Genomic DNA, 57671 nt, shown 5'->3' on the forward strand with positions numbered 1-57671 from the left:
TATGTTCGGTCTTCTAATATCCGTTAGTATTGTTTTACTTAAAACAATGCTGCATAAAGGGATTGAAGGCCCAGAACAACTAGAACAAGAGGGCATCAACGTATACGCGAGCATACCATTCTCTGAATGGCAGCAAAAGAAAGATAAAGAAACGTATGCCAATTATAAGAAGCGTCATCAACCTGGGAAGGGAAACCTCTTATCGAAAGAGAATCCTGCAGACCTTGCAATAGAAGCAATTAGAAGCCTTAGAACAAGTTTGCATTTTGCAATGATGGAGTCCAAAAATAATGTTTTAATGGTTTCCGGGGCTAGTCCGAACATCGGTAAAACGTTTGTCAGTATCAACTTGGCTGCTGTTATTGCTCAAACGGGGCAAAGGGTGCTTATCATCGATGCTGATATGCGAAAAGGATATTCTCATAGTTTACTCGGTTTTGATGGAACGAACGGTCTTTCTGATATACTTTCAAATAAGATATCAGTTGAGCAAGCGATCAAAAAAACCGATGTTGACGGCATGGATTTTATTTCTCGTGGACAAGTGCCGCCGAATCCAGCTGAGTTATTGATGACGTCTCGACTTGAGCAATTATTAAGTTGGTGTAATGATAACTACGATTTAGTGTTAATTGATACTCCTCCAATTCTGGCCGTAACAGATGCAGCTATTATCGGTCGTCATGTTGGGACATCTTTGATGGTAGCTCGTTTTGCGATGAACACTGTGAAAGAAATAGAAGTGAGTATACGTCGCTTTGAACAAAATGGTGTTGATATCAAAGGTGTGATATTGAATGCCGTAGAGAGACGAGCTGCAAACTACTATGATTATTATCAGTATGAGTATAAAAGTTAATTTTTGAAAGTAACTGGCAGGCAGAGTTAATTCTGCCTGCCGTACGCTATATTCACTTTTTTCGATCATGCCTAAGAGCTTTAACACACATAGAGCAAGGTACTTACTTAATTATGATATATGTTAATGCAAGGTTTTTGACTCAAAATCTCACTGGAGTTCAGCGTTTTGCAGAGCAAATAAGCCTTGAATTAAAGAAAATAAGAGATGATATCGTATTCTTATCACCTCCAGATATTCTTAGGCATGATATTGCCTCGCAACTCAATGTTGTAGTTGTGGGTAAGAGAGGCGGACATTATTGGGAGCAAGTCGAACTTCCAAAATTTTTAAAAAATAATGGAAGAGGGCTTCTGATTAACTTAGGGAATACGGGGCCAATTCTGTATAAAAATCAAGTTGTGACGCATCATGATGTTACTTATAAGAAATACCCTCAGAGCTACTCATGGAAATTTAGATTAATATATAATACTCTAATTCCATTAATGTTAAAAAAGAGCCGTTCATTAATCACTGTTAGTGAATTTTCAAAAAAAGAAATAACTGATACTTATCATTACGATAAAGAAAAAATTAGTGTTATTTATAATGCGGCGAGTGATATTTTTAAAAAAACAATAAGTCAAAGTGAGAATAAAAAGCATTTTTTCTTGGCTGTATCATCGCCTAATTTTCATAAGAATTTTCATGGATTGATCAGCGCTTTTAAAAAAAATAAAGAACTTGAAGATTTCGCATTAAAGATTATTGGTGAAAAAAATAAAAACTTTAACGGCATCGGGCTTGATGAATCACTAGATGATAATGATGGAAGAATTGAATATCTTGGTCGTGTTTCAGATATAGAATTAGCTACGTTATATTCTACGGCACACGCATTCATTTTTCCGTCTTTCTATGAAGGCTTTGGTATACCCCCGCTTGAGGCACAAGCATGTGGATGCCCTGTTTTATCTTCTCATGCGGCATCTATGCCTGAAGTTTTGTTGGATAGTGCAATTTTTTTCGACCCGCATAGTGAAAGGGAAATTGCAAATGCTATGAATTTTATAGCTAAAAACCCTGATGAGAGAGCTAAAATTATCAATAAAGGTTACGAAAATATTACGCGTTTCTCATGGGGTAATTCCGCGAAAAAATTAAACTCTCTTATCAATCAACTGAATCAATAGAATCTTAATAAATATTGAAGTTTGCTTTATGGCTATATTTACAGTCTATAGCCGACGATAAGCAATTCTATTATTTATTCTTTTAAGGAGATTTCTAATGTCCCAGGGGACAATTAATATTGGCATTGTAGCGGATTGGCTGGTTACATATGCTGGTGCTGAAAAAGTTATAAAAGAATTTATTCAACTTTATCCCGATGCTGATCTTTACTCTGTGGTCGATTTTTTATCGGATGAGTCCAGAAATAATTTCAGTGGTAAGCACGCAACTACGACATTTATTCAAAAACTACCTAGATCTCGGAAAATTTATCAAAAATACCTTCCGTTAATGCCGTTAGCCATCGAGCAGCTAGATGTTTCGCATCACGATATTATTTTGTCAAGTAGTCATGCTGTATCAAAAGGCGTATTGACCGGTCCAGACCAAATGCATATCAGTTATGTTCATTCTCCTATCCGATATGCATGGGATCTGCAACATCAATATCTTCGAGAGTCAGGATTGGATAAAGGTATTAAAGGTTTACTCGCAAAATGGTTGTTGCATAAAGTTCGATTATGGGATTTACGTACCGTAAATGGAGTGGATCATTTTGTTGCAAACTCTCAGTTTATAGCTCGTCGAATCAATAAGGTTTATGGTCGGCATGCAGACGTTATATACCCTCCAGTGGATGTGGAACGTTTTAATTTCAGGGAGAATAAAGAAGATTTCTATATAACAGCATCCAGGTTGGTCCCTTATAAGCGTGTTGACCTGATTGTAGAAGCATTTAGTGCGATGCCCGATAAAAAGCTAGTTGTGATCGGTAATGGTAGTGAAATAGAAAAAATAAAAATGAAAGCGGGTAAAAATGTTGAGATCATGGGGTATCAAAATAACGATATAATGCAAAGTTATATGGAGCGTGCAAAAGCATTTGTCTTTGCCGCTGAAGAGGATTTTGGTATTACCCCAGTTGAAGCTCAGGCTTGTGGTACTCCGGTGATAGCTTTTGGGAAAGGTGGCTCTCTTGAGACCGTTAGGCCGTATGGTGTGGCGTCTAAACCTACAGGTGTTTTTTTTGATAAACAGACTGCTGATTCAATAAAGGATGCGGTGAGTCAATTCGAAACTATACAAGATAGAATTTATGCAGAGGATTGTCGCAATCATGCAGTAAATTTCTCTTGTGAGAGATTTAGAAAAGAAATGGATACTTATATCACTGCAAGATGGAATGAATTCGAAAATAGAAAAAAGATAATTTATTGATGTTGTTATTATTTTAGTGGCGAAAATTAAATTTTTATATGATTTAAAAAAGATTTTTACTAAATAATTAAGGGGTTTGAAAATGGGTAAAACTGATGAAAAAAAATAGTAACTTTTGGATCGGTCTTTTTCCAAAGATGTTCCTAGCAATATCAGATATCGTATTTTTCAATGTCGCCATATTTTTAGCCTATATATTGATTGGTTTATTCTCTACGCATACTAGTGATTTTGTTCTTCCAGAGGAGTTGAATGTTAGGATTACGTCACACTTTGTGCTTTCAATTATATGTATAACATGGTTCTGGACGCGACTTAGACATTATTCTTATAGAAAACCCTATTGGTTTGAGTTGAAAGAAATAATACGAACCTTGATAATTTTCTCAGTGCTTGACTTGGCATTGGTGGCCTTCTCTAAATGGAACTTCTCTCGCCTTTTATGGTTATTTACTTGGGTCATTATCCTTGTTCTAGTACCTATTGGCCGGAGTGTGGCTAAACGTATACTCAACAAATTTGACCTGTGGAAAAAAAATACGATAATTATCGGTTCTGGTCGAAATGCATTCGAGGCTTATGCTGCACTACAAAGTGAAGAGGTACTGGGTTTTAAAGTTGAAGCCTTTGTATGCACAGGGTCATCCGATAAAAAAAGTTATCTAGGGATACCACTCATTGATAGTGAGGAAGAGCTATGGCGTTTAGTTGATATAGACAATACTCAATTTATAGTCGCTTTAGAATTTGAGCAACATAGCTTACGCGATTGGTGGTTGAAAAACCTTGCTAAGAATAATTGTCGGTCTGTATCGGTGATCCCGACTCTTCGAGGCGTGCCTCTTTATGGTACGGATATGTCTTTTATTTTTAGTCACGAAGTGATGATTTTGAGAGTCAGTAATAACTTGGCTAAACGTTCTTCACGATTTACCAAGCGTTTATTCGATATTGTGAGCTCTTTTTCTATTATGCTACTTCTTTCACCGATATTGATTTTATTGGCCTATTTAGTGTCTAAAGATGGTGGAAAGGCTATTTATGGTCATGAGAGAATAGGCCGGAGTGGACAGCGATTTAAATGCCTTAAGTTCCGCTCAATGGTAGTTAACTCTCAAGAGGTACTTTCTCAATTACTCGAGAGTGACGCAGATGCTCGGGCTGAGTGGAATAAAGATTTTAAACTTAAAAATGATCCTCGGGTAACAAAAATTGGCGCATTTATTCGTAAAACAAGTTTGGATGAATTGCCACAATTATGGAATGTTTTCATTGGAGAGATGAGCCTGGTTGGGCCTCGCCCAATCGTTGAAGCTGAATTGGAACGTTACGCAGGGGATGTGGATTATTATTTAATGGCGAAACCAGGAATGACAGGGCTATGGCAAGTTAGTGGACGTAACGATATTGATTATGATACACGAGTTTACTTTGATGCTTGGTATGTAAAGAACTGGGCCTTATGGAATGATATAGCTATCTTATTTAAGACAGTTAATGTTGTTCTTCGTAGAGATGGTGCATATTAAAATAAATGTGATTGACGCGCGCGTGGTTAGTTATGCGGGCGCATTTTTGAATGCTATTCAAGATTGAAATTTTCCTTGTAAGGAAATGTAATGACAACCGTGCTGAAAAATGAGATGTGTATAAGTGAAAGTAGTCGCGAGTCTCTCTATCTGAAGTTGTTGAGATGCTTGATTGCTTTATTTATCATCGCTAGCCCGTTAAGCCCATATATTTCAAATACTACTTTTTATCTATGGATTCCATTGGTTATTCTGGATTATCAATATATAAGTACACTTAGGAAAATATCTAAACCGGTTCTTCTTTGTGTATTTGTTTGGTTAAGTATGTGTGTTCTTTTCCTACGGTTTGATCTTGCCGTAAAATCGGCTATTTTAATCCTAGGTGTGTCATATTTATTAAAGATAGGAAGTCATATTACAAATAAAGTTTATATTTGTATGCTTATATCAATCCTTTGGTGTGTCATACAGTTTATAGCATATCAGATAAGCCCTGCCTATTCAGTAATTATTGGTCCAAGCTCGATGTCACGGTTTTTTTGGGGGGATTTTGCGACGAATACTTACACTAATCAGTACGTTTTATTTTTATTCCCTAGAATGTCAGGTCTTTCTCGAGAGGCTGGTTTTTTTGCCTCACTTTTGATTATATGTTTTATGATACGAATAAGAGATCATAAACTCAGCCTTCCTGAGAAGTGCCTTTTCTTCTTGGGGTACGCTTTTAGCCTATCAAAGTCTTCTATATCATTGGTTTTTTTTATGATTCTTTACCCTATGCGAAGACTCTTGAAAAAAATACCTGTAATTATTACGTTTATCGCCCTTGTGATTATTTTTGTCGCGCTCGCCCAATTTTTAAATATAGGCTCTCCTAGTTACTTTACGGCTAATGACTCAATCGCTCATAGATTGTCTGCATCCTATCTGATGCTACATATGAATATAGGTAATCTTTTATATGGATGTAATACTGATTATAATTGTCTAGTTGATTATCAACCTGTGTTTAAATTCCTAGCCGATCAGGGAATGATGCCTGCTGTTGGTCTATCCGGATTAATCATGGATATGGGGCTTCTGGGATTTGTTGGTATTGTATTCTTTTTTGTTATACTTAAGTTAGATAGTTACGATGTTGCCATACTGGTGATATTTACTGCAACAGTATCTTTCTTCACTCTTGATAGTTTTATCATCCTTACTTACTACTATATCATCACAAATCATAAAAAGGTTGAGGATGACTAAACTATCCGTCGAAGTATTAATATGTAATGAAGGGTATTCAGGTGTGCTGCAATGAAGCTTAAAGTCTTTAGAAATTCCTTTTGGATGATCTTAGAAAAAGTAATATCGATATTTGGTTTGATTTTTGTGACATCATATGTGGCTAAATATATTGGACCTTCTGCCTTTGGGGCTATATCTTTTGCTGCATCACTTTTCGTAATAATCCAGGCAATTGCCTTGTTTGGTTCTGAGCATCTTGTTTTCAAAAGGGTAAGTCAAAATAGACGCTCAGGAATAAACCTTATGCAGTCAACTAAATTGCTGCGTGGTATTGTTTTCGTTCTATCATCACTGCTGGTTCTGATATATGTTTACTATACATTTGATTTTCTGACGTTGGCTTTCTGCGTTGCCAGTTGTATTGCCACTTATTTCATAACGCAAGATGTTCTTGTTATTTACAATGATGCAACACTCAACTCTAAATTTAATACGATAGCTAACGCCATTGGATTAATTATTAGCTTATGTATTAGATTTGTCATCTCACACTTTGAACTTCCGGTCATTTATCTTGCCATCCCTATAGTCACTACAACGTTAATTCCTTACTTTATTCGATTGTATTTCTTCAGAAAAACTGAAAGAAATAGGTCGGTAGAAAGTATAAAACTAGCTTGGGATGTCAGACGTAGATACATGAGGTATATGTTCTTTGCAGGATTGCCATTGGCAATTTCTGGTGTCTCAATAACTTTGTATACCAGATTATCACAGTTAGTACTCGCCAAATATGGTTCTACCGCTGAGCTTGGCGTTTTTTCTGCCGCCAGTGTTTTGGCGTCATCTTGGACTTTTGTAACCTTGGCATTTATAACATCTTTCTTTAGTGAAATTTATAAAATAAAGGATGAGAGTGCTGCAATAAAGATAACGGCTAAACTAAATGGTCTCGTCATTGCCATTTGCATTATTGTAATTTTTGGTATTGTGGTTGTAGGGAAACAAGTTGTTTTACTATTGTATGGTGATGCATATGCATCGGCATATCCTATTATGATTATTCTTTCAGTGGCGACCGCCTTTTCTGCTATGGGGCCCGTCGCACACAGGTATATTATTAAGGAATCAGGTTATCACTATTTGTCATATAAAACGGTTGTTGTTTTTCTGATAAATATCCCGCTTACCTTTATTTTAGTTCCGTCTTACGGGATTATGGGAGCAGCAATAACTTCGTTATTGACAGAGTTTATTTCTTTAACTTTTCTTAACTACTTTTTCAAAAAAGGAGTCATTGCAAAAATCCACTTATTGACTTTAGACCCTAGAGTCTATCTCTTTAAAAAGTAATTGGCTAAATCTTGCTAGGCTACATCAATTGTAGGCATTCTAGACAAACTCATTATCACTATGATTTTGTCTAGAACCTCAAAATTTCACTATTTCCACTTCGTAACTGCCAGACCTCCCTCGTTGTCATACCTCGCTACAGTCAGGCTCTAGTATACTGATTATCCTCGAGTTTCATGTATTTCCACTCTGCTAAAAATCCATTCAAATAGAAATCGTTAGCAAGCAATAATTCCCGTATGTTTTTTTATTTTATGCTATTGAACTTATTATTTTGTCAATCTTGACAGCTAAACCTTCCTGCACTTAACTTAAATTGCAGTTTGTGTTTTTTACTTTTTAATTTATCGTCCATCATATTGAATGACTGGGGGTTTTTTATGGCTTCTTTAGCAGCTCAAGAAAGTATCGTAGCCCTTTACTATGCCACGTTAGGTGCCAAAGCGACGCATGCGTTCTTTGATGCGCAAGCGGGTAATCTTGAGAATGGATCTCTCACAACCAGCCAGTTTGTCGACTCGTTGCTGACATCAAGTGCTGGCTTGACCCTATATAATGGTAAATCTAACTCTGATATATTAACGTCAATATATACTAACGTTTATGGAAGCGCACCATCTGGGGCGGTACTTTCTGGACTTTTGTCGAATGGTAATACATTATCTCAAAACATTGCCAATTTAACGTCTCAACTTTCTAATTATGAAGGATTTGACAGTACTATATTAGCTCAACAAAATAATTTTCAGCAGATCCTTAATGTGGCCTTATATAGTGGGGACGGTACGGCAGCTGGATTGGGGGGGACGACTGTACGTGGAATCGCTTATGTAATGGGGACTGGTCCAACTGCTGATTTTTTAAATACTTATGGTACCGGAATCAACAATGGAAGTTTCACTGAGTTGAATGTGGCTACCGCATTATTGTTGACGAAGCAATCATTAGTAACTGCATCGGCATCGACATTCATTAACACAATCTTTAAAGCAGGATATTTACGTGCGCCTACTACTACTGAATTAAATACTTATTTAAATGAGCTCAGCTCCGGTACTAGCCGTGCGCAGGTCATTGTTAATGTTTATGATTCCTTGAAGGCTATTACATCAGGCGCCGATCTCGCTGCTCAGCAAAAATTGGTTTTGAATTCGCCAAGCTATAGTGATGGATATTTACCGTCTAGTACTCTAATTAAAGAACAAGTCGCCTCAATCTTCTTATCCGTCCTTGATCGAGGCGTTGATACCGTTGGTCTGAGCAGTTATTCAAGACAGCTAGAGCGCGGAGCTAAGGTTTCTGCAGATGTGATCAAAGAAGCCCTGGGATCTGTTGAGTTCAAACTCCATTTTCCTCAGGGGATTACATTAAATGACTACATTCAGTTAATTTTTACAGATGTGCATGGTGTTGCGGCAACTAGCGCTCAGCTTGCATACTACAATGGATTGGGTACGGATAGAGTCGTAATTACTCAAGCCATCATCAACGACCTTCGAACTTCAACAGCGACTGATGCTACGACAGTAAGTCAGCAGCACGGCTTTGAATTCGATATTGGCACCAGCTTGCTGTACAAAACTGCCGCCTCACTGACGGCAACAGCGGCTGGCGGCAATGCAACAGGCACCGTGAATACCGGGACTTCACACCAGATCAGTAATGCCGAAACTGCGGTTTTGCAAAATGTTCAGCTGAACGCCAACGCAGCTAGCATCGTTAACCTGAAGTTCGCTGACCATCTGGCGAATTTGACAATTAATGGTACCAGCGCAGCTACTGTTAATCTGTCTGACAACGGCGTTAACCCGGGTGTAGACATTACTGTAAATAACGGCAATGTCATTCTGAATGCCAGTTCTGGTTCGGACGCTGTGGTAGTGACCTCGACCGCGAATATTGCCACCGGTACAGGCCAGTTTAACCTTGGTGCCGGCAACGACAGCTTGCAGTGGGCTGGTAATGGGGTGTCAAACGGCGCTAACACAGTAGCGACTACTATCAAAGCTGACGGGGGCATTGGCACAGACTCTATTTCCGCCAACTTTATCACCAAATCTGTAGTGACTAACCAAAATGCTTTGGGTGTTCGCACCAGCGTTGTAACCAGTAATGCCAATAACTTCTCAAACTTCGAGCAAATTGATCTGACAGGGTACATCGGTAAATCCGTTGGTACTCTGATTACCACACCATTGATTGGTTCACCAACCACCACCAGTGTAACAACTCCAACTCACGTCTTTGATTTTGGTTTAACCAACGGGACGGCTACGGTTGAAGGGACAACTGGGGGCACGGTCACTCAAGGCGCTGCAGCCACTAACCTGGGTGCTCAGGGCTTTGTGATTTCTGGTTTGGCCAATGCCAGCGTGATTAACGCTGCTGGCGGGACTGCGGCACAATTGGAAGTCAAAGGTGATGCAACATCGGCAAGTACGTTGAGTTTCACTTTTGTCCAGAATGCGACTGACCATTTCAATATTAACTTTGATGCGGTGAGTTCTGCGAACGTGAATGCAGGTGCTATCAGCTTGAACAGCAGCAGTAGCGCATTGCTGGGTACTGCGTTGGGTACGGTGAATATTGCTTCTGGTGGTACGGGGTCATTCAGCAACATTATGTCTTTGGCTGGTACCAATGCACAGGTTCAGACCATCAATGTAACAGGTGACCATGCTCTGAATTTAGCGGTAGGTAGCGGTTTTAGCAATGTCCGTGATATCAATGCCTCCACTAATACCGGTGGCCTGAATCTTGATTCAAGCCATGCAGGGACGGGTGATGGTATCATCGTACAGCTGTTGAATGTTCTGCCACTGAGTGCGGTAACTACTGCTCTGTTAACGCCACTGCTAAATACACTGGGTCTGAATGGTTATCAGCTAACAGTTGAAGGTTCTACTACTGCTGATAGCTTCAACATATTGGGAAACACGACTCTGACAGGTGGTGCGGGTGCCAATACGTACGACTTGAAGTCCAGTAACTCACAAGCAGGTGTTACCATCACCGATTTCAGTACCGCGAAGGATAAGATTGTCGATGCTGCATCTGGCTTGACTTTGTCCAATACGGGGAATGCGGTTGGCGACTATGGTACACGTTCAGCGGATACTTTGGACGCCTTGTTAGGTTCATTGGTTGGCGGGTTGACTACCGGTGTTGTGGGGCTGTTGGGGGGGATTCTTGGTCTGAGTAACCCGAACTCACTGACTTCTAAAGTTGGTGTGGCATCAGTGGTGTTCAGCGGAACGGGTAATAATGCTGATTCTTATGTGATTATTGATAACAATAATAACCACACACTTGATGCTAACGATACTGTCGTTTATTTGACAGGTCAAAACCACCAGCAATTAGTGGACAATCTGCACTACGCGTGAGTGTAAGCTCTGCAAAGTAATAGTTCTCATGATAACTGTTACTTTTTAAATAATACGGGGAGGTTATTCTCCCCGTTTCTTTAATTTGTGATCGGTATCATTATCTATAAATTATTCCTTTTCATAATAACCTCTCTTGTGTCTTCCTTTCAGTTTATCTTGTTGTTTTCACTCGCTTTGACTGTCACTGCTTCCTTGGTTTTTTTTCGTGTTGTACCTTGCTGATATGTGCTTTCTCTACCTATAGTTAAAAAAAGTATCTGCAGTCTCGAGCATGTTTGGGGAGTCTTCTTGAGGATTTTCTTTGTTTTTATTTTCTTTTTAAGAATTTCCTTAGAAGTAATTGATGCGGATTGGGCTGACAGTGCACATGATGTAAGGGCAGAAAGTGAATCAATTTATACCGCGTAATGAAATTGCGGATGTTATACGGACACGTACCAAAGTCTTTTGGACCGTTGGCATATTCACCGCATTTATTAATCTGTTAATGCTCGTTCCTTCAATCTATATGCTCCAGGTTTATGACCGGGTACTTCCATCACGCAATGAGATCACGTTGCTGATGTTAACGCTGATTATGCTGGGAATGTTCGGCATGATGGCGTTGCTGGAGTATGTGCGTAGCATGGTTGTTATCCGTATCGGCAGTCAGCTGGATATGCGTTTAAATACGCGGGTTTACACTGCTGCGTATGAGTCTAATCTAAAAAATGGTTCCTCTGATGCAGGACAAATGCTCGGTGATTTGACCACCGTACGGCAGTTTCTGACGGGCAGCGCGTTATTTGCATTTTTCGATGCGCCGTGGTTCCCAATTTATCTGCTGGTGATTTTCCTGTTTAACCCTTGGTTGGGATTGTTCGCGTTGGTTGGTTCGTTGTTGCTGATAGCGCTGGCCGTGATCAACGAAATGGTATCGAAAAAACCTTTGGCTGAAGCCAGCAAGCTCTCAATTATGTCCTCGAGCTTAGCTAGCACCAATCTGCGTAATGCTGAAGTGATCGAAGCATTAGGCATGTTGCCTAACTTAAAAGGCCGCTGGTTTAACTTGCATCAACGGTTCTTGAATAGTCAACGTATAGCAAGTGAGCGCGCCACTACAGTCACCTCAATCACTAAGTTCGTTCGTCTCTCACTACAGTCTTTAGTGCTGGGGTTGGGCGGCTGGTTGGCGATTGACGGCCATATCACTCCAGGAATGATGATTGCCGGTTCTATCCTTATGGGACGCACGCTCGCTCCTATCGAGCAGGTCATTAACGTTTGGAAAAGCTGGAGCTCAGCCAAATTATCCTATCAGCGTCTGGTGAAATTGCTGGATAAGCACCCACCGCGTGGTATGGGTATGTCCTTGCCACGTCCGGAAGGGATTGTCTCTGTTGAAGGTGTAACTGCTACACCTCCGGGTTCGAAGGCTGATGCGGTATTACATAATGTCAGCTTTGCTATCCAACCAGGTGATGTATTGGGGATTATCGGCCCAAGCGCTTCCGGCAAGTCAACGTTGGCGCGTTTGCTTGTTGGTATCTGGCCGGTCAGTGAAGGTATCGTGCGGCTCGATAATGCCGACATATATCAATGGAACAAAGACGAGCTGGGTCCTTATATCGGTTATTTACCGCAGGATATTGAGCTGTTTGGTGGCACTATCGCCGAAAATATCGCACGGTTTAACGATTTAGATGCAGAAAAGGTTATCGAGGCTGCCAAACTGGCCGGCGTGCATGAGCTGATACTGCGCTTCCCAAACGGTTATGACACGATCATCGGCAGTGGTGGGGCAGGGTTATCCGGCGGACAAAAACAGCGTATTGGTCTGGCGCGTGCACTGTATGGCGATCCTTCCCTGGTCGTATTGGATGAACCTAACTCCAATCTCGATGATGCCGGTGAAAAAGCGTTGAATCAGGCAATATTGTTCCTTAAACAGCGTAATAAAACGGTGATTCTGATTACCCACCGTACCAACTTGCTATCAATGACCAGCAAGCTATTGCTGTTAGTGAACGGCACCGTCAATGCATTTGGTCCTACACAGCAGGTGTTGCAAGCACTGACAAATGCGCAAAAGGCGCAAACTCCGCAGCAAGCGGTGCGTGCCGTCAATTCCGAGCCGGATGAAGGCAATATCCCAAAAACTCAAATTAATTAAGCTGTGAACTTGCCGGGCGGCGCTGAAGCGCTGCCTGCAGTCAAAGGAGTTGGTATGTCTACGCACATTGGCGAGCCGCAAGACTCGTATTCAGAACAAATCCCACAAGATGAGCGGCGTTTTACCCGTATGGGATGGTTAGTGGTTGGTCTTGGTCTGTTTGGTTTTTTTGCATGGGCAGCGTTTGCACCACTGGATAAAGGGGTTGCGTCACCCGGCTCAGTCACTGTTTCTGGCAATCGCAAAACGGTGCAAGCACCGGCCAGCGGTATTATCAAAAACATCACAGTAAAAGAAGGCGACAAGGTTAAAGCGGGCGAGGTGTTGGTGCAATTGAGCCAGGTACAGGCTCAGGCACAGGTTGATTCTCTTCGCGATCAGTATTACACCACATTGGCCACTGAAGGCCGTCTGCTTGCTGAACGCGACGGTTTAAGTAAGGTCACTTTTTCCCCCGTTTTCGAACAAATCCAGGCTCAGCCACGCGTAGCCGAAATCATCGCATTGCAAACGCAGTTATTTTCGTCTCGTCGCCAAGGGCTGCAAAGCGAAGTTGATGGCTATAAACAGTCAATGGACGGTATGCGCTTTCAACTGAAAGGTTTGCAGGATTCTCGGGTTAACAAACAGATCCAGCTTTCCAGCCTCCGTGAGCAGATGAACAGTATGAAGCAATTAGCCGCGGACGGCTATTTACCACGTAACCGCTATCTGGAAGTGCAGCGTCAATTTGCGGAAGTGAACAGCAGCATTGATGAAACAGTCGGGCGAATTGGTCAGGTACAAAAACAGCTACAGGAGTCTCAGCAACGGATCGATCAGCGGTTTGCTGACTATCAGCGTGAAGTCCGAACCCAACTGGCACAGACTCAGATGGATACCAGCGAGTTCAGAAACAAGCTGGAAATGGCGAACTTTGACCTCGGCAATACGGCTATTACCTCACCGGTGGATGGCACCGTAGTTGGATTGAATATCTTTACTCAGGGGGGCGTCGTGGGAGCGGGTGACCACCTGATGGATGTTGTACCCAGCCAGGCTACGCTGGTGGTTGATTCTCGTCTCAAAGTCGAGTTGATCGACAAGGTGTACAACGGGTTGCCGGTGGATCTGATGTTTACTGCCTTCAACCAGAACAAGACCCCGAAAATACCGGGGACGGTGACTTTGGTTTCTGCCGACCGATTGGTGGACAAAACCAATGGCGAACCCTATTACCAAATGCAGGTTACTGTTTCTCCTGAGGGCATGAAATTGCTCAGTGGGGAAGACATTAAACCCGGTATGCCTGTTGAGGTTTTTGTGAAGACCGGTTCGCGTTCACTGCTGAGTTATCTGTTTAAACCTATTTTGGATCGCGCTCATACTTCATTAACCGAGGAATAATTTTGATTCAATTTAAACGACAGGTTGCTGGCCTTACTATCAGTACCCTCTTGTTTGCGATATCTGCGCCGGTTCATTCGATAGGGATTATAGACGCATATTCGCTGGCACTTGAGAAAGATCCGACCTTCCGGGCGGCAATAAAAGAGAAAGAAGCGGGAGACGAAAACGAAAACATTGGTAGGGCGGGGCTGCTGCCGAAGGTATCACTTAATTACCAAAACTCGCCGAGAAACTGGCAGACGCAAAAGTATCCGTCGAGTGACTTTTTTGGCAATGTGAGCGAAGTGACTCAACGGCAGCAGTACCGCAGTTATTCCAGTTCGGTAACGTTGACGCAGCCGTTGTTCGACTATGAGGCCTACGCGCGCTATAAGGCTGGTGTAGCGCAAACATTGATGTCGGACGAACGCTACCGCGGCAAGTTTCTGGATCTGGCGGTACGGGTGATCTCTGCCTATGTTGAAGTGGCCTATTCCAAAGATCAAATCGCTTTGGCTTCTGCACAAAAAGCGGCTTATAAAGAGCAGTTAGCACTGAACGATCGTTTAATGAGTGCAGGGGAAGGCACCATTACGGACGTTTCTGAAACTCAGGCTCGCTATAGCTTGGCTGAGGCTCAGGAGATCGAAGCGCGTGATGCGCTAGATTCGGCGCAGCGTGAGCTCGAAGTCATTATTGGTGTACCGCTCAACCAACTGGATGAGGTACAGGTCTTGCGTCCTGGGAAATTCCAGGTAGCCCCATTGATTCCTTCAAAGTTTGAAGAATGGCAAAAAATTGCCCTTGAAAATAACCCTATGTTGGCGGCATCACGTCACGGCGTTGATGCAGCGAAGTATGAAGTAGAGCGTAACCGTGCGGGCTTTATGCCGCAGGTGCAACTTTATGCTTCACACTCGGAGAACGACTCCAGTAGCGATAATACGGTCAACCAGAAATACCGCACTGATAGCATTGGCGTACAGGTGAGCATGCCAATCTATGCCGGTGGTGGCGTTTCTGCATCAACTCGCCAGGCCGCGGCACGATATGGCCAGGCGATGTACGAAATGGATACGCAAGTCGGTAGCACGCTGAACGATCTGCGTAAACAATACAATCTGTGCATCAGTAGCCGTGCCAAGTTGGCTGCGTACGAACTGGCGGTTAAATCAGCGACCACGCAGGTAACGGCGACACGTCAGAGCGTGTTGGCAGGGCAGCGTGTTAACGTTGATGTGCTCAATGCCGAACAACAGCTCTATAGCGCCCAGCGCGACCTGGCTTCTGCCAAGTACACTTACATAAAATCTTGGATCACATTGTTGAGTGATTCGGGGACGCTTGATGAAAGTGATGTTAAGCGTGTGGCGCAGTATTTTTCGATGAGCCGCTGAGTAATAATGCGACAAATTGCCATTTTACTCTAAGTATTAATCTGAAAGAGCAGCCGAAAGCTGCTCTTTCAGTCTTTTATACGTTATGTTATTGCGCGTATACAGATGCTGAATTTAGCTCGTGTAGGTTGCAAAAAACTATTCCCCCTAGGGGGGCGCTCATTCCCATCAATAATAGCACTTTTTATTGTCTGGGGATTCTAGGTAATGAAAGGAAGGAGACCGTTTGTCTGCAAGGTAGGGCGAAATATGGGAACAGAAATCAGTGATTGGTAACTGTGAGCTAAGGGCGGTAGCGTATCTTGCGCCTTTGCCAGCATGTTCGAACTGTTCGTGAGGTGACAGCTCTCACATGTCTGGGGGGGGCTTGTCTTGGTTTAAGTTGCAATGGGATATCTCATTAAATGAGACTGTAATGAGATTCTGTTTAACCGTGTTGTATATCTTCTTAAAATAAATGATTTTTATGGAGGGGGCAGGTTTGGTTTTGTAGTTCCTTCTGGGTTTTTGTTTCTCATGTATAAATCACACCACATAAACATTTTGGCCATTAAAAATTTTTTTACACCATCAAGACGGAGTCAGCTATGCCTGAGGAATCCTTTGTTCATGACAGGATGATTTCCACGCAATTGGATATAAAAGTGAAAGGTAATTATAAAAATAAAGATCCTATTCGGCTGGAGTATATTGACTCTATACGCGGTATAGCAGCAATTAGTGTGGTCATAGCTCACTTTATCGTCCCTATATATGGGGTTGATAGGTTTTTATTTTCCCACCTATTAGACATTGGAAAAATTGGTGTGGTGCTGTTTTTTATTATTAGTGGGTTTATTATCCCGTTTAGTTTTAAAAGGAATAACGGTGGGGTTAAGGCGTTTTTAATTTCTAGGTTTTTTCGCCTTTATCCAGGGTATTGGTTTTCATTATTCCTTTTCTTGGTGGTGTCCCTTTTTTTTGGTAAGCAATTCCCTGTGGGTCAAATATTGGCAAATATGACGATGGTTCAAACCGCCTTGGGGGTTAGAGATATTGTTGGCGTTTATTGGACGTTATTTATAGAGATTGTTTTTTACTTCTTATGTGTAATTTCGTTTGGTTTTGGGTTGTTGAATAGGCCTGGATTTAATTTTACCTCTTCATTGTTCATGTTGTGTTGCGCCATAATTATGGGAATTGCTAAACGTAAGTTTGAGGTGGCTTTGCCGGTAGCATTACCGCTTGCATTATCATTAATGGCATTCGGCGGTCTATGGCGAGCATATTTATTAGAAGGAAATTTGGCCGCCAAAAAATTAGCGAAAACCTATATTGTTATATTTTTATTTGTAATTCCTATGGTTAGTTTCCTATCATATGGTATGGAACCAGGTCATACTTTGCGATATACATTAACCTATTATCTAAGCATGCTTTCCTTTGTACTATTGACAACTCGGTTGAAAATAAAAAATAAATACATGGTATTTATGGGGGTTATTAGTTACTCCATGTATTTAATACACCCAAGCTTACTGATTGTCTATGAGAGTCTTATTGCGGACTTCAGTGAAGGGGGCAGATATTTCTTCGGTGTTATAGGTGTCATCCTGACGTTACCAGTATCTTACTTAGTTTATCGATTCATAGAGTTACCATCGATAAAACTAGGGCGAAAAGTGAAATCGCATATACTAAATCCTAAACGAGTATGAATGATTACTTATAGTCCCCGTACTTCAAATAAACCCAGAGCAAGAGTGGATTGCAAACTTATCTTGGCTATATATCTATGTTGACCTCATTTAATAGTGATATTCTTATATTGTTTGTTAAATGAGGGGCCCATTGAAGAGAGAATGCTTGGGTGGAAAATTATTAGCAGATAAAATTCATGGGAACTTAATGGTTTTTTATTCTAAAAATATTTATATAGTAAAGGATTAACTCATGTCAAAACTAATTCCTGTGGTTATGGCCGGTGGCACTGGCAGTCGGTTATGGCCACTTTCGCGGGAGTCATTCCCCAAACAATTTTTATCTATCGACGACAGTGGATTTAGTTTGTTGCAGCAGACACTGCAGCGCTTGTCTGGACTGGAGGGGGTGCAAGTTGCGGCACCTTTGGTTATCTGCAATGAAAATCATCGTTTTTTGGTTGCGGAACAGTTGCGTGAAATTGATCAACTGGCGACCAACATTATTCTAGAGCCTGTGGGGCGTAACACGGCGCCAGCCGTTGCATTAGCAGCACATCTGGCCGCAGAAGAAGGCGACGACAGTATACTGTTGGTGTTGGCCGCAGACCATTTGATTAAAAAGGTGGATAACTTCCACGCGGCAATAAAAACGGCTATTCAGCATGCCACTGAAAATCACTTGGTGACTTTCGGTATTATTCCTGGGCATCCAGAAACGGGTTACGGCTATATCAAGCGCGGTAGTGCGCTTTCTAGCGAATGCTTTAAAGTCGACGCCTTTGTAGAGAAGCCGTGTCTGGAAAAAGCCGTTGAATATTTGGCCAGCGGCGAATTCAGCTGGAATAGTGGCATGTTCATGTTCAAGACGGCCAAGTTCCTACAAGAGTTGGAACAGTTCAGCCTAGAGATCTTCAGTACAACACAACAATCTGTGCTCGACAGCCAGCGTGACATGAACTTTATCCGTGTTGACCAGGAAATTTTTAAGCACTGCCCAAGTGACTCCATCGATTATGCGGTGATGGAAAAAACACGAGATGCAGTGGTAATCCCTATTGATGCCGGCTGGAGCGATGTTGGTTCATGGTCATCGCTGTGGGAAGTTTCCGAAAAAGATGCATTAGGGAATGTTAATGTCGGTGAGATTATTTCCATTGATTCAAACAATAACTATATTTCATCTGATGCTGCGCTAGTTGCAACCATCGGCTTGGACGATCTGATCGTGATCAACACCAATGATGCGTTGTTGATTTCGACTAAGGATAGAGTTCAAGACGTTAAGAAAGTGGTTGATGAGCTCAAAAAACGCAATCTCCATCACTTCCGTCAACACTCTTCATCTTATCGTCCTTGGGGTAAGATTTGTGATATCGACAGCGGTGAGCACTTCCAGGTCAAAAAAATCATTGTTCGTCCAGGTGAAGGGTTGTCTGTGCAACGTCACCTTCATCGTGCAGAGCACTGGGTAGTCGTCAGTGGTACAGCAAAAGTGAATGTTGATGATAAAGCGTTCTTCTTATCAGAAAATCAATCCACCTTCATACCCGCTGGTAGTGTCCATACACTGGAAAACCCAGGGAAAATCGATCTTGAGATCATCGAGGTCAGATCAGGGTTTTACCTCGAAGAAGATGATATTGAGCGTTTGCACGATCGGTACGGCAGAGTCTAATTAAAGGGTTTGGTGATGGAAAAGTTAACGTGTTTTAAAGCTTATGATGTGCGCGGTAAATTGGATGAAGAACTGAACGATGATATTGCCTATCGTATCGGTCGCGCTTATGGCGAGTTCCTAAAACCAAAAACTATTGTGCTGGGTAGCGACGTTCGTCTGACCAGTGAAAGTTTGAAGCTGTCCCTGGCAAAAGGTTTGCAGGACGCTGGCACTGACGTTATCGATATTGGCATGACGGGGACTGAAGAAGTTTATTTTGCCACTTCGCATCTGAAGGCTGATGGCGGCGTGGAAGTGACTGCCAGCCATAACCCGATCGACTATAATGGTATGAAATTAGTCCGTGAAGGCTCGCGCCCTATCAGTGGTGATACCGGTCTGCGAGCTATACAAGAGTTAGCGGAAAACAACCAATTCCCGGCCCCTTCTGCAGCGCGTGGCAGCTATGTTCGTCAGGACGTGCTTGGTGCATATGTAGAACACATACTTTCATACGTTGACGTAAAAAACTTCAAACCGCTAAAACTGGTGATCAACTCAGGTAATGGTGCAGCCGGTCATGTGATCGATGCCATTGAAGCATCCCTTAAGGCGTTGAACGTCCCGTTGGAGTTTATCAAAGTTCATCATCAGCCGGACGGCACATTCCCTAATGGTATTCCCAATCCATTATTGCCTGAGTGTCGTGCAGATACCGCCAATGCGGTGCGCGAACACGGCGCAGATATGGGGATCGCTTTCGATGGTGATTTTGATCGTTGTTTCCTGTTTGACGAAAAAGGCGACTTTATTGAGGGATATTATATTGTTGGCCTTCTGGCAGAAGCTTTCCTACAAAAACAACCAGGTGCAAAAATCATTCATGATCCGCGCCTGAGCTGGAACACGATTGATGTGGTGAGCCAGGCTGGTGGTGTGCCGGTCATGTCAAAAACAGGTCATGCTTTCATTAAAGAGCGTATGCGTTCAGAAGACGCTATCTACGGTGGTGAGATGAGTGCGCATCACTACTTCCGCGATTTTGCCTATTGCGATAGCGGCATGATCCCATGGTTGCTGGTGGCTGAATTGGTCAGTGTAAAAGGCCAAACGTTGGGGCAATTGGTGCAGGATCGTATTGCTGCTTACCCGTCTTCTGGTGAAATTAACATCAAGTTGGCCCAACCTGCGGTGTCAATTGAGAGCGTCAAGCAACATTATTTGGCGCAGGCTGGTGAGGTAGATTATACCGATGGTATCAGCATGGAGTTTGCCGACTGGCGTTTCAACTTGCGTTCATCTAACACTGAACCGGTAGTTCGTCTCAATGTTGAGTCACGCGCCGACGTTGCCTTGATGACTGAAAAAACAGAAGAAATTCTGGCGTTGTTGTCTCGTTAACAGTGTCGTGATCCTTTTACTTCAAACAGGGCTGCTTGGCAGCCCTGTTTGCTGTAGTGAGGAAATCAAATGTTCAGAAGGTTCACTTAGTATGGGCATTGCTATCTTATTCATTTGATTTATCCTGACCCCATATAGCTTTTGGCTCTTGATAGTGTTTTTTGTTTGTTTTTGAGACGTAATTTTCTTGAACCCAATGTTTGATGGTGTTTTTAATAAAGAAGATTAAAGATTTCTAACTTTAGCGCATTAGGTGCGCGTGAGGAGTTGTTGATGACAGTTTTAGTCACCGGCGGTGCCGGATATATTGGATCTCACACCGTCCTGACCTTACTGGAGCGTGGCGAAGATGTCGTTGTGCTGGATAACCTGTCGAACTCGTCAGAGGAATCATTGCATCGCGTCGAACAGTTGGTGGGTAAAGCCGCCACTTTCTATCAAGGTGATATCCTGGATGGAGAATGCTTACGTCGCATCTTTGATACCCATGGTATCTCTTCAGTGATCCATTTCGCTGGTTTGAAAGCCGTCGGTGAATCAACCCGCAAACCGTTGGAGTATTATCAAAACAACGTTGCCGGGACTTTGGTATTGCTGGATGAAATGCGACGAGCCGGTGTACATCAATTCATCTTCAGCTCTTCAGCGACGGTATATGGTGCGAACTCTCCGGTTCCTTATGTAGAAACCACGCCGATCGGCGGTACCACGAGTCCTTACGGCACGTCAAAGTTGATGGTAGAGCAAATTCTGCAGGATTTCGCTAAAGCGGAGCCGCAATTTTCCATTATCGCCTTGCGTTACTTCAATCCGGTAGGTGCGCACGAGTCTGGTCTGATTGGTGAAGATCCCAATGGCATTCCAAACAACTTGTTGCCTTATATCTCTCAGGTAGCGATTGGCAAGCTTGACAAACTGGGCATTTTTGGTGGGGATTACCCAACGACAGATGGCACCGGGGAGCGTGATTACATCCACGTGATGGATCTGGCTGAGGGCCACTTGATGGCTATGGATTATCTGAAGAAAGTCGAGGGGTTTAAAGCTTACAACCTGGGAGCGGGGGTAGGGCACTCTGTATTGGCCATGGTGCATGCTTTTGAAAAGGCATCTGGCAAGCAAATACCTTATCAGATATTACCGCGCCGTGATGGCGATCTACCTGCATTTTGGGCGGATGCGAATCTTGCTCGTCGAGAACTGGGATGGGAAGTTCGACGTGGTATTGATGAAATGATGCGTGATACCTGGAACTGGCAAAAAAATAACCCACAGGGTTACCGCAGCAAGAACTAGCGGAAATCTAGGTTTAATTTTTAAAAGCCCATAATATATGGGCTTTTTTTATTGCTTCTGGTGAGAGATTTCTATTGAGAGCGATTATTATGAATTAATAATCATTCTCAACAATTGGCGTTGTAGTAACATTGGTTATTATAATCATGGTGTCTATGAAGGTGTAATGCACTCGAGACCGCATTTTGTTCACAGTGGGTCATTTGATTAATGTTTTATGCGAATGTAAAGTGGTTTTTTATTGTTAATTTTTAATGTGTTATCTATTTTTATGATGTCGCGCGTCTAACGGTTAGGCAGATAGCGTTTTGTCTATGTGGTGTTAATGTATTAACGCCCAACATCGGTGTATACTTCAGGCCGAAGAAAACTAATATCGTTTTGGCAGCGCGCTTAAGAGCAGCTAATGGCCATAAAACGTCATTATGATGATTTTTTGACGTGTTGCATTAATGAAACTGAAGTTGTTGGGAGTCCCCACAGAAATGCTAAAAGCTGTCATTCCAGTCGCTGGTCTTGGTACCCGCATGTTACCGGCTACAAAGGCTATCCCTAAGGAAATGTTACCGGTTGTTGACAAACCCCTAATTCAATACATTGTGAATGAATGTGTCGCTGCAGGTATAAAAGAAATCATTCTTGTTACACATTCGTCAAAAAACGCTATTGAGAATCACTTTGACACGTCGTTTGAATTGGAAAGCATGCTGGAATCACGCGTTAAGCGCCAGTTGCTGGAAGAGGTGCAATCGATCTGTCCAAAAGGGGTCACGTTGATGCATGTGCGGCAGGGCCAATCCAAAGGGTTAGGCCATGCGATTCTCTGTGCTCGTCCACTGATTGGCGATGAGCCATTTGCTGTGCTGTTACCAGATGTTTTAATGGATGATGTCGCATGTGACCTGGCAAAAGATAATTTGGCTAGCATGATCGCTAGATTTGGCGAGAATGGTCGTAGCCAGGTTATGGTCGAACCTGTGCCCGAAAAAGACGTATCTAAATATGGCGTAGTAGACTGCAGCGGCGATGCCGTTGCGCCGGGGCAGAGTGTGCCGATGCACGCGATTGTAGAGAAACCATCTCTTGATGAAGCTCCTTCGAACCTGGCTGTGGTTGGCCGCTACGTGTTGGCTGCAGATATCTGGCCATTGCTTGAGAAAACACCTTATGGTGCAGGCGGGGAGATACAGTTAACGGACGCCATCGCAATGCTTATGGAACAACATCCTGTTGATGCTTTTGCCTTGGTTGGGCGTTCCCATGACTGTGGTGACAAACTGGGCTACATGAAGGCTTTCGTTGAGTATGGACTCCGTCATCCTACGCAGGGTAAGGACTTTGCAGCATGGCTGAAAGATCAACTTAAAGCTTGAACTAACGCTGGTTGATGAATCCAGCCGATTCCTAAAGTAAAATGAAACGGCTGGATGTAACGTTCTAAGAGTGTCCATGGGCAAGATACCGTTGTCATGGGCACTTTTAAGATATGAATTTTTATTATTGCATTAAAATCAAACCATTATGATGAGAGTGCTCTGGTTGCCATAATGCCAGGGGCGGTAGCGTGGTTTAAAAACGCTTAAAATTCATCCTGAAGTTCGCTCTGTCGGATCTGCGACTTGGCTTGGAAGTGTTACTAATTATTATCGATACCAGTTGAAGTTGAAATAGCATTAGATTTCAATTGTTAGGGAACTTTAATCTTAAATCGAGTTTTTATATGAAGTATAGTCTAGGTTATCTCTGGGATTTGGCTGCGGTCATTACAGAGAAAGAATTAAAAGTTAGATATAAAAGCAGTTTCTTTGGTTATTTGTGGTCAATTGCTAACCCATTGCTTTTTGCGATGATCTACTACTTCATTTTTAAGTTGGTCATGCGGGTTCAAATACCAAATTATACCATATTTATTATTACCGGGCTTTTCCCGTGGCAATGGTTTGCGAGTTCTACAACAAATTCACTATTCTCTTTTATCGCGAATGCCCAAATTATCAAGAAAACCGTTTTCCCACGCTCTGTCATTCCATTTAGCAATGTATTAATGGAGTGTTTGCATTTTTTATGTACTATTCCAGTCATAATCGTTTTTCTTTACATATACGACATGCGGCCTTCTATTGACTGGTTGTGGGGGATTCCTCTTATTGGCATAGCGCAAATGTTGATGACATTTGGCATCGCGATGATGTTGTCGACATTGAATCTGTTCTTCCGCGATTTGGAACGATTCATTACATTGGGTATTATGCTAATGTTTTACTGCACGCCTATTCTCTATTCCGGTGATATGATTCCAAAAGAATACCATTTTTTGATTGATTACAATCCGCTGGCCAATATGATTCTCAGTTGGCGCGATCTCTTTATGAATGGTGTTCTTGACTATCATCAGATCGGCATGCTCTATGGATATGCGCTGTTGTTCATCATCATTGGCGTTAGCATTTTCAATAAGTTGAAATACAGATTTGCAGAGATATTATAATGAGCGTAGCTATAGAGTTTAAGAATGTTACTAAGCGCTATCCGTTATACCATCATATTGGCTCTGGCATTAAGGAACTGATTTTTAATCCGCGTCGTGCGTTAAGTTTGCTAAGTGGTCGTAGTTATTTGGCTATTGAAGACATCAGTTTCCAGGTGCAAAAAGGGGAGTCGGTCGCACTGATTGGTCGAAACGGGGCGGGGAAAAGTACCTCACTCGGACTGGTTGCCGGAGTGATGAAGCCTTCATCCGGCACAGTTAGTGTGGTTGGTCGTGTTGCATCAATGTTAGAGCTAGGGGGAGGATTTCATCCTGAGCTCACTGGGCGTGAGAATATTCGGCTTAACGCTACGCTGTTGGGTTTACGTCGCAAAGAGTTAAAACAGCGCCTGGATAAAATCATCGAGTTTTCAGAGTTGGGTGAGTTTATCGATGAGCCCATTCGCGTATATTCCAGCGGCATGCTAGCGAAACTTGGATTTTCTGTTATCACACAGGTCGACCCGGATATTTTAATTATCGATGAGGTTTTGGCTGTCGGTGACATTTCATTTCAGCGTAAATGTATTGATACCATCAACGAATTTAAGAAGAAGGGTGTGACAATTCTATTTGTTAGCCATAACCTTTCAGACGTTGAAAAAATTTGTGATAAGGTCATTTGGATTGAAAACCATAAAATGAAGGATATGGGGGAGGCCCATTCTATTATCTCTCAATACAGGGAAGCAATGTCCTGATTTTTATGATTTTAATCACTAGGTAATCCGAATGAATAATATTAAGATATATACTTGTCACCATAAACCAAGTGAGTTTCTTGACTCAACCTTGATTCAGCCAATCCACGTTGGAAAGATTAATAATTTAAACGAAATTGGTTGCTCTGGTGATGATACTGGCGATAATATCTCGTTTAAAAACTCTTTTTACTGCGAATTAACGGCTCATTATTGGGTCTGGAAGAATGCAAAACCTGCCGATTATGTTGGGTTTATGCATTATCGCCGCCATTTCAATTTTTCAGAAGATCAACAAGTCCCTGAAGATAACTGGGGTGTAGTCAACTATGAGAGAATTGATGATTTATATCATGAGAAATTTGGCTTAAATGATAAAAGCATCACTCAGTGCTTGGCTGATGTTGATATAATACTGCCGAAAAAATGGGATGTAAGCGCTGCAGGTAGTAAAAACAATTATCAACACTATAAAATTTCTAATTATCTGCATATCGAAGATTACGATATTGCATTGGAAATTCTTGAGCAGCTATACCCTGAGTACAAATCAGCAGCCGATAAGTTTAATAGTGATTCAAAAGGCTATTACACGAATATGTTCGTCATGAGAAAGGATATATTTGATGATTATTCGGCATGGCTTTTTTCTATCTTAAATAAGCTGGAAGATAAGCTTCGATTTAAAAATTATAATGCTCAAGAAAAACGAGTGGTTGGCCATATTTCAGAGCGTCTACTGAATATTTATGTCAATTATCAAATTGAGCTGCATGGTTTCAACGTCAAGGAATTGCAAAGAACTTTTGTTCAACAGGAGACCTTCAGTGCTAAATTGAAACCGGCATTCCCTGTTAATAATGTTCCGGTTGTTATTTGCTTTGATAATAATTACGCTATTAGCGGAGCTGCACTACTTAACTCGATTATCGAAAATGCTAATTCTAAAGTTAACTATGATGTGGTTGTACTGGAGAATGGTGTTTCTTTAGCTAACAAAAAACGGTTCTTTTCGTTGGTTTCTGGATTCGATAATGTCAGTCTGCGTTTCTTCGACGTTAATGCTTTCTCTGAGATAAAAAGCGTCTTTACGCGTGCGCACTTCAGCGCGGCAACTTATGCACGTTTGTTTATCCCTAAACTTTTCTCTGAGTTTGAGAAGGTTATCTTTATCGATTCAGACACCGTGGTTGAAAGCGACTTGGCAACCCTGATGGATGTGCCGATGGATAATAACCTGGTGGCGGCGGTAAAAGATATTGTGATGGAAGGATTTGTTCTGTTCGGGGCAATATCACAATCTAGCGATGGCGTGATGCCTGCGAAAGAATATTTGTCGACCTCATTGGGTATGGCGGACACTGACGGATATTTTCAGGCCGGAATTTTAGTGTTCAACATTGCGCAGATGAATCGTGAAAATACGTACGCCTGCCTGATGGATGCGATGAAAAGTAAATCTTATTGGTTCCTGGACCAAGATATCATGAATAAAGTATTCCATGGTCGCGTGTATTATTTGCCGCTTGAGTGGAATGTTTATCATGGTAACGGCAATACCGAGGATTTCTTCCCCAATTTACCTTTTGCCACCTACATGCGGTTTCTTGAGGCTCGTAGTAATCCGAAGATGATACATTTTGCTGGGGAGAATAAGCCTTGGAATACACGTCATGTAGATTTTTTCGATAACTATCATAAGAATATCGTTAATACGCCTTGGGCTTTGGAGGCTTACGAGCGTCTTATCAGTTCTGCTGCCATTTTGCCTGCAGCGCAGAAAAAAGCAGCAGCGCCAGTGCTGTTGCAGACAAAGTTGAAGAACGCTTTGATGCCAATGCTTAATCGTTTGGCGCCAAAGGGTACGTCGCGTCGGAATATTATGACAAAATATTTCTATAAAATTAGACGCGTAATTATTGGATAATGTAATGATGAATAGCAAAAGAATCTTAATCGTAGGTGCCGGATTCTCTGGTGCGATAATTGGTCGTCAATTGGCCGAAAAAGGGCATTTGATCCAGATTATTGATAGCCGCGATCACATTGCCGGGAACTGCTACGATGCCCGGGATGCGAAAACTGATGTTATGGTACATACCTATGGACCACATATCTTTCATACTGACAATGAGCAGGTATGGGATTTTGTTAATCAGTATTCGACGATGATGCCTTATGTTAATCGTGTTAAGGCGACTGTTAATGGTCAAGTTTTCTCATTGCCAATAAATTTGCATACGATTAACCAGTTCTTTGGAAAAACCTGTTCGCCGACGGAAGCGAAAGCTCTGATCGCAGAAAAAGGCGATACTAGCATTGCAGACCCCCAATCATTTGAAGAACAAGCGCTGCGTTTTGTTGGCAAAGATCTCTACGAAGCGTTTTTTAAAGGTTACACCATCAAGCAGTGGGGGATGTCGCCCGCTCAACTGCCAGCCTCGATTCTCAAGCGTTTACCTATCCGTTTTAACTATGATGATAATTACTTTAATCATAAGTTCCAGGGGATGCCGAAAGATGGCTACACCAAGATGGTAGAAGGTATTTTGGACCATCCTAATATCTCCGTATCACTTGGAACTAACTTCCAGGAGGAAGAGCGTGGAAATTACGACCATGTATTTTATAGCGGCCCGCTGGATGCGTTCTACGGCTTCCAATTCGGTCGTTTAGGTTATCGCACGCTGGACTTTGAGAAATTCTCTGTGGAAGGCGATTATCAAGGGTGTGCCGTGATGAACTATTGCGAGCAATCGGTGCCTTATACCCGCATAACTGAGCATAAATATTTCTCACCTTGGGAACAGCATGAAGGTTCTGTTTGCTATAAAGAGTACAGCCGCGCGTGTGGGGAAAATGATATCCCTTACTATCCGATTCGGCAGGTTGGTGAAATGAGCCTGTTGGAGAAATACGTTGATTTGGCTGAGAAAGAACAGAATATAACCTTCATTGGTCGCTTGGGTACATATCGTTATCTGGATATGGATGTAACTATCGCCGAAGCGTTAAAAACGGCCGAACTCTATCTCGCCAGTTTGGAGCAAACTAATGCTATGCCTGTATTTACGGTCAGCATCAGATGAAAACCGTGGCGTTAATTGTTACCTTCAATCGCTTGGCAAAATTGAAACAATGTTGGACGGCGACCGCTGCGTTGCCGTTTGATCACATTGTCATTGTTGATAATGCTTCAACTGACGATACAAATATTTGGCTGAAGAATATTGAAGATCCACGTCTGCACGTAGTAAGTGCCGATCAGAACAACGGCGGTGCAGGAGGCTTTAAGCTGGGTTCCAAGTTCGTTGCGGAAAAAATAGACGCCGATTGGGTGTTTATGTTTGATGACGACGCTTACCCGGATACCGAGTTGCTGGTACGCTTTGCTAGTGTGGAAAAGTCCAAACATGATGCGTACTGTTGCAGAGTTGTTGATATGCAAGGTGCGCTTTGCAAAATGAATGTGCCTTTCAGTAAAATGCCGACTTCACTGCTAAAGACGTTAGATTATATTGTAAGGCCATCTCGTTATACTCCCGCAGAGTCGACGGTGTCGGAGGTGGTGACTCTTTCGTTTGTTGGTGCAATAATTCGCAAAGACGTTTTAGCTGCCAATATTGAGTCTATCTGGTCAGAACTTTTTATTTATTATGATGATCTTTACTTCTCTTACAGGTTGAATCAACAGGGATATCGATTCCGATACTCGCCAGAGCTGCTGTTCTTGCATGATGTAGCGCCAGCTAATGGGGGGATTAACCCATCGTGGAAGGTATACTATCTGGTTAGGAATTTGCTGCTCTCTAGAATGTTGTTCAAAAAAAATGAGAGACCTTACTCATTCGGAGCCATCGTGTTACGTATTGCTAAATATTTACTTACTTTTACCTCCCAAGGTGACAAGATCGAATATATTAGATATGTAATGCGCGGTATTGTTGACGGTATATCACGTAAAAATGGTAAACGACATTAGCCGGTAAGAGTTAAATGAAAAAGATTTGTTATTTTATCAACTCAGATTGGTACTTTGAACTTCACTGGGTTGAGAGAGCACTGGCAGCCAAAGCTGCTGGCTATGAAATTCATGTTGTCAGTCATTTTGTGGGGGGCGACATTCAGCAAAAGCTGACCGAAAAAGGTTTCATTTGTCATGACTCTTCTATCTCGGAGCAGTCTATTAACCCGATCAACTTCTTTAGTTCGTTGGTCAGGGTATGGCAATTACTCAAGAGAATTAACCCGGATGTTTTACATTGCATCACCATCAAGCCTTGCCTGATGGGGGGGTTTTTTGCCCGCTTTTATAACAAGCCTATCATTCTCGGGTTCGTTGGATTGGGGCGCGTGTTTATGGAAGATAAGTTGTCGATGAACGTCATTCGTTTCCTGACATTGCGTTCCTATAACCATATTTTCAAGAATGAGAAATGCCTGCTTGCCTTTGAGCATGAGCATGATCGCGATCGGCTCACCACACTGACGAAAGCAAAAAAAAGCCAAACGGTTGTGATCGATGGTGCAGGGATAGATCCGCATATTTATCATTATTCACTTGAAGTCAACCGTGAAAAACCGGTTGTGTTATTCGCAAGCCGCTTGCTGTGGAGCAAAGGGTTGGGCGATCTGGTTGAGGTGAAAAAACGCCTGGCTCTTAAAGGCGTTGATTTTGTACTTAATGTGGCAGGGATCTCGATCGTTGACGATCCTGACGCGATACCCCTATCTAAGATTGAAGAGTGGCACCGGCAGGGGTTAATAAATTGGCTTGGTCGCTGCAGTGATGTTTACAGCCTGATTAAGGCATCTAACGTTGTCGCGCTGCCTTCCACTTATTCTGAAGGTATTCCGCGTATCTTGCTGGAAGCTTCATCAGTTGGTCGTGCTTGCATTGCCTACGATGTTGGTGGTTGCCAGAGTCTGATCATCGATGAGTACACCGGTAGTTTGGTCGAGAAACGTAATATCAATCTTTTAGCAGAAAAGTTAGAGAAGTTGCTCACCAGTCCCAACAAACGTGTAGAAATGGGCGTTCGCAGCCGCGAGCGTATTGAGAGTAAGTTCGCATCATCTTTGGTGATTGATGACACTTTAAAACTCTATCGACGCGCGATTGCTACTGGAAGTTATTCATAACAGGAGCATTATTTTGGCTTTTTTCGAGAAGTTATGGACGAAAAAGCACAATAAAGACATTCAGAACTCGTCTATTCCAAATAAAATTTTTTATTTAGTTTCTGCTTCAGGCATGCCAAATTTTGGTGATGATATGCTGACACGATATTGGGTAAATGAATTACAACGAAAGTTTCCTGGTTGTACTCTTTATCTGGATGCGGTTGACGCGGTCGTTGCAGCAGAACTCTTTCCCTCTGTGAAGTGTGTAGATTATCTCTGGCGTTTGGCTCAGGCATTGGGAGATGAAGGCTCAGTCGCTGGGAAATTCGCCGATCCTCACACCTTGCCGTTACGTGAACGCTTAATGTCAGGGGTGTTCGCCTCTGCACAAAGTATTCATTTACTAGGAGGGGGGTATATCAATGAGCTTTGGGGTGCCAACGCGCGTTTAATCGAATTGGCTGCTTATTTCGCCAAAAATCATCAACTTTCTTGTTATGCAACGGGATTGGGACTTCAACCACTTTCGCCCGAAAATGCCGCAAAGCTTGCGCCGTTTATTCGTCAGTTTGAGCATTTTGATGTAAGGGATTTGGCCAGTTATGAAGTTTTGGCCCACTTTGAGCTTCCTGCATTGGTTTTTACTGGTGATGATTACTTTGCATTCCCTTATTGCCCTGCAGGACGTATCGTGGAACGTGAACACTATACTCTGCACATGTGTGTTCACACTGAACTATTCGAAGACAGCGGCCTGACTGAGAGACTGTTGTCGTTATTGCAACAGGTAATCACAAAATTTAGTCAAGAGCATCCTTCTTCCGAAATCAAATTTTATGAATTCCGTCCCGGCTCAGATGGTGTGTTCTTTCACCAAGTACGAGAGCGATTTCCACAGGTTGACTTCGTGCATTTTGAACGAGTTTGGCAAGAGGGACTGGTATTCGCCGCCCATGATTTTTGCGTCAGTTCCCGCTTCCACTTTCAGGTGATTGCTGCCAGTCTCGGCGTAGGTGGGATAGCACTGTCTTGGTCAGATTATTATGATAATAAATTTTCAAGTTTGCGAGTAATCTCTGATTGGCCGATGGCCAGGCCGGATATCTCCCTAGAGGCGCTGCTTCTTTTACTCTCAACGAAAACTGACTGCGATCGCCGGGAAGGCAGGGAGTTTATTCGTAAGGCTAAACAGAAATTATTGTCTCAACTGTATAATTTCTGACAAGTTGCAACCCGTAGCAAAGCCTATCGCACCAATCACTACCCACGCGGTTCAATCCTGAGTTAACATGTGTGCCACATCACAAAACCTGTTGGCCAAAGTTGCTAGCAGGGTCATCCTCAGACAGGAGTTCCTCAATGTCCAAGCAACAAATCGGCGTTGTCGGCATGGCGGTAATGGGCCGCAATCTGGCACTGAATATCGAAAGCCGTGGTTATACCGTTTCGATCTTTAACCGCTCAGGCGATAAAACGGATGAAGTTATTGCTGAAAACCCAGGCAAAAACCTGGTACCGCACTATACCGTCGAAGAATTTGTTGAATCGCTGGAAAAACCACGCCGCATTTTGCTGATGGTAAAAGCGGGTGAAGCGACAGACAAAACCATTGCTTCTCTGACTCCACATCTGGATAAAGGTGACATTCTGATTGATGGTGGTAACACCTACTATCAGGACACTATTCGTCGTAATCGTGAACTGTCTGATCAAGGTTTCAACTTCATCGGTACCGGCGTGTCCGGTGGTGAGGAGGGCGCACTGAAAGGTCCTTCAATCATGCCTGGTGGCCAAAAGGAAGCTTACGAGCTGGTGGCGCCAATCTTGAAGAAAATCGCCGCGGTAGCTGAAGGCGAACCTTGTGTGGCCTATATCGGCTCTGATGGCGCCGGTCACTATGTGAAGATGGTACACAACGGTATTGAGTATGGCGATATGCAGCTGATCGCTGAAGCTTACTCCTTGTTGAAGCAAGCGTTGAACTTGAGCAATGAGCAGTTGGCAGAAACCTTTGCCGAATGGAATAAAGGCGAGCTGAACAGTTACTTAATCGATATTACCAAAGATATCTTCACCAAAAAAGATGAAGAAGGTAAGTATCTGGTCGATGTGATCCTGGATGAGGCTGCGAACAAAGGCACCGGTAAATGGACCAGCCAGAGCTCTCTGGATTTGGGCGAGCCGCTGTCGTTGATCACCGAGTCAGTGTTCGCGCGCTATCTGTCTTCACTGAAAGAGCAGCGTGTTGCGGCATCTAAAGTGTTGACTGGCCCTAAAGCGACGCCAGTAAGCGGCAACAAAGCGGAATTTATTGAGAAAGTGCGTCGTGCACTGTACTTGGGCAAAATCGTTTCTTATGCACAGGGCTTCTCTCAGTTGAAAGCGGCTTCCAAAGAAAACAACTGGGATCTGCATTACGGTGAGATTGCCAAGATTTTCCGTGCTGGTTGCATTATTCGCGCCCAGTTCCTGCAGAAAATCACGGATGCTTATGCTCAGGATGCGGATATTGCCAACCTGCTGCTGGCACCATACTTCAAGCAAATTGCCGACGAATATCAACAAGCTTTGCGTGATGTGGTGTCTTACGCAGTGCAAAACGGCATCCCTACGCCTACGTTCTCTGCGGCTATCGCGTACTACGACAGCTACCGTTCAGCGGTCCTGCCAGCCAACTTGATCCAGGCGCAGCGTGACTATTTCGGTGCGCATACGTACAAACGCATCGACAAAGAAGGCGTGTTCCATACCGAATGGATGGAGTAATTTTAATCTCTGCTCGTTGAACGATAAAAAAACCGCCTAGCTGATGCTCGGCGGTTTTTCTCGTATTACTTATTGTCACTTAATGAAATAAGTATTCGGATAATAGTTTATAAGTGAATGCTCATAAACAGATTCATTCTTATAATATGAGTTGGGATAGAAGTTTACTTCCATACCTAATAGTGAGCCTAAAATTGCCACATGTAGCCTATCGGTATCTACAGCTCGGTATTCTTGTAAAAAACTGATAAGCGAACGCGTTGAGTTCCTCGCTAGATCAACGTTATCCCAATAATCTCCATTCCATGTCAGAGAAATGTCGTGATTATTTTCGTACTGTTGCTTGGTCAATGATTCTGAGTCGGTACGGTAGCAAGAAGCCTTGCTTTTAGTAGGTCTGACGTTATTGATATATTTCCCTTTATCCAGATAAAAGGCCATATCTTGCGTCAGGATAACAGACTCTCCTGGAATATATCCCAGTTTCAATAAACGATCGTAAGAGGTTTTTTCACGACAACATACAAAAAGGTGTTTTATATTTTCTTTAAAGAAATCCGTATAGCCGAAAACTGTTGAAGGAAATATAATTACTTTTGCGAATTTTTCTAGGTTGTTTTTGATAAAATCACGCCCTTCGGCGTAATAACCCTCGATCAAATTCCCACCACCGCCAAACAGAAGCACGTCTCTTTCTGGTGTATAGACTTCTGAAACACTGAATGGTGAGTAATCAAAACCATTAGCGTTGAGGTAATCATAGGTCGCAGCAGCGATGACGCCATCACCTGCATTTCCTGGATTTGCTTTATAGATAAAACGGTATTTTTTATAGAGTTCTCGTAACGTTGAGGTAAATTGATTTTCATTTTGATGGGGCATTTTTAACCTCGTAAAATTCAATGATAGGTAAGCAGAGAAACTATGCCTCATAAGCTCTCTCCTGCAACCTTACAGAAGTATTTGTTGTTCGACAAGACTATAGCAGTGTAAAGATTGTGATAAAAATAATCAGCGCAAGTTATTAGAATGATAAAAGGATGAGTTTTTTATGAAAAAGGTTCTTATAGTTACTCCTGATATTGAAGGCCCAATCCGTAATGGAGGAATTGGAACAGCTTTTACCTCACTAGCTGTGAATATGGCGAAATCAGGCTTTGATGTCGAGATACTGTATACCTGCGGTGATTATTCAGAATCTGGCGAAAGAAAAATAGATCATTGGATAGACGTCTATGAAGAACATAAAGTAAAATTAATGGTTCTTCCTCCTTTGAAAGAAATTAATATTGATGCGCCGTATTTCAGAAGGAAAAGCTATAACGTTTACGAGTGGATGAAGGACTCCGAAAGCGCTCATTATGATGTAGTGATATCTTGTGAATGGCAAGCTGACCTTTATTATACGCTTTTGGCTAAAGAACAGGGGCTGTTCTTTGCCGATACTAAATTTATCATTAATACACACAGTTCTACGCTGTGGGCTGATGAAGGGAACTATCAACTTCCTTACGACCAAAATCACATGGAGCTTTATTTCATGGAGCAAAAGGTCGTTGAAATGGCAGATGAGCTCATTAGTCCTTCGCAATACCTTTTGAATTGGATGCGCGATAAGAAATGGGTACTACCCTCCGCGAGTCAGGTTATTCTCAACTGTGAGCCATTTTCTATCAGCCCAACTGATAACGAGATCATTCCCAAAAGTGCAAGAAAATCGGCTTCGGGCATTGAGTTAATCTTCTTTGGTCGCCTGGAAACACGTAAAGGGTTAGATATTTTTCTCCGAGCTTTGCATAACCTAAAAGAAGATGAAGTGGCTAAAATATCTGCCATTACATTCATGGGAAAAGGGGTTGTGGCTGAAGGTTTCAACTCTATTGAGCATATTAGAACCAAAACAGATTCGCTTGATACTAAAGTAAATATTATTACCGACTATGATCGTACTCAAGCTGATGCCTATATTAAAAAAGACAATGCTCTTGTCATTATCCCTTCTTTGGTAGAAAATTCACCATACACGGTCTATGAGTGCCTGATCGGAGGAGTGAACTTTATTGCCTCGTCTGTGGGGGGAATTAAAGAGCTTATTCCTGAAGAAAACCATTCTGATATTATATTTGACCCAACACCGAGCTCACTTTATCAGAAAATTATTTTGAGATTATTAACTCTCAAAATTAAATCGAATTTGGTGCAGGATGTTGATGACATTAAAACATCTTGGGTTAATAAATTTAACGAATCTTTCGCAAGAAGTGAGCTTTCTGCTGATGTAAATCAGGAGCCACTAGTCAGCGTGTGTCTGGTGCACCACGATCGAAGTCATCTGCTTCAACAAGCTATTGCATCTTTAAAAACACAAACGTACTCTAATTTTGAAGTTATCCTCGTCGATGATGGCAGTATTAAAGAAGAGTCCCGACGCTACCTTGACCTACTAAACAAAGAGTTTACGACTAAGGGATGGAAGATTATAAAAAGCTCCAATAATTACTTGGGAGCAGCAAGAAATTTAGCGGCTAAACATGCATCCGGTGAATATTTAATCTTCATGGATGATGATAATGTGGCTAAACCGCATGAGATTGAAACATTTGTACACGCAGCCGTTCACTCGGGTTGCGATTTGCTGACTACGCCAAGCGATTTGATTTATGGCGATGAATTCCCATCACCATTCCGTAAGATGAAAGATTGTTGGCTTCCGTTGGGAGCCGATCTGAATGTGGCTAGCTTCGCAAACTGTTTTGGTGATGCAAATGCAATGATTAGAAAGAGCATCTTCGACAGCGTTGGTGGTTTTACTGAAGATTATGGTATTGGTCATGAGGATTGGGAATTCTTCTGCCGTGTGGCTTTGTCAGGGCATAAAATTCAGCTGGTGCCTGAAGCCTTATTCTGGTACCGCGTCGCTAACAGCGGTATGTTGATTAGTGGTAATAAGAGTAAGAATAACTTCCGTAGTTATCGCCCATTCATGTCTCCTGATAATCAGATCCAATATACAATGGGGTTGATTCCATCCTTTATGGATAAGATAAGTCGGTTGGAACGTGATTTGGCTTTCTACCGTAGTAACCCGAATGTTAATGGCTCAGCAGAAATTGGAGTGATCAATGAGAAACTCGATTACCTAATCTCCCAGCAGAGAGATGGTTGGGCTCACGATCGCTTCAATGCCCTGTTTTCTGCTGTGAACAAGAAGGGCTTCTTCTATCGAGTTGGCCGCAAAATATTTAATACTCTTCGGGGACGTTAAAATAAAAGGAAACGCCGCATACTGCGGCGTTTTTTATATACAGTCTTAAGCACCTTCTCAGAAATTGGTATTTTATTATTTCCTACAGAATGCTGATAGCATTATTAATTATTTTATCCCATCCTTCGATAGAGATATTATCTGCTTGGCTATAGTCGGCAAACCGGTCAATATAGGAAACTAGCACGTGATCATCATGATACTCTACCGTGCCTTGTTTGTTGATATCATCGCTTTGAAACACTACCAGTATTTTGGTTTTCCCACACTGGTTAAGTTTACCAGCTAGTTGCCTGATAATAGACATGTCAATCTGATTGTTGTTTTTTTTGATAACGAAAACACGATTCCCTTCTTTTAGTGATATTTTGAACTTATTGACTAAGTAATCTATTTTCTCTTTTTCTATCAAGTATTTTTCTTTTATTTCTTTATCACTGTCTTCAAAAACCCAATTCCCGTCTATTTGGTGACTGTACAGTTCTGTATGGAAAATAATACCGTTCGTATTGTCAATCAACATATTTCTCCAGGTGGGCTGAAGGTTATCTAGTCTATAGAATCCATCAAAATCGCTGGAGATTAAATTTAAAACATCTTGGTGGTCTTTGATTAGCGACCAACGGAATAAGCTACCGCTTTCAATACCTTTCGAACGTAGATAAAAACCGAACTCACAATTGTCACCCATGCTTTCAAAGCATGAAAGTTTTTCGTTTATCATATCATTAATCCTAACATGTTGTTTACATATCAGTTTCAATATAGGATCAAAACGGTATTTTTGGAAAAAAAGGTGTTAGAACGTGACGGTAAGCGGTTTAGTCAAATGTTGGAAGTGTTGAGGCACGAAAAAATCGTGCCTCGAAGACGATAGGTAATTATTTCTGATGCCGCTCGCGCAGGCGGCCAATCACTTTGCTCAAGTCCAAATCCTGATCTTGCAGCAGCACCAACAGGTGATAAATCAGATCGGAAGCTTCGTTGGTCAGTTCTTCACGGTCGTTTACTGTGGCGGCCAGCGCGGTTTCTACGCCTTCTTCCCCCACTTTCTGCGCGATGCGTTTAGTGCCACTGGCATACAGACTTGCCGTGTAAGAGCTGTCCGGGCTGGCAGTCTTGCGCTCAGCGAGCAGTTGTTCTAGCTGATAGAGAAAACCCCAATCGCTGTTGGCTGGGTAGAAACAGCTGGTGTTACCCAGGTGGCAGGTTGGGCCTATCGGGTTGACCAGAATCAACAGCGTATCATTGTCACAGTCTGGTGTGATGCTGACCACGTTGAGGAAGTGCCCAGAGCTTTCACCTTTGGTCCACAACCGTTGTTTGGTGCGAGAGAAGAAGGTGACCTTGCCGCTTTGCTCGGTCGCGGCCAGTGCTTCCTGGTTCATATAACCAAGCATCAGCACCTCGCCAGAGACGGCGTGTTGCACGATAGCTGGCATCAGATTGTCGGTTTTTTCCCAGTCTAGCTGGTTTTTCTGTTGTTCTGTTAACACACGCGAATCTCCACGCCTTGTTCGACCAGGAACCTTTTCAGGTCGCCAATATTAATGATTTGCTTATGGAACACTGACGCCGCCAGTGCGCCATCAACGTCCGCATCACGGAACGCTTCCAGGAAGTGCTCCATGGTGCCCGCGCCGCCGGAGGCGATCAACGGCACCTTACAGACTTCCCGTACCTGCCGCAGCTGTTCTAAATCGTAACCGTTGCGCACGCCATCCTGATTCATCATATTCAGCACAATCTCGCCTGCGCCGCGTTTTTGCACTTCTTTAACCCAATCGAGAGTTTCCCATTGGGTGACGCGGGTACGGCTTTCATCGCCAGTATATTGGTTGACGTGATACTTGCCGGTTTCGCTGTCAAACCAGGTATCAATACCGACGACAATGCATTGCACGCCAAAACGATCCGCCAGACGGCTAATCAATGTAGGATCGGCCAGCGCTGGTGAGTTGATAGAAATCTTGTCGGCGCCGAAAGAGAGGATCTGGCTAGCATCTTCCGGGCTTTTGATGCCACCCGCGACGCAGAACGGAATATCGATCACTTCTGCTACTCGTGATACCCAGCTTTTATCGACAACCCGGCCGTCGGAGGATGCGGTAATGTCGTAAAACACCAGTTCATCTGCGCCTTCTTGCGCATAGCGTTGCGCCAGCGGTACGATGTCGCCAATGATTTCATGGTTGCGGAATTGCACGCCCTTCACGACTTGCCCATCTTTAACATCCAGGCAGGGGATTATCCGTTTTGCCAGCATGCGATTGCCTCCTCAACGCTAAACTTACCTTCCAGCAGGGCACGCCCTACAATCACACCTTCAACACCACTGCCGCGTAGCTGGGCGATATCGTCCAGATTGCCAATGCCGCCGGACGCCTGGAAGGCGATCTGCGGATAGCGCTGACTAATTTCCTGATACAGCGCGACATTGGAACCGGCCAGTGTGCCATCACGGGAAATATCGGTGCACAATACATGCTTCAGGCCATAAGGCAGAAATTGCTCAACCACCTGCTCCAGCGTGGCGTCAGAATTCTCTTGCCAGCCACTGATGGCTACGCGTTTGGTACCGTCAGCATCGATGCGTACGTCCAGCGCAAGCACCATTGCATCTGCGCCGTAACGTTCAAACCAGCCTTGCACCATTTGCGGTTGTTTTACCGCGGTAGAGCCGATCACTACGCGAGATGCACCGGCCTCCAATAAAGCAGAAACGTCTTGTTCGTTACGAATGCCACCACCAACCTGTACCGGCACGTTAACCCCCGCCAGTAACTTACGCAGTAGAGGGATCTGACGTGCAGTCGGATCTTTGGCACCGGTCAGATCGACCAAATGCAATACCTGTGCACCTTGTTGTTGGTAGTCCTGCAGACGCGGCAGCGGATCGTTACCGTAGTCGCGTTGCTGGCCGTAATCGCCCTGATGCAAGCGCACCACGTTACCGTCGATCAAGTCCAAAGCCGGAATAATCATGCTGCCTACATCTCCAGAAAGTTTTTCAACAGTTGCGCACCGGCCGCTCCAGATCGCTCTGGATGAAACTGCACGCCGAAGAAATTGTCTTTTTGCACGGCGGCGGTGAAGGGCTCGCCGTAGTTCGCCTGGGCGATGGTGCTTGGGCATATCGGCATCGCATAGCTGTGAACGAAGTAGAAGTAAGCACCGTCTTCGATGCCGCGGAACAGGTGATGGCCTGCCTGTGCGGAAACCTGATTCCAGCCCATATGCGGCAGAGGCAGGCCGAAGTCGGTCATCTGCACCACCGGGGTATCGATAATACCCAGCGTATTGATGCCGCCGTTCTCTTCGCTGCTTTTTGCCAGCAATTGCATACCGAGGCAAATCCCCAATACCGGCTGGGTGCAGGCTTTGATCAACTCAATGAGTTCACGTTGTTCCAGTTGATCCATCGCTGCCTGCGCGGTGCCGACGCCGGGTAGAAAGAGCTTGTCGGCGCGCAACACGATCTCAGGATCACGACTGACATCGGGTTGGTAGCCCAAGCGCTGCACCGCATAGGTGACAGAGGCGAGGTTAGCGCAACCTGTATCCAGAATCACCACGTTCATCACAGCACTCCTTTCGAACTCGGGAGGGTAGTGCCCTCAACGCGGATTGCCTGGCGCAGCGTACGACCAAACACTTTGAACAGGCTTTCGACACGGTGGTGGTCGTTTTTGCCTTTGGTTTTCAGGTGCAGCGTACAACCCATGGTGTAGGACAATGAGCGGAAGAAATGTTCGACCATTTCGGTACTAAGATCGCCAACACGTTGATAGTTGAACTCGGCTTTATATTCCAGGTGTGGACGCCCGGAGATATCCAGCGCACAGCGTGCCAGGCACTCGTCCATCGGCAGCACAAAGCCGAAGCGTGCGATACCGCGTTTGTCGCCCAGCGCCTTGTTCAAGGCTTCGCCGAGCGCCAGCCCGGTATCCTCCACCGTGTGGTGATCGTCAATATACAGGTCGCCTTTCACGTCGATGTCCATACGGAAACCGCCGTGGGTGGCTATCTGATCCAGCATGTGGTCGAAGAAACCGACGCCGGTTTTGATCTTGCTGCCACCTTCACGATCCAGCCAGACGTTGACGTCGATTTGTGTTTCTTTGGTTACACGGTTAACCCGAGCGTGGCGATCTCGTTGGGTCAACTGACGAACGATCTCCTTCCAACCCAGCGTTTCACGTTGGTAACGCAATCCCTGAATACCCATGTTTTCCGCCAACTGCACGTCGGTCGGCCGGTCGCCGATCACATAGCAATGGGCAGTATCCATCACACCAGGTTCGAGGTAGCTCTTCACCAGCGCAGTTTTCGGTTTGCGGCAGTCGCAATTGTCCGCAGGAAGGTGCGGACAAATCAAAATATCGTCAAAGTGAATGCCTTGCGAACTGAGGATCTGCATCATCAGGTTGTGCGGAGGGTCGAAGGTTTCCTGCGGGAAACTGGCGGTGCCGAGCCCATCCTGATTGGTGATCATTACCAGCTGATAACCTGCCTGCTGCAAAGCCAGCAGTGAAGGGATCACGTCCGGTTCCAGCGCCAGCTTATCCAGACGATCGACCTGGAAGTCTTCTGGTGGTTCGGCAATCAGCGTACCGTCACGGTCAATAAAGAGGATTTTTTGGCTCACATTGGCTCCTGGCGAGTCTTGTTGGCGCCGGGCAGGGCAGACAGCGCGTCAACCACGCGTTGGCATTCATCACGGGTGCCTATGGTAATACGCAGGCAACCGGATAACCCGGGCTGTTTATTTTGGTCTCTTAAGATAATGCCCTGATCCCACAAGGTTTTAAACACATTACTTGAAGCAGTGAAACGTACCAGCAGGTAGTTACTGTCGCTGGTGAAAACCTGTTCGACGCAGGCACAGTTTTGCAGCGCCTGCTGTAGCCAACTGCGGTTGGCTGCAATCTCGGTAACCCGTTGACGCATCACGCGGATACCTTCGGTACTGAGTGCTTGCGCAGCGATATCTGCGACCGGGGTCGATAGTGGATAAGGGGCGATAACCTTCAGCAACAAGGCGATCAGATCTTCATTACCCAAGGTAAAACCACAACGCAAACCGGCTAACGCAAAGGCTTTGGATAAGGTACGCAGAACAGCCAAGTGTGGGTAGTCGCTCAGCCAGCCAGCCACACTGGCCTGCGGGCAGAACTCGATATAGGCTTCGTCAACCGCGACGATCGCCTTGCCTTTGGCCATTTCGAGCAGAGTACGCAGATCGTTCGGGTCGATCAGGTTCCCTGTCGGATTGTTAGGGCTGCAAACATAAATCAGTTTAACGTTGTCCAGGCTGTCAGCGATAGCAGGCAAATCCAGTTGCCAATCCTGCTTGGTCGCTACAGTACGACGTTCTACACCGAAGGTTTCTGAGCTGACGGCATACATTCCGTAGGTCGGTGGGCAGAACAGAATGGCGTCTTTGCCCGGTTCGCAGAAGGCGCGGATCAGCAGTTCAATGCCTTCGTCCGCCCCACGACTGACCAGCACCTGTTCCTTTTTAACCCCTGCATAATCGGCATAGCGCTCGATTACCAGCGCCGGTTGGCACTCCGGGTAGCGGTTAAAGGTCTGCGCGGTCAGTTGGAATTCCGGGGCGATCGGGTATTCGTTGGCGTTTAACCACACGTCGCCGTTCCCCCCCAAGCGGCGGGCTGATTGATACGGGGTCAGCTCGCGAACGTTGGCGCGCGCCAGGTTTTCAATGCTCATGCTTGCTCCTTCAATGCGGCAACGCGCAGGGTTACGGCGTTTTTGTGGGCAATCAACTGCTCGGCAGCGGCCAGGGTTTCAATGGTGGCGGCCAGGTTCATAAAGCCCTGCGGCGTCAGCTCTTGTACCGTCATGCGCTTTTGGAAGTCCGCCAGCCCCAAACTGGAGCAGGTGGCGGTGTAACCATAGGTCGGCAGTACGTGGTTGGTGCCGGATGCATAGTCACCGGCAGACTCCGGTGACCAGTCACCGAGAAACACCGAACCGGCGCTGGTGATGCTGTCGACCAGAGCGCGGGCGTCGCGGGTCTGAATGATCAGGTGTTCCGGACCATATTGATTGCTGATGTCTACGCATTCGGCCAAATCTTTGGTGACGATCAATCGGCTACTGGCCAGCGCCTGACGTGCAGTTTCGGCGCGTGGTAATTGTGCCAGTTGCTGTTCTACGGCAACGCGGACTGCCTGCGCCATTGCGGCATCGGGGGTTAACAAGATCACCTGCGAGTCCGGGCCGTGCTCTGCCTGCGACAGCAGATCCGAGGCAACGAATGCCGGGGTGGCACCAGCATCGGCGATCACCAGCACTTCGGAAGGGCCGGCTGGCATATCGATGGCAGCCCCGTCCAGCCGTTGGCTGATTTGGCGTTTGGCTTCGGTAACAAAGGCATTGCCCGGCCCGAAGATTTTCGCCACGCGTGGTACGGAGTCGGTACCGAAAGCCATGGCGGCAATTGCCTGCGCGCCACCGACCTGAAAAACTTCTTTGACGCCGCACAGTTGTGCAGCATACAAAATTTCATCGGCAATCGGCGGCGGTGAACACAGCACTACGCGACGGCAACCGGCGATACGTGCCGGTGTCGCCAGCATCAATACGGTAGAAAACAGCGGCGCGGAGCCGCCGGGAATATACAGACCGACTGAATCGATCGGGCGGGTTACTTGCTGGCAACGCACGCCCGGCTGGGTTTCCACATCAACCGGTGGCAGTTGTTGTGCATTGTGGAAAGTCTCCACATTAGCGACCGCTACGGCCATCGCCTGTTTGATCTCATCACCCAGGCGGGCGCTGGCAGCGGCTATTTGCTCTGCGGTGACGCGCAGTGCACCAACTTCGGTTTTATCAAATTTGGCGCTGTAATCGCGCAACGCTTGATCGCCATTGGCCTTCACGTTGTCGAGGATTTCGCTCACCGTGCGGGTGATGCTGTCCGAGGCGGAGATTGCCGGACGCATCAGCAATGCTGTGCGCTGTTCGGCGCTGCAGTCTGCCCAGTTGACCAGAGTATTGAAGTTCGACATGGCCTTACTCCATCATCTTCTCAATAGGCAACACCAGGATCGAGCTGGCACCGAGCGCTTTCAGTTTTTCCATGGTTTCCCAGAACAGGGTTTCGCTACTGACCATGTGCATTGCGACGCGGTTTTGCGCACCGGCCAGAGGCAGAATGGTTGGGCGTTCGGCACCCGGCAGCAGCGCGACGATTTCGTCCAGGCGCTCACTTGGCGCGTGCAGCATGATGTACTTGGATTCACGCGCCTGGATCACGCCTTGAATACGGGTCATCAGGCGGTCGATCAATTGCTGTTTGGCTTCCGGCATTTCGCCATCGCGTTGGATCAGGCAGGCTTTCGAGCGATAGATGACTTCAACTTCACGCAGGCCGTTAGCCTCCAGCGTGGCGCCGGTGGAAACCAGGTCACAAATGGCGTCGGCCAAACCGGCACGCGGGGCGACTTCAACTGAACCGTTCAGCAGGCAGGACTTGAAACGTACGCCTTGTTTATCGAGGTACTGTTTCAACAAGTGCGGGTAAGAGGTTGCGATGCGGGCGTCTTGCAGGCTTTGCGGGCCGGTATATTCACTGTCGAGTGAGGTTGCCAGTGACAGTCGGCAACCACCGAAGTCCAGGCGACGTAGAGTGAAGTAGCGCGGGTCTTCGCCCTGAGCGCGGCGAGTGAGCAGCTCTTCTTCCAGCACGTTCTCACCAATAATGCCCAGATCAACCACGCCGTCCATCACCAGGCCCGGGATATCGTCATCACGTACGCGCAGGATATCAATCGGCATATTCTCTGCGAAGGCAATCAAGCGCTGTTGCTGCAGGTTGATTTTGATGCCACAGCGCGCCAGCAATTCCTGGGATTCATCACTCAGGCGGCCCGACTTCTGCATTGCTATCCGTAAACGTGTTTTGTCCAGCATGGTAACCTCTGTTTAATCTGTAAATTTATGAATTTATTTTAAAAATTATTTTTTCTGTCTGTCCGAAGCCAAAAAAAAACCCTCGGAAGAAATCTTCCGAGGGCTCTCTCTTGCATTCTGCGCGCCACTGGAAGATTAAAAAACCGTCTTCCAGCACACATCGCCTGAAAGACTAGTCAGGATGATGGTGATGATGGTGGCTGAACTGAATGCGTGTCATGGTGTTTTCTCTGTATAAAGTCGCTACAAACTCAATTGCTAATTAACCTAAACTATCCGTCGTCATTCACGCAACCCTTTTTTATCGTCATAAATTTAATTTATTGAAACGGGTTGAGTTATTAGCTATACGCGGTTTTATCTAAGCTTAAGCAGGGTGGATTGTATCACTACACGGAGTGGCGTAGCCTTAACGGGTAAAGCGCTGCAATCTTCAAGAGAGGAAGATAATGAAAAAGGTCGCCATTATTGGTTTGGGTTGGCTGGGAATGCCGTTGGCCCTGTCGCTGATGAGCCGTGGGTTTGACGTCGTTGGCAGTAAAACGACGCCAGACGGCGTTGAAGCCGCGCGGATGAGCGGAATTGAATGCTATCAGCTGGAAATGACGCCAGAGCTGATTTGCGAACCGGACGATTTGGAGCCGCTGTTGCGTGTTGACGCGCTGGTGATAACGTTGCCGGCCCGCCGCACGGTTGAAGGCAGCGAGAATTATTTTAATGCTGTGCGCATGCTGGTGGACAGCGCGATGGCGTTCGGTGTGCCACGCATCCTGTTTACCAGTTCTACCTCGGTATACGGTGAAACCACGGGTACGGTACGTGAAGATTCACCGCTGAAGCCGGTGTCACCTTCTGGGCAAGTGTTGGCTGAGCTGGAGCGCTGGTTGCATGAGTTGCCAAACACCTCGGTGGATATTTTGCGTCTGGCAGGCTTGGTGGGGGTAGATCGCCATCCAGGACGTTTTCTTGCAGGTAAAGTCGATGTCAAGGGGGGCTCACAAGGGGTCAATCTGGTGCATCAGGACGATGTGATCGCCGCCATCCAACTGCTGCTAAAACTGCCGAAAGGCGGTCATGTTTATAACTTGTGCGCACCGGGCCACCCGACAAAGCGCGAGTTTTACCCGGCGTTGGCTGAACAGTTACACCTGACACCACCGCAGTTTGCTGTCGAAGCTGAGCAAGATGGGCGGTTGGTCGACGGCAGCCGTATCAGTAATGAGTTGGGGTTTGAGTATCAATACCCTGACCCTGCACGTATGCCGCTAAATTAATCGTTTGAATAAGCCCTGCCGATTGCGGGGCATTTTTTTATGCTGTCATCTGAGTGTCTTCACACTGTAACTCAATCGTCTTACCTCCTGCCTACAATCGCCTTTCCGATATAAAGTCCCAAAGAGGATGACCCATGTTATTAATGCATTTCCTGCCAACGGTGCGGGCGGTTGCCCCATGCCGGTATCTCTCCCAAACTGAAGTTTGGGTTCCGCCATCTACGTTATTTATCCAGCCACGTTGTTCTCTGCGGCCTAAGCGTTATGGGCGGCTGCCATGAGCGATGACGCACGTGGACCGATATCCATTACCGCATCAGGCCTATGTTACCGCATCGCGGGCCAACCGATCCTGCAACAAGTCGACTTGACCATTCCTGCCGGATATACGCTGGCGCTATTAGGGCCTTCAGGCTGCGGTAAAAGCACCTTGCTGAAGCTGTTAGCCGGGTTGCTACAGCCTGATCAGGGCAGCATTTCGTTTGGCGAACAGAAGGTGGCTGACTCGCACTACAGCCTGCCACCGGAACAACGCAATTTGGGCATGGTGTTTCAGGATTACGCCCTGTGGCCGCATATGAGCGTGGCGCAGAATGTGGCATTTCCCCTGAAAATGCGCGCGATTGAGCGTTCGCAGCGTCAACAGCGTGTACTGGCTGCACTGGATCGCGTCGGTTTAGCGGATTTTGCCGACCGACGCCCAGCCGAGTTATCAGGGGGACAGCAGCAGCGCGTTGCGCTGGCGCGGGCGATTGTCGCAGAGCCGAAGGTGCTGCTGTTTGACGAGCCGCTTTCAAATCTGGATCGCGACCTACGTGAATCCTTGTCCCATGAAATGGCCTCTCTGTTACGCCAGTTGCGCACCACGGCAGTGTACGTCACTCACGATCGCAATGAAGCGACGGTGTTGGCGAATCGCGTGGCGCATATGGCTGGCGGGCGCATTGCTGAAATTACCTCCCTCTAATGGCTTAAGGATAAATAACATGTTCTTTCAACAACGTATTTCAGGCCGTATTGCAAACACAGGAGTCACTCTAGCTATGGCATTGTCCTTCGCCATGATGAGCAGCAGCGCACAAGCGCTGACGCTGTATACCGCAGGCCCTGGATCGTTAGCCAAGAAACTGGCTACCGGTTATGAAAAGCAAAGTGGGGTCAAGGTTGATATTTTCCAGGCGACCACAGGAAAGGTGATGGCGCGCCTGGAGGCCGAGCAGGCTAATCCGCGGGCGGATGTATTGATTTCTGCATCCTGGGATACCGCGACAGATCTGCAACAACGTGGTTGGTTATTGGATTATCAAAGCCCTAACGCAGCGGAAGTCCCGGCGCAGTTTAAAACGCCGTCCTACGTTGCGCAGGGGATTTCGGCCCTGGGTATTGTCTGGAACAGTAATAGCGGCACGCAGGAACCTAAAGATTGGCGCGATCTGGCGCAGCCAGCGTTTAAAGACAAGGTCACTACGCCCGATCCTGCGCTTTCCGGTGCTTCTCTTGATCTATTGTTGGGGTTGCAACAAGCTCAGGGCGAGCAGGCCTGGCAACTGTTTGACAGCCTGAAATCCAACGGTGCCATCATTGCCGGGCCGAATGCGCAGGCGCTGACGCCGGTATTACAGGGCGCTAAAGCGGCGGTGTTCGGTGCGGTGGACTACGTCTCTTATAACAGCATGGCGGACGGTGAAGCGATCAAAGTGATCTTCCCGTCGAGCGGCACAGTCATTGCGCCAAGACCGATGATGATCCTGAAGTCGACTCAACATGCTGATCAGGCTCGGGCATTTATCGACTATGTTCTCTCCCCTGAGGGACAACGGGCGGTAGCGGATGCGTGGTTAATGCCTGCACGACAGGATATTGATGCCAAACGCCCGCTGTTCAAAACACTCAAACTGTTACCACAAGGGGATGCTCCGGCGGCCTCACGTTCAGCGGTGCTCGATCGCTTTGCCACGCTATTTGGTCAACGATAAATTGCGTGCGGGGGAAATGATGAAACGCGCGCTATTGCCTGGTACCACGGTGACCGTTTTGTTGCTGTTGGTCGCGATGCCGATGTTATTTGTGTTGCTGCAAGCGGTATTTCCGGCGTTAGCACAGGGGTCGTTGGCGAAGCCATTCAGCGCTTTTCCCGTGTTGTTGGCGGATCCCACGTTGTTTCGGCAACTGAGTGACACGCTGTGTGTCGGAGGGGGCGTAGCATTGGTCAGCGCGGTGCTGGGTATACCGCTGGGGGCGCTGAGAGGGCTGTTTGCGTTGCCCTACGCTCGATTATGGGATTTGCTGTTCCTGATCCCTTTTTTACTCCCGCCTTATATTGCGGCGCTGTCATGGATGTTGGCATTGCAACCCAGTGGCTATCTGGAGCAATTGCTGCCAATACGCTTAAGTGGGCTGTTGTTCTCACTCCCGGGAGTGATCCTGGTGATGTCGCTGAATATCTTCCCTGTGGTGTATTTTGCCGTTTCGCGCAGTATGGCGGCAGCCGGTAGCCGCTTGGCGGAAGTAGCACGTGTACATGGTGCCGGGCCATGGTGTGCATTTTGGCGTATTACCTTGCCACTTGCTGCTCCGGCTATTGCGGCCAGCGTGTTGCTGGCCTTTACGCTAGCGATAGAGGAATACGGCGTCCCGGCGGCGTTGGGCGCGCGAGCAGGTGTCCTGGTGCTAACGTCGGGTATCGAACAGCGTCTGGCTGACTGGCCAATCGACCTGACTGGAGCGGCAATATTATCGTTGATTTTGGTCGGATTGGCATTGAGTGCGTTTTGGTTACAGCGCGCCATTGCCGGGTCGATGCAAGTGGAAACCACCACGGGCAAACCGGTCACGATATCGATACGCTCGCTGGGAAGCTGGCGCTGGCCGGTTGTCATGTTGTTTAGCATAGTGGCATTACTGGCTGCGGGATTACCGTTGGCGTCAATGTTGGCAACGGCTTTTTCCGCCACGCTCTCTGGTGGATTGTCGTGGAACAACATTACGCTAGGGCATTTCACTCCATTGCTTGAGCCGGACAACGATGCCTTTTCAGCGTTAAGCACCAGCCTGTCACTGGCGCTAGGAGCGGCATTTTTAACCGGAGTTATCGGCTTTCTGGCCGCATGGCTGGTGGTTGGTGAGCGGGTGCGCGGCGCCGTTTTGATTGATGTGCTGTCATTACTGCCGGCGGCATTACCAGGAATTGTTGTTGGAGTGGGATTGATTCTGGCCTGGAATCGCAGTTTTTGGCCGTTGTCACCCTATAACACCTGGGGCATTTTGCTGCTTGCTTACAGCTGTGTACTGTTGCCTTATCCGGTGCGCTATGCCAGTGCGGCCCTGCGCCAGATTGGCGGTAACGTAGAGGCCGCAGCCCGGGTCCATGGCGCTTCGCCGCTGCAAGCGTTGCAATGGGTCATGTTGCCTCTGGTGTTTCCCAGCCTACTGGCGGCAGCGATGTTGGTGTTTGCCGTCTCGGTACGGGAGTTGGTGACCTCATTGCTGTTATCTCCGGCTGGCGTGCAGACCGTGTCTGTTTTTGTCTGGCGTCAGTTTGAACAAGGCTCGGTAGGGGATGGTATGGCGATGGCCAGTGTCGCGGTGGTGCTGAGTTTAACAGTGATGTTGCTGGCCATGAGACTGCATCAGCGGCATAACGGTTGATCGGCGGTAATGTATTGCCCCGACTAACCTGTAAACGCGGGGCTGTGTATGACAGCCCCGTTATTGGCTAGAGCCAGCCGGATTTTTTCAGTTTCTGATACAGGAAGAAGCAGCCGACGGCGGTCACCCCGAGGATGGTGTGATAGGCCCACGGGAACTTCAGTTCCGGCATATTGGCGAAGTTCATGCCATACAGACTGAATATTACTGTTGGGATCGCCAGAATTGCCCCCCAGCCTGCGAGCCGTTTCACTACTTCGTTCTGTTTCACGGTGACGAGGGCCAGATTGACGTGCATCGCGTTGGTCAGCATTTCGCGCATATCGTCGATGTTGCTGACCACCTGGCGTGCGTGGTCCTGCACGTCGCGCACATAGGCGCGCAATTCTTTTGGGATCACCTCTTCATGCAGGCGAATTAGCTGGTTGCAGATTTCTTCCATTGGCATTGCCGCATTGCGCAGCGCCAGCAGGTGCCGCCTTAGCGTATAAACATTCTCAATGGCGGCTTCGTCAAACTCAGATTTGAACATGTTGGCTTCGATGGCTTCGATATCTGCCTCGAACTTCGCTACCACACTGCGGTAGTTATCCACCACAAAGTCCATCACTGAGTACAATGCAAAACCCGGCCCGCGGCACATTTGTTTATGGTTTTCTTCAGCCTTGGCACGAATTGGCGCGTAGCTGGGGGATGCACCATGGCGCACCGTGACCAGGAAATTCTTGCCCACGAAAAAGTGTGTTTCACCGTACTCGACTTCGTCTTTGCCCCACTGTGCGGTTTTGACCACGATAAACAATGAATCACCGTAGGTTTCGAGTTTCGGTCGCTGGTGGGCGCACAATGCGTCCTCAATTGCCAGATCATGCAGCCCAAACTCTTCCTGCACCTTGCGCATAAAGGCGTCTTCCGGCTGCCATAAACCGAGCCAGACAAAGGTATCCGGCTGTTTGACCACCTCACTGATGTCGTCAATGGTCACTTCACCTAGCCGTTTACCGGCTTTGTATGCCACGCAGTTCACAACCATGGTTGTGGTTTCCATCAGGTCACCTGTTATGCAGTCAGTGTTTTGGTAAGAAAGTAGCACTCATGCTCTGTTGGGTAATTTTTCAGTGTCATCTGCAGTTGATAACCGAGCTTCTCGTAGAAGGGGCGCGCCTGAAAACTGAAAGTATCTAAACGAACATAACGACAGCCACGCGCAATAGCTTCTTGTTCAGCTGCCAGCAGTACTTTACGGCCCAACCCGCTACCACGCTGCGAGTCCGCCACCCACAACCAATCAACGCTTAGCCAATTGCCCCAGGTTTCGGCTGTCACCCCGGCGATAACTTCGCCAGCATCATTCTGGCTGTAGACAGCAAGCGGCTTACGCTGAGTAGGGTCAATGTACGGGCTATTGTGCGCTCTCAGGCCTCTGCTGATGGCGTCTCGGACTTCTTCGCTGAGTGAATCGGTTACGGTAATGTGCATACATCCTCCTTGTTTATCCGTTAACTTAAGCACAGTCTGGCTAAAAGGCAACATATTGAAAATTAAAACAAACGTTGCAAGTGGTCTGCTGGACTACACTGAATGAACCCGTTTCTATCCAGGAGGATGCCATGCGGAGATTCGCCATGATGATTGCACTGCTGCTATTTAGCGGTTTGCTGCATGCTGCGCTGAAGGTTACGCAATTACAGGATAAGTTAGAGCACCCTTGGTCGCTGGCATTTTTGCCTGGTGAGCAGAGCATGTTAATCACAGAACGACCGGGCCGTCTGCGATTGTGGCAACAGGATAAAGGTTTGTCAGCGCCAATTATCGGTGTGCCACAGGTGTATGCAGAAGGCCAGGGCGGGTTGCTTGAAGTGCTGTTAGCGCCAGACTTTGCTGACAGCAGACGAGTCTACCTCAGCTTTGCCGAAGTGGGTGAGAACGGTAAGGCGGGGACGGCAGTGGGCTATGGCCGGCTAAGCGCCGACAACCGGCGACTGGAAAATTTCAGAGTGATTTTTCGTCAGCAACCGAAACTGTCGGTCGGTAATCACTTCGGTGGCAAGTTGGCATTTGATCGTCAGGGCTATCTGTTTATTGCTTTAGGAGAAAATAATCAGCGGCCGACGGCACAGGATCTGGACAAGTTGCAGGGCAAGATCGTGCGGTTAACTGCCGACGGGGCGGTACCACCGGATAATCCGTTTGTTGGCCAGAGCGGAAAGCGGGCGGAAATCTGGTCCTATGGTCACCGTAACCCACAGGGCTTGGCACTGAATCCGTGGAGTGGCGTCATTTGGGAGCATGAGCACGGTCCGCGCGGTGGTGATGAGATCAATCTTCCGCAGGCAGGAAAAAACTACGGTTGGCCGATCGCCACTTACGGTATCAATTACTCCGGACTGGCGATCCCAGAGGCGCAGGGGCAAAAAGTGGCAGGTACCGAACAGCCATTACATTACTGGCCGGTGTCGCCAGGGATCAGCGGCATGGCCTTCTATGACGGCAAACGCTTTGCTGATTGGCAAGGGTCTTTGTTTATTGGCGCGCTGGCGCAAGAGGCGTTGATTCGTCTAACACTACAGGGTGATAAGGTAATTGCTGAACAACGGCTACTGGAAGAGCGTGGGGAACGCATTCGTGAGGTGCGGACCGGGCCGGATGGCTATCTTTATCTATTAACCGATTCGAGTAATGGAAAGTTGCTACGGGTTGGGCTGACTGAGAAATCATAGCGCCCCAGAGGGGCGCATAAAACTCAGGTTAGCTCACTCATTACACCGCGTTGGTAAGCTGGGCGTTCGGTCAGTTTCTGGTACCAACGCTCCATGTTCGGGCGTGGTTGGCGCGTAATCGGCATGGAGAACCAGGCGTAAGCAAAGCTACCCAGTGGGATGTCGCCAATACCGAACGACTCACCGGAAAGATAAGGCTGACGGCCCAACGTTTCTTCCACGATGTCGAAGTGCTTTTCCAGCGTGGCGATCGCCGCTTCAATCTTGGCCATGTCGCGCAGTTCCGGCTTGGTGCGTACCAGGCCCCAGAACACCACGCTAAAGTGGCTGACAATGGTAGCGGTGGTCCAGTCCATCCATTTTTCTGCACTGGCACGAGCCTGTAGGTCCTGCGGGTAGAATGGCTCGCTGCCATATTTAGCCGCCAGATAGCGGACTATGGTATTGGACTCCCACAGCACGAAATCATCGTCTTGCAGCAGTGGCACCAGACCGTTCGGATTCAATGAACGGTAGAGTTCATCGTTCACCTTACCGAATGCACCACCGGCATTAATGTGGGCGTAATTCAGCTCTAACTCGGCTGCGCACCACAGTACTTTCCTGACGTTATTCGAATTTTCTCGACCCCAAATGGTCAGCATAGAACGCCTCTTTATGTGGGTTAATTGACCTAAGCTGTTATACCCGCTGCCTTTCAAGCTGCAGGTACCTGGTTGCAACTTGAAATTCATAGGGTATATACGTACGCCACAATTGTGCGGTTGTCACACTGGAAGGCATTTTTTGCCGACGGTGACGATATTTAGCGTTCCCAGCGGCAGATTTCCCAACCGTGCTCAACGGCCAGCGCGTTGAGTTCACTGTCTGGGTTGATCACCGTAGCGCTGTCGACATATTGCAGCATGGCTTTGTCGTTAAGTGAGTCGCTGTAGCCGTGGCTGTGTTCAAAGATCAATTCCGGGTGTTCTGCCAGCCACTGTTTCAAACGGGTCACTTTGCCCTGTTGGTAAGTCATCGTGCCGTAGGTGTTGCCGGTGAAGCGGTCGTCTTGCACTTCGACACCAATCGCCAGTGCGCCATCAGCACCGAGCTGCTCGGCAATCGGGGCCACCAGATGTTCACCGGTGGCGGAAATAACCAGAATGCAGTCACCGCGCTCGCGGTGCCACAACAGCCGCTCACGGGCGGCCGGGTAGACACGCGGCAGAATATCGCGACGGATATAACGTTGTACCCAACCGGCAACCGTTTGGGTACTCATGCCGGTCAGGGGGGCCAGGGTGGCTTGCATGTAGTCCTCCATGGACAGCTTTCCCTGATAATAGAGCTGCATGAGCTGCTGTTCCTGCTGTTCCAGTTCTGCCGGCGCAAACCCCTCGGCGACCAGCCAGCGGATCCACAGGCTGGCGCTGTCATCATCAATCAGGGTTTCATCCAGGTCGAATAAGGCTAAATCCATCAGTATTTCTCCGGCATGCAGGGAGGGAAATGAGGTGTATACAGAATAGCGGATACCCTAAGCCGCCAGCCAGTGGCGACAACGAAATTGCGCAGAGCATAAGAAACATTGATGACAGTTTTGCGACACTTTGTTGAACGTTTGCATAACTTAGAACGCAACAATATTGGCTCGGTTCTTTGGCAGGGTGGTAACTATAGGGTAATGCACTGGCCATCCAGGAGTTAAAGATGCTGATAATTCGCCTTTATGCCGGTCCGATTTTTGTCGGGAATGATGAGGAACAGGATAATGAAACAACCACCACTGACGCTGAAGACACTGCCGCTGCTGGATCTTTCGCAGCTTGATGGTGATGCGCGTCAGCGGCAGGCGTTTCTTGACAGTCTGCGTGTTGCGGCACGAGACGTCGGCTTTTTTTATCTGCGTGGGCATGGCATTGATAGTGCCCTCAATACGCAACTGCAACAGCTGGCCAGGCAGTTTTTTGCCTTGCCGGAAGCCGAAAAATTGGCGGTACAAATGGTGCGTTCGCCGCACTTTCGCGGCTATAACCGCGCTGCGGACGAACTGACTCGAGGACAACCGGATTGGCGCGAACAGTTCGACATCGGAGCAGAACGCCCTGCGCTGCAATTGGCGTATGAAACGCCGCGTTGGGCGCGTTTACAGGGGCCGAATCAATGGCCTGAAGCACTGCCTGAACTGAAACCCTTGCTGTTGCAGTGGCAGCAAGCGATGACCGTGATGTCGTTGCGCCTGCTGCGTGCCTTCGCGTTAGCACTTTCATTACCGGAACACGCATTTGATTCGCTCTACGGCGATAAACCCAATGAACATATCAAACTGATACGGTATCCGGGACGTGAGGCCACCACCAGCGGGCAAGGGGTAGGGGCCCATAAGGACTCTGGCTTTCTTAGTTTTTTACTGCAGGATCGGCAGAAAGGTTTGCAGGTTGAAATTGATGAAGGACGGTGGGTAGACGCGGAACCGCGCGAAGATACCTTTGTGGTCAATATCGGCGAATTGCTGGAGCTGGCAACCAATGGCTATCTACGTGCCACGGTACATCGGGTGGAAACGCCGCCCGCCGGGAGTGATCGTCTGTCGATAGCCTTCTTCCTGGGGGCGCGACTTGACGCTGTGGTGCCACTGTATCAGCTGCCTGCACATCTGGCGGCCGAGGCTCGCGGCCCGGTTAGCGATCCGCATAATCCGCTGCTACGCGATGTGGGCTTTAACTACCTGAAGGGGCGAATTCGTTCTCACCCTGATGTGGCGCAGCGCTATTATCAGGATGTTATTGGTGCCGGAATTTGAAAAACAAAAGGTCCGAATTCAGACGACTGATAATGTCGGTTATTAGGGAGAGCGTGCCGAAGGGGTCGTAGCAGCTTTAGCTGCCGGAGTGCCCCTCGGTGCGCCAGGCCCGGGTATCTCAAACTGAAAGGCAACTGAAAAAGGTCTGGCACCTAGCCAGGCCTTCCCATTTTAACCCGAGGGCTACGATTACTCCGCCAGAGCCTGTTGCAGATCAGCAATCAGATCTTCCGCATCTTCAATGCCCACCGACAAACGCAGCAACTGTGGCGTGATGCCGGTTTTCAAGCGTTGTTCCAATGGGATCGACGCATGGGTCATGCTGAAAGGTTGACTGATCAGGCTTTCCACACCCCCCAAGCTTTCTGCCAGCGTGAACAGGTGCGAGCGCTTGATGACTCGACGTGCGAAGGCATCGTCACCTTTCAATCGTACCGAAATCATACCGCCAAAACTGCGCATCTGTTTTGTTGCCAGTGCATGCTGCGGGTGGCTCGGCAGGCCCGGGTAGTAGACTTCTTCCACCTGCGGCTGGTTTTCCAACCATTGAGCGATATGCAAGGCGCTTTGGCTGTGGCGTTCCATACGTAGTGCCAGCGTACGGATGCCGCGCAGCGTCAGGAAGCTGCTGAATGGATCAAGAATGCCGCCTACCGCGTTCTGCAAAAAGCCAAGCTGTTCGGCCAATTCTGGGTTATCCCCTACGGCCGCAACCCCTGCAACCACATCGGAATGGCCGTTGAGGTATTTAGTTGCAGAATGCACCACGACATCAAAACCAAGATCCAGCGGGCGCTGAATGTAAGGTGAGGCGAAGGTGTTGTCTGCTACGCTGATCAAACCGTGCTTTTTGGCGATGGTAGCGATGGCGCTCAGATCGGCCAGTTTCAGCAGCGGGTTGGTCGGCGTTTCCACCCAGATCATTTTTGTATCTGGTTCAATGGCTTGTTCCAGGGCAGCAATGTCTGCTGGGGAAACATAGGTAACGCGCAAGCCGGCAGTACGGCTACGTACTTTTTCCAGTAAGCGGTAGGTACCGCCGTATAAGTCGTCAACAGCCACTAAATGGCTACCCTGATCGAGCAATTCCAATACCGTTGAGCAGGCAGCCAGGCCGGAAGCAAAGGCATAACCGCGGCTGCCGCCTTCCAGTTCAGCAATGGCGCTTTCTAATGCGGTACGCGTTGGGTTGGCGCTGCGCGAATACTCGTAACCAGTATGCTCACCCGGTGCCGGCTGGGCATAGGTGGACGTGGCATAAATAGCAGGCATTACTGCCCCAGTAGCATCCGGCGTGTAGCCGGCATGAACGGTCAACGTATCAAACTTGGCCATACAATCATCCTTATTAACGTAATTTTTGGCGCCAGGCGTTAAGTACGTCTGTGCGGGTAATCAAACCGAGGAAGCGTTCGCCATCGAGTACCACAGCGACGTGCCCGTGATTGAAGGTGGCGAGCAAATCCTGATAACTGGCTTCTTTTTGCAACGTCTTGACCGAATGGGTCATGGCGCGGGTGGCGGGTAGGCTGAAGTGGTTGGCATCCGCCTGTACGGCATTGAGTAGATCCCATTCGTCGATCAGACCGACCACGCGATCGCCTTCCAGTACCGGTAATTGCGAGATGTCATACAGACGCATACGGGCATGAACGATCGCCAAAGTGTCTTCCGGTGCTACCGATACCGCAGCACCTTCGTCATGACGGTAGGCGATCAGATCGCGTAGATCGCCATGCTGTGGTTTGCTTAACAGACCTTGTTCCAGCATCCAGTGGTCGTTATACATTTTAGACAGGTATTTATTGCCGCTGTCGCAGACGAACGTGACCACGCGTTTTGGTTCAGTCTGTGCCTGGCAATAGCGCAATGCGGCTGCCAACAGTGTGCCGGTGGATGACCCCGCCAGCACACCTTCTTTGCGTAACAGATCGCGCGCAGTAGTGAACGCCTCGGCGTCGCCGATACGGTAGGCATTACGTACTTGATTGAAGTCGCTCAGTGGTGGAATGAAATCTTCGCCGATGCCTTCTACTAGCCAACTGCCAGCCTCACCGATCTGGCCGTTATCGAGATAGTCCGCCAGGATTGAACCTGCGGGGTCAGCCAACACAAACTCGGTCTGCGGTGATACCTCTGCGAAATATTGACTCAGCCCACCCAACGTGCCGCCGGAACCGACGCCGACGACGATGGCATCGACCTGGTGGTCCATCTGCTGCCAAAGTTCTGGTGCGGTGGTACAGGTATGAGCGGCAGGGTTGGCCGGGTTGTTAAACTGATCGATATAGAACGCTCCGGGGATCTCGCTCGCCAGACGTTTGGCATAATCCTGATAGTAAGCCGGATGGCCTTTACCCACATCGGAACGGGTTAAGACGACGTCCACACCCAGTGCACGCAGATGGAAAATCTTCTCCCGGCTCATTTTGTCCGGCACCACCAGCACCAGCTTATACCCCTTCAGTGCTGCCACCAGGGCCAGCCCCAAACCGGTATTTCCCGCAGTGGCTTCAATAATGGTGCCGCCGGGTTGCAAGCGGCCTTCACGTTCTGCCTGTTCGATCATCGATAAAGCAACGCGATCTTTGATCGATCCGCCGGGGTTTTGATTCTCCAGCTTGACGAACAGCCGGCAGGGGCCGGTTTCGAACTGGGTCAGTTCCAACATCGGGGTGTTGCCGATCATATCGATGACGGAGTGCGGTATTGCCATGAGGATCTCCAGAATAATTCGGTTTAAAGGCCGTTATCTGGATGATAGCGCTGCAAATATGCGTATTAAAAAGAACAAATAACCTATCAATATTCATTTTTGGAATATATTAATCTAATTTGGACGTATAGATAGACAGATGTTCAGCAGTTAAGAAGTTTAGCCGTGTAGCCATGGGTGGCATAAAAAACAGGCATGCGGGTGGCTTTTCATCCAATTTTCGCCTGAGAGCGTACAGTTATGTAAAAATGCTGAAAATTCACGCTAAACCCTGCAAAAATAAGATGAATCTAATAAACTCACAGCAAGGGCATTTTTGGTGCGCCGTTCACCCGTCATGGGGCCGCAGGGAGTCTGCGGTTGGCAAACGCGTGCCGGGCTACTCTCGCTGGTTGGCTGAAAACGTGAATATGTTTGAAAGTTAACGCTATTTCAATGATTTGAATGGACAC

General features: G+C 46.6%; 47 protein-coding genes and 1 other annotated feature (1 of these 48 running past the window's edge). Of the genes, 30 read left to right on the forward strand and 17 right to left on the reverse strand.

Annotation, left to right across the window (positions count from 1 at the left end; all coding sequences use genetic code 11):
- The 23 genes from wzc to gnd all read left to right on the forward strand — a co-directional run.
- Positions 1 to 859: the final stretch of a tyrosine-protein kinase Wzc gene (gene wzc, locus SGR01S_RS08265; protein ID WP_061807101.1), read on the forward strand. It extends 1295 nt beyond the left edge of the window; 859 of the gene's 2154 nt are visible here — the last part of the coding sequence; its start codon lies beyond the left edge, outside the window; its stop codon occupies positions 857 to 859.
- A gap of 113 nt (positions 860 to 972) precedes the next feature.
- Positions 973 to 2034, forward strand: a complete 1062-nt coding sequence (locus SGR01S_RS08270; protein ID WP_061807103.1) for a glycosyltransferase family 4 protein — start codon at positions 973 to 975, stop codon at positions 2032 to 2034.
- A 97-nt stretch (positions 2035 to 2131) separates the two neighbouring features.
- Complete coding sequence (locus SGR01S_RS08275) at positions 2132 to 3292, forward strand: glycosyltransferase family 4 protein (protein WP_061807105.1); 1161 nt, start codon at positions 2132 to 2134, stop codon at positions 3290 to 3292.
- Between the two features lie 95 nt (positions 3293 to 3387).
- On the forward strand, positions 3388 to 4821 hold the full coding sequence (wbaP, locus tag SGR01S_RS08280) for an undecaprenyl-phosphate galactose phosphotransferase WbaP (protein WP_061807107.1): 1434 nt from the start codon (positions 3388 to 3390) through the stop codon (positions 4819 to 4821).
- Positions 4822 to 4911: 90 nt separating this feature from the next.
- Positions 4912 to 6075 carry a hypothetical protein gene (locus SGR01S_RS08285; protein WP_061807109.1) on the forward strand — a complete coding sequence of 388 codons (1164 nt, stop codon included), beginning with the start codon at positions 4912 to 4914 and terminating at the stop codon, positions 6073 to 6075.
- Positions 6076 to 6126: 51 nt separating this feature from the next.
- Complete coding sequence (locus tag SGR01S_RS08290; RefSeq protein WP_061807111.1) at positions 6127 to 7410, forward strand: oligosaccharide flippase family protein; 1284 nt, start codon at positions 6127 to 6129, stop codon at positions 7408 to 7410.
- 380 nt (positions 7411 to 7790) lie between these two features.
- Entirely contained in the window at positions 7791 to 10796 is a 3006-nt protein-coding gene (locus SGR01S_RS08295) for a beta strand repeat-containing protein (RefSeq protein ID WP_061807113.1), read from the forward strand.
- 388 nt (positions 10797 to 11184) lie between these two features.
- Positions 11185 to 12951: a type I secretion system permease/ATPase gene (locus SGR01S_RS08300; RefSeq protein ID WP_037420148.1), complete on the forward strand. Its 1767-nt coding sequence runs from the start codon at positions 11185 to 11187 to the stop codon at positions 12949 to 12951.
- A 54-nt stretch (positions 12952 to 13005) separates the two neighbouring features.
- A complete protein-coding gene (locus tag SGR01S_RS08305) occupies positions 13006 to 14337 on the forward strand; it encodes an HlyD family type I secretion periplasmic adaptor subunit (protein ID WP_061807116.1) in 1332 nt (443 codons plus the stop codon).
- Positions 14338 to 14339: 2 nt separating this feature from the next.
- Positions 14340 to 15716: a TolC family outer membrane protein gene (locus tag SGR01S_RS08310; RefSeq protein WP_061807118.1), complete on the forward strand. Its 1377-nt coding sequence runs from the start codon at positions 14340 to 14342 to the stop codon at positions 15714 to 15716.
- A gap of 587 nt (positions 15717 to 16303) precedes the next feature.
- Positions 16304 to 17413 carry an acyltransferase family protein gene (locus tag SGR01S_RS08315; protein WP_061807120.1) on the forward strand — a complete coding sequence of 370 codons (1110 nt, stop codon included), beginning with the start codon at positions 16304 to 16306 and terminating at the stop codon, positions 17411 to 17413.
- A gap of 235 nt (positions 17414 to 17648) precedes the next feature.
- Positions 17649 to 19073 carry a mannose-1-phosphate guanylyltransferase/mannose-6-phosphate isomerase gene (locus SGR01S_RS08320; protein WP_061807122.1) on the forward strand — a complete coding sequence of 475 codons (1425 nt, stop codon included), beginning with the start codon at positions 17649 to 17651 and terminating at the stop codon, positions 19071 to 19073.
- A gap of 15 nt (positions 19074 to 19088) precedes the next feature.
- Positions 19089 to 20456 (forward strand): phosphomannomutase CpsG, encoded by a 1368-nt coding sequence (gene cpsG / locus SGR01S_RS08325; RefSeq protein WP_061807124.1) that lies wholly within the window; start codon positions 19089 to 19091, stop codon positions 20454 to 20456.
- Between the two features lie 273 nt (positions 20457 to 20729).
- A complete protein-coding gene (gene galE / locus SGR01S_RS08330; RefSeq protein WP_061807126.1) occupies positions 20730 to 21752 on the forward strand; it encodes a UDP-glucose 4-epimerase GalE in 1023 nt (340 codons plus the stop codon).
- Between the two features lie 485 nt (positions 21753 to 22237).
- Entirely contained in the window at positions 22238 to 23125 is an 888-nt protein-coding gene (galU, locus tag SGR01S_RS08335; RefSeq protein WP_061807296.1) for a UTP--glucose-1-phosphate uridylyltransferase GalU, read from the forward strand.
- A gap of 347 nt (positions 23126 to 23472) precedes the next feature.
- On the forward strand, positions 23473 to 24240 hold the full coding sequence (locus tag SGR01S_RS08340) for an ABC transporter permease (RefSeq protein ID WP_061807127.1): 768 nt from the start codon (positions 23473 to 23475) through the stop codon (positions 24238 to 24240).
- Positions 24240 to 24980, forward strand: a complete 741-nt coding sequence (locus SGR01S_RS08345; RefSeq protein WP_061807128.1) for an ABC transporter ATP-binding protein — start codon at positions 24240 to 24242, stop codon at positions 24978 to 24980. The genes SGR01S_RS08340 and SGR01S_RS08345 overlap by 1 nt, the downstream gene beginning before the upstream one ends.
- Before the next feature lie 31 nt (positions 24981 to 25011).
- Positions 25012 to 26907 carry a DUF4422 domain-containing protein gene (locus tag SGR01S_RS08350; protein WP_061807129.1) on the forward strand — a complete coding sequence of 632 codons (1896 nt, stop codon included), beginning with the start codon at positions 25012 to 25014 and terminating at the stop codon, positions 26905 to 26907.
- Positions 26908 to 26914: 7 nt separating this feature from the next.
- Entirely contained in the window at positions 26915 to 28069 is a 1155-nt protein-coding gene (gene glf / locus SGR01S_RS08355) for a UDP-galactopyranose mutase (RefSeq protein ID WP_061807297.1), read from the forward strand.
- Entirely contained in the window at positions 28066 to 28962 is an 897-nt protein-coding gene (locus SGR01S_RS08360; protein WP_061807131.1) for a glycosyltransferase, read from the forward strand. The genes glf and SGR01S_RS08360 overlap by 4 nt, the downstream gene beginning before the upstream one ends.
- Before the next feature lie 14 nt (positions 28963 to 28976).
- Complete coding sequence (locus SGR01S_RS08365; RefSeq protein ID WP_061807132.1) at positions 28977 to 30122, forward strand: glycosyltransferase family 4 protein; 1146 nt, start codon at positions 28977 to 28979, stop codon at positions 30120 to 30122.
- A 13-nt stretch (positions 30123 to 30135) separates the two neighbouring features.
- A complete protein-coding gene (locus SGR01S_RS08370) occupies positions 30136 to 31326 on the forward strand; it encodes a polysaccharide pyruvyl transferase family protein (RefSeq protein WP_061807133.1) in 1191 nt (396 codons plus the stop codon).
- A gap of 137 nt (positions 31327 to 31463) precedes the next feature.
- Complete coding sequence (gnd, locus tag SGR01S_RS08375) at positions 31464 to 32870, forward strand: NADP-dependent phosphogluconate dehydrogenase (RefSeq protein ID WP_061807134.1); 1407 nt, start codon at positions 31464 to 31466, stop codon at positions 32868 to 32870.
- A 75-nt stretch (positions 32871 to 32945) separates the two neighbouring features.
- Here the strand turns inward: gnd and SGR01S_RS08380 are convergent, their stop codons facing one another.
- On the reverse strand, positions 32946 to 33803 hold the full coding sequence (locus SGR01S_RS08380) for a polysaccharide pyruvyl transferase family protein (protein ID WP_255212220.1): 858 nt from the start codon (positions 33801 to 33803) through the stop codon (positions 32946 to 32948).
- Positions 33804 to 33921: 118 nt separating this feature from the next.
- Here SGR01S_RS08380 and SGR01S_RS08385 point away from each other — a divergent pair, with 118 nt between their 5' ends.
- Entirely contained in the window at positions 33922 to 36135 is a 2214-nt protein-coding gene (locus SGR01S_RS08385; protein WP_061807135.1) for a glycosyltransferase, read from the forward strand.
- An 82-nt stretch (positions 36136 to 36217) separates the two neighbouring features.
- Here the strand turns inward: SGR01S_RS08385 and SGR01S_RS08390 are convergent, their stop codons facing one another.
- From SGR01S_RS08390 to hisL, 10 genes are all read right to left on the reverse strand, one after another.
- Positions 36218 to 36859, reverse strand: a complete 642-nt coding sequence (locus tag SGR01S_RS08390; RefSeq protein WP_061807137.1) for a hypothetical protein — start codon at positions 36857 to 36859, stop codon at positions 36218 to 36220.
- A gap of 157 nt (positions 36860 to 37016) precedes the next feature.
- Entirely contained in the window at positions 37017 to 37631 is a 615-nt protein-coding gene (gene hisIE / locus SGR01S_RS08395; protein ID WP_061807139.1) for a bifunctional phosphoribosyl-AMP cyclohydrolase/phosphoribosyl-ATP diphosphatase HisIE, read from the reverse strand.
- On the reverse strand, positions 37625 to 38401 hold the full coding sequence (gene hisF / locus SGR01S_RS08400) for an imidazole glycerol phosphate synthase subunit HisF (RefSeq protein WP_061807141.1): 777 nt from the start codon (positions 38399 to 38401) through the stop codon (positions 37625 to 37627). Before hisF ends, hisIE begins: the two co-directional genes overlap by 7 nt.
- Entirely contained in the window at positions 38383 to 39120 is a 738-nt protein-coding gene (gene hisA / locus SGR01S_RS08405) for a 1-(5-phosphoribosyl)-5-[(5-phosphoribosylamino)methylideneamino]imidazole-4-carboxamide isomerase (protein WP_061807143.1), read from the reverse strand. The genes hisF and hisA overlap by 19 nt, the downstream gene beginning before the upstream one ends.
- 5 nt (positions 39121 to 39125) lie before the next feature.
- Positions 39126 to 39716, reverse strand: a complete 591-nt coding sequence (gene hisH, locus SGR01S_RS08410) for an imidazole glycerol phosphate synthase subunit HisH (RefSeq protein ID WP_037420102.1) — start codon at positions 39714 to 39716, stop codon at positions 39126 to 39128.
- Complete coding sequence (hisB, locus tag SGR01S_RS08415) at positions 39716 to 40783, reverse strand: bifunctional histidinol-phosphatase/imidazoleglycerol-phosphate dehydratase HisB (RefSeq protein ID WP_061807145.1); 1068 nt, start codon at positions 40781 to 40783, stop codon at positions 39716 to 39718. Before hisB ends, hisH begins: the two co-directional genes overlap by 1 nt.
- A complete protein-coding gene (hisC, locus tag SGR01S_RS08420) occupies positions 40780 to 41868 on the reverse strand; it encodes a histidinol-phosphate transaminase (RefSeq protein WP_061807147.1) in 1089 nt (362 codons plus the stop codon). Before hisC ends, hisB begins: the two co-directional genes overlap by 4 nt.
- Positions 41865 to 43172 carry a histidinol dehydrogenase gene (hisD, locus tag SGR01S_RS08425; protein WP_061807149.1) on the reverse strand — a complete coding sequence of 436 codons (1308 nt, stop codon included), beginning with the start codon at positions 43170 to 43172 and terminating at the stop codon, positions 41865 to 41867. Before hisD ends, hisC begins: the two co-directional genes overlap by 4 nt.
- Before the next feature lie 4 nt (positions 43173 to 43176).
- A complete protein-coding gene (gene hisG, locus SGR01S_RS08430) occupies positions 43177 to 44076 on the reverse strand; it encodes an ATP phosphoribosyltransferase (protein WP_012006049.1) in 900 nt (299 codons plus the stop codon).
- A 70-nt stretch (positions 44077 to 44146) separates the two neighbouring features.
- Positions 44147 to 44273 (reverse strand) — a sequence feature (His leader region).
- Positions 44249 to 44296: a his operon leader peptide gene (gene hisL / locus SGR01S_RS24150; protein ID WP_101495319.1), complete on the reverse strand. Its 48-nt coding sequence runs from the start codon at positions 44294 to 44296 to the stop codon at positions 44249 to 44251. It overlaps the preceding feature by 25 nt.
- A 229-nt stretch (positions 44297 to 44525) precedes the next feature.
- Between hisL and SGR01S_RS08435 the strand changes: the two genes are divergently transcribed.
- The 4 genes from SGR01S_RS08435 (at position 44526) to SGR01S_RS08450 (ending at position 48998) form a co-directional block, all read left to right on the forward strand.
- Positions 44526 to 45350 carry an SDR family oxidoreductase gene (locus SGR01S_RS08435; protein ID WP_037420092.1) on the forward strand — a complete coding sequence of 275 codons (825 nt, stop codon included), beginning with the start codon at positions 44526 to 44528 and terminating at the stop codon, positions 45348 to 45350.
- Positions 45351 to 45627: 277 nt separating this feature from the next.
- A complete protein-coding gene (locus SGR01S_RS08440; RefSeq protein WP_082797611.1) occupies positions 45628 to 46317 on the forward strand; it encodes an ABC transporter ATP-binding protein in 690 nt (229 codons plus the stop codon).
- Positions 46318 to 46393: 76 nt separating this feature from the next.
- Complete coding sequence (locus SGR01S_RS08445) at positions 46394 to 47326, forward strand: ABC transporter substrate-binding protein (RefSeq protein WP_370452781.1); 933 nt, start codon at positions 46394 to 46396, stop codon at positions 47324 to 47326.
- A gap of 19 nt (positions 47327 to 47345) precedes the next feature.
- Complete coding sequence (locus SGR01S_RS08450) at positions 47346 to 48998, forward strand: ABC transporter permease (RefSeq protein ID WP_172479808.1); 1653 nt, start codon at positions 47346 to 47348, stop codon at positions 48996 to 48998.
- Between the two features lie 67 nt (positions 48999 to 49065).
- Here SGR01S_RS08450 and corA read toward each other — a convergent pair whose 3' ends face one another.
- Both corA and SGR01S_RS08460 read right to left on the reverse strand, forming a co-directional pair.
- Complete coding sequence (gene corA / locus SGR01S_RS08455) at positions 49066 to 50046, reverse strand: magnesium/cobalt transporter CorA (RefSeq protein ID WP_061807152.1); 981 nt, start codon at positions 50044 to 50046, stop codon at positions 49066 to 49068.
- Between the two features lie 11 nt (positions 50047 to 50057).
- Positions 50058 to 50477 carry a GNAT family N-acetyltransferase gene (locus SGR01S_RS08460; RefSeq protein ID WP_061807153.1) on the reverse strand — a complete coding sequence of 140 codons (420 nt, stop codon included), beginning with the start codon at positions 50475 to 50477 and terminating at the stop codon, positions 50058 to 50060.
- A gap of 131 nt (positions 50478 to 50608) precedes the next feature.
- On the opposite strand from SGR01S_RS08460, the gene SGR01S_RS08465 reads away from it, so the two are divergent.
- Positions 50609 to 51718 (forward strand): PQQ-dependent sugar dehydrogenase, encoded by a 1110-nt coding sequence (locus SGR01S_RS08465; protein ID WP_061807154.1) that lies wholly within the window; start codon positions 50609 to 50611, stop codon positions 51716 to 51718.
- A 23-nt stretch (positions 51719 to 51741) separates the two neighbouring features.
- Here SGR01S_RS08465 and SGR01S_RS08470 read toward each other — a convergent pair whose 3' ends face one another.
- On the reverse strand, positions 51742 to 52362 hold the full coding sequence (locus tag SGR01S_RS08470; RefSeq protein ID WP_037420083.1) for a glutathione S-transferase family protein: 621 nt from the start codon (positions 52360 to 52362) through the stop codon (positions 51742 to 51744).
- 161 nt (positions 52363 to 52523) lie between these two features.
- Entirely contained in the window at positions 52524 to 53180 is a 657-nt protein-coding gene (locus SGR01S_RS08475) for an HAD family hydrolase (protein WP_061807156.1), read from the reverse strand.
- Positions 53181 to 53471: 291 nt separating this feature from the next.
- Here SGR01S_RS08475 and SGR01S_RS08480 point away from each other — a divergent pair, with 291 nt between their 5' ends.
- Complete coding sequence (locus SGR01S_RS08480) at positions 53472 to 54503, forward strand: isopenicillin N synthase family dioxygenase (protein WP_115185151.1); 1032 nt, start codon at positions 53472 to 53474, stop codon at positions 54501 to 54503.
- 189 nt (positions 54504 to 54692) lie between these two features.
- Here SGR01S_RS08480 and SGR01S_RS08485 read toward each other — a convergent pair whose 3' ends face one another.
- Positions 54693 to 55838, reverse strand: a complete 1146-nt coding sequence (locus SGR01S_RS08485; protein WP_061807157.1) for a trans-sulfuration enzyme family protein — start codon at positions 55836 to 55838, stop codon at positions 54693 to 54695.
- Positions 55839 to 55851: 13 nt separating this feature from the next.
- Positions 55852 to 57219 carry a pyridoxal-phosphate dependent enzyme gene (locus SGR01S_RS08490; protein ID WP_061807158.1) on the reverse strand — a complete coding sequence of 456 codons (1368 nt, stop codon included), beginning with the start codon at positions 57217 to 57219 and terminating at the stop codon, positions 55852 to 55854.
- Positions 57220 to 57671 lie beyond the last annotated feature (452 nt).

Source organism: Serratia grimesii NBRC 13537 (assembly GCF_001590905.1).
Classification (GTDB): Bacteria; Pseudomonadota; Gammaproteobacteria; order Enterobacterales; family Enterobacteriaceae; genus Serratia; species Serratia grimesii.

Bases quoted from the DNA above. Each gene is read 5' to 3' on its own strand.
- SGR01S_RS08270 (WP_061807103.1), top strand. From the start codon at position 973: ATGATATATGTTAATGCAAGGTTTTTGACTCAAAATCTCACTGGAGTT.
- SGR01S_RS08275 (WP_061807105.1), top strand. From the start codon at position 2,132: ATGTCCCAGGGGACAATTAATATTGGCATTGTAGCGGATTGGCTGGTT.
- wbaP (WP_061807107.1), top strand. From the start codon at position 3,388: ATGAAAAAAAATAGTAACTTTTGGATCGGTCTTTTTCCAAAGATGTTC.
- SGR01S_RS08285 (WP_061807109.1), top strand. From the start codon at position 4,912: ATGACAACCGTGCTGAAAAATGAGATGTGTATAAGTGAAAGTAGTCGC.
- SGR01S_RS08290 (WP_061807111.1), top strand. From the start codon at position 6,127: ATGAAGCTTAAAGTCTTTAGAAATTCCTTTTGGATGATCTTAGAAAAA.
- SGR01S_RS08295 (WP_061807113.1), top strand. From the start codon at position 7,791: ATGGCTTCTTTAGCAGCTCAAGAAAGTATCGTAGCCCTTTACTATGCC.
- SGR01S_RS08305 (WP_061807116.1), top strand. From the start codon at position 13,006: ATGTCTACGCACATTGGCGAGCCGCAAGACTCGTATTCAGAACAAATC.
- SGR01S_RS08315 (WP_061807120.1), top strand. From the start codon at position 16,304: ATGCCTGAGGAATCCTTTGTTCATGACAGGATGATTTCCACGCAATTG.
- SGR01S_RS08320 (WP_061807122.1), top strand. From the start codon at position 17,649: ATGTCAAAACTAATTCCTGTGGTTATGGCCGGTGGCACTGGCAGTCGG.
- cpsG (WP_061807124.1), top strand. From the start codon at position 19,089: ATGGAAAAGTTAACGTGTTTTAAAGCTTATGATGTGCGCGGTAAATTG.
- galE (WP_061807126.1), top strand. From the start codon at position 20,730: ATGACAGTTTTAGTCACCGGCGGTGCCGGATATATTGGATCTCACACC.
- galU (WP_061807296.1), top strand. From the start codon at position 22,238: ATGCTAAAAGCTGTCATTCCAGTCGCTGGTCTTGGTACCCGCATGTTA.
- SGR01S_RS08340 (WP_061807127.1), top strand. From the start codon at position 23,473: ATGAAGTATAGTCTAGGTTATCTCTGGGATTTGGCTGCGGTCATTACA.
- SGR01S_RS08345 (WP_061807128.1), top strand. From the start codon at position 24,240: ATGAGCGTAGCTATAGAGTTTAAGAATGTTACTAAGCGCTATCCGTTA.
- SGR01S_RS08350 (WP_061807129.1), top strand. From the start codon at position 25,012: ATGAATAATATTAAGATATATACTTGTCACCATAAACCAAGTGAGTTT.
- glf (WP_061807297.1), top strand. From the start codon at position 26,915: ATGAATAGCAAAAGAATCTTAATCGTAGGTGCCGGATTCTCTGGTGCG.
- SGR01S_RS08360 (WP_061807131.1), top strand. From the start codon at position 28,066: ATGAAAACCGTGGCGTTAATTGTTACCTTCAATCGCTTGGCAAAATTG.
- SGR01S_RS08365 (WP_061807132.1), top strand. From the start codon at position 28,977: ATGAAAAAGATTTGTTATTTTATCAACTCAGATTGGTACTTTGAACTT.
- gnd (WP_061807134.1), top strand. From the start codon at position 31,464: ATGTCCAAGCAACAAATCGGCGTTGTCGGCATGGCGGTAATGGGCCGC.
- SGR01S_RS08380 (WP_255212220.1), bottom strand. From the start codon at position 33,803: ATGAGGCATAGTTTCTCTGCTTACCTATCATTGAATTTTACGAGGTTA.
- SGR01S_RS08385 (WP_061807135.1), top strand. From the start codon at position 33,922: ATGAAAAAGGTTCTTATAGTTACTCCTGATATTGAAGGCCCAATCCGT.
- SGR01S_RS08390 (WP_061807137.1), bottom strand. From the start codon at position 36,859: ATGATAAACGAAAAACTTTCATGCTTTGAAAGCATGGGTGACAATTGT.
- hisF (WP_061807141.1), bottom strand. From the start codon at position 38,401: ATGCTGGCAAAACGGATAATCCCCTGCCTGGATGTTAAAGATGGGCAA.
- hisA (WP_061807143.1), bottom strand. From the start codon at position 39,120: ATGATTATTCCGGCTTTGGACTTGATCGACGGTAACGTGGTGCGCTTG.
- hisH (WP_037420102.1), bottom strand. From the start codon at position 39,716: ATGAACGTGGTGATTCTGGATACAGGTTGCGCTAACCTCGCCTCTGTC.
- hisC (WP_061807147.1), bottom strand. From the start codon at position 41,868: ATGAGCATTGAAAACCTGGCGCGCGCCAACGTTCGCGAGCTGACCCCG.
- hisD (WP_061807149.1), bottom strand. From the start codon at position 43,172: ATGTCGAACTTCAATACTCTGGTCAACTGGGCAGACTGCAGCGCCGAA.
- hisG (WP_012006049.1), bottom strand. From the start codon at position 44,076: ATGCTGGACAAAACACGTTTACGGATAGCAATGCAGAAGTCGGGCCGC.
- SGR01S_RS08435 (WP_037420092.1), top strand. From the start codon at position 44,526: ATGAAAAAGGTCGCCATTATTGGTTTGGGTTGGCTGGGAATGCCGTTG.
- SGR01S_RS08440 (WP_082797611.1), top strand. From the start codon at position 45,628: ATGAGCGATGACGCACGTGGACCGATATCCATTACCGCATCAGGCCTA.
- SGR01S_RS08445 (WP_370452781.1), top strand. From the start codon at position 46,394: ATGGCATTGTCCTTCGCCATGATGAGCAGCAGCGCACAAGCGCTGACG.
- SGR01S_RS08450 (WP_172479808.1), top strand. From the start codon at position 47,346: ATGAAACGCGCGCTATTGCCTGGTACCACGGTGACCGTTTTGTTGCTG.
- corA (WP_061807152.1), bottom strand. From the start codon at position 50,046: ATGGAAACCACAACCATGGTTGTGAACTGCGTGGCATACAAAGCCGGT.
- SGR01S_RS08460 (WP_061807153.1), bottom strand. From the start codon at position 50,477: ATGCACATTACCGTAACCGATTCACTCAGCGAAGAAGTCCGAGACGCC.
- SGR01S_RS08465 (WP_061807154.1), top strand. From the start codon at position 50,609: ATGCGGAGATTCGCCATGATGATTGCACTGCTGCTATTTAGCGGTTTG.
- SGR01S_RS08470 (WP_037420083.1), bottom strand. From the start codon at position 52,362: ATGCTGACCATTTGGGGTCGAGAAAATTCGAATAACGTCAGGAAAGTA.
- SGR01S_RS08475 (WP_061807156.1), bottom strand. From the start codon at position 53,180: ATGGATTTAGCCTTATTCGACCTGGATGAAACCCTGATTGATGATGAC.
- SGR01S_RS08480 (WP_115185151.1), top strand. From the start codon at position 53,472: ATGAAACAACCACCACTGACGCTGAAGACACTGCCGCTGCTGGATCTT.
- SGR01S_RS08485 (WP_061807157.1), bottom strand. From the start codon at position 55,838: ATGGCCAAGTTTGATACGTTGACCGTTCATGCCGGCTACACGCCGGAT.
- SGR01S_RS08490 (WP_061807158.1), bottom strand. From the start codon at position 57,219: ATGGCAATACCGCACTCCGTCATCGATATGATCGGCAACACCCCGATG.